The organism is Algibacter amylolyticus, assembly GCF_014202225.1.
In the GTDB taxonomy this organism is placed as follows: Bacteria; Bacteroidota; Bacteroidia; order Flavobacteriales; family Flavobacteriaceae; genus Algibacter_B; species Algibacter_B amylolyticus.
The window spans coordinates 597321-654991 of sequence record NZ_JACHGE010000002.1 but is presented as its reverse complement, the minus strand read 5'-3'; the positions used below and the strand labels follow the sequence as shown (position 1 = coordinate 654991).

At 33.7% G+C, this 57671-nt stretch carries 34 protein-coding genes (1 of these 34 only partly in view); 23 read left to right on the top strand and 11 right to left on the bottom strand.

Annotation, left to right across the window (positions count from 1 at the left end):
• The 15 genes from HNQ90_RS07585 to HNQ90_RS07515 form a co-directional block, all read left to right on the top strand.
• Positions 1 to 3469: the 3' portion of a hybrid sensor histidine kinase/response regulator transcription factor gene (locus tag HNQ90_RS07585; protein WP_241678388.1), read on the top strand. Its footprint begins 749 nt before the window's first position; only the last 3469 of its 4218 coding nucleotides appear in the window; its start codon lies beyond the left edge, outside the window; the stop codon is at positions 3467 to 3469.
• Between the two features lie 152 nt (positions 3470 to 3621).
• Positions 3622 to 5136, top strand: coding sequence for a sulfatase family protein (locus HNQ90_RS07580; RefSeq protein ID WP_144117302.1), 1515 nt, complete (start codon positions 3622 to 3624; stop codon positions 5134 to 5136).
• 24 nt (positions 5137 to 5160) lie between these two features.
• Positions 5161 to 8427: a beta-galactosidase, LacZ type gene (gene lacZ / locus HNQ90_RS07575; RefSeq protein ID WP_144117300.1), complete on the top strand. Its 3267-nt coding sequence runs from the start codon at positions 5161 to 5163 to the stop codon at positions 8425 to 8427.
• Positions 8428 to 8441: 14 nt separating this feature from the next.
• Entirely contained in the window at positions 8442 to 10931 is a 2490-nt protein-coding gene (locus tag HNQ90_RS07570; RefSeq protein ID WP_144117298.1) for a glycoside hydrolase family 2 TIM barrel-domain containing protein, read from the top strand.
• A gap of 2 nt (positions 10932 to 10933) precedes the next feature.
• Complete coding sequence (locus tag HNQ90_RS07565; RefSeq protein WP_042506606.1) at positions 10934 to 12325, top strand: sulfatase-like hydrolase/transferase; 1392 nt, start codon at positions 10934 to 10936, stop codon at positions 12323 to 12325.
• Between the two features lie 54 nt (positions 12326 to 12379).
• Positions 12380 to 13909, top strand: a complete 1530-nt coding sequence (locus HNQ90_RS07560) for a sulfatase family protein (protein WP_241678387.1) — start codon at positions 12380 to 12382, stop codon at positions 13907 to 13909.
• 153 nt (positions 13910 to 14062) lie between these two features.
• Positions 14063 to 16939 (top strand): glycoside hydrolase family 2 protein, encoded by a 2877-nt coding sequence (locus tag HNQ90_RS07555; protein WP_144117295.1) that lies wholly within the window; start codon positions 14063 to 14065, stop codon positions 16937 to 16939.
• Between the two features lie 88 nt (positions 16940 to 17027).
• Positions 17028 to 18836: a beta-agarase gene (locus tag HNQ90_RS07550; protein WP_144117293.1), complete on the top strand. Its 1809-nt coding sequence runs from the start codon at positions 17028 to 17030 to the stop codon at positions 18834 to 18836.
• A gap of 16 nt (positions 18837 to 18852) precedes the next feature.
• Positions 18853 to 20673, top strand: a complete 1821-nt coding sequence (locus tag HNQ90_RS07545; RefSeq protein ID WP_144117291.1) for an arylsulfatase — start codon at positions 18853 to 18855, stop codon at positions 20671 to 20673.
• Between the two features lie 42 nt (positions 20674 to 20715).
• Positions 20716 to 21288, top strand: a complete 573-nt coding sequence (locus HNQ90_RS07540; RefSeq protein WP_042506599.1) for a Crp/Fnr family transcriptional regulator — start codon at positions 20716 to 20718, stop codon at positions 21286 to 21288.
• 88 nt (positions 21289 to 21376) lie between these two features.
• The gene (locus HNQ90_RS07535) at positions 21377 to 21877 is read left to right on the top strand and encodes a GlcG/HbpS family heme-binding protein (RefSeq protein ID WP_074935610.1); all 501 of its coding nucleotides are present in this window, start codon (positions 21377 to 21379) and stop codon (positions 21875 to 21877) included.
• Positions 21878 to 21881: 4 nt separating this feature from the next.
• Entirely contained in the window at positions 21882 to 23408 is a 1527-nt protein-coding gene (locus HNQ90_RS07530) for a Dabb family protein (RefSeq protein ID WP_144117289.1), read from the top strand.
• A 13-nt stretch (positions 23409 to 23421) separates the two neighbouring features.
• Positions 23422 to 24138, top strand: a complete 717-nt coding sequence (locus HNQ90_RS07525) for a 3-ketoacyl-ACP reductase (protein WP_144117287.1) — start codon at positions 23422 to 23424, stop codon at positions 24136 to 24138.
• A 66-nt stretch (positions 24139 to 24204) separates the two neighbouring features.
• Complete coding sequence (locus tag HNQ90_RS07520; RefSeq protein ID WP_144117285.1) at positions 24205 to 25848, top strand: sulfatase-like hydrolase/transferase; 1644 nt, start codon at positions 24205 to 24207, stop codon at positions 25846 to 25848.
• Between the two features lie 338 nt (positions 25849 to 26186).
• Positions 26187 to 29234, top strand: a complete 3048-nt coding sequence (locus HNQ90_RS07515) for a hypothetical protein (RefSeq protein ID WP_144117283.1) — start codon at positions 26187 to 26189, stop codon at positions 29232 to 29234.
• A 145-nt stretch (positions 29235 to 29379) separates the two neighbouring features.
• On the opposite strand, the gene HNQ90_RS07510 is transcribed toward HNQ90_RS07515, so the two are convergent.
• Together HNQ90_RS07510 and HNQ90_RS07505 are read right to left on the bottom strand one after the other, a co-directional pair.
• On the bottom strand, positions 29380 to 30930 hold the full coding sequence (locus HNQ90_RS07510) for an FG-GAP-like repeat-containing protein (RefSeq protein ID WP_144117281.1): 1551 nt from the start codon (positions 30928 to 30930) through the stop codon (positions 29380 to 29382).
• 144 nt (positions 30931 to 31074) lie between these two features.
• Positions 31075 to 31914 carry an AraC family transcriptional regulator gene (locus HNQ90_RS07505; RefSeq protein ID WP_144117279.1) on the bottom strand — a complete coding sequence of 280 codons (840 nt, stop codon included), beginning with the start codon at positions 31912 to 31914 and terminating at the stop codon, positions 31075 to 31077.
• Positions 31915 to 32039: 125 nt separating this feature from the next.
• On the opposite strand from HNQ90_RS07505, the gene HNQ90_RS07500 reads away from it, so the two are divergent.
• The 7 genes from HNQ90_RS07500 to HNQ90_RS07470 are packed head-to-tail and all read left to right on the top strand — an operon-like array spanning position 32040 to position 40126.
• On the top strand, positions 32040 to 33200 hold the full coding sequence (locus tag HNQ90_RS07500) for a cytochrome P450 (protein WP_144117277.1): 1161 nt from the start codon (positions 32040 to 32042) through the stop codon (positions 33198 to 33200).
• 12 nt (positions 33201 to 33212) lie between these two features.
• The gene (locus tag HNQ90_RS07495) at positions 33213 to 33521 is read left to right on the top strand and encodes a 2Fe-2S iron-sulfur cluster-binding protein (RefSeq protein WP_074935620.1); all 309 of its coding nucleotides are present in this window, start codon (positions 33213 to 33215) and stop codon (positions 33519 to 33521) included.
• A 7-nt stretch (positions 33522 to 33528) separates the two neighbouring features.
• On the top strand, positions 33529 to 34776 hold the full coding sequence (locus HNQ90_RS07490) for an NAD(P)/FAD-dependent oxidoreductase (protein WP_144117275.1): 1248 nt from the start codon (positions 33529 to 33531) through the stop codon (positions 34774 to 34776).
• Positions 34777 to 34788: 12 nt separating this feature from the next.
• Complete coding sequence (locus HNQ90_RS07485) at positions 34789 to 35904, top strand: Zn-dependent alcohol dehydrogenase (RefSeq protein ID WP_144117274.1); 1116 nt, start codon at positions 34789 to 34791, stop codon at positions 35902 to 35904.
• Positions 35905 to 35919: 15 nt separating this feature from the next.
• A complete protein-coding gene (locus tag HNQ90_RS07480) occupies positions 35920 to 36786 on the top strand; it encodes a LamG domain-containing protein (protein WP_144117272.1) in 867 nt (288 codons plus the stop codon).
• A gap of 25 nt (positions 36787 to 36811) precedes the next feature.
• On the top strand, positions 36812 to 39313 hold the full coding sequence (locus HNQ90_RS07475) for a glycoside hydrolase family 2 TIM barrel-domain containing protein (protein WP_144117270.1): 2502 nt from the start codon (positions 36812 to 36814) through the stop codon (positions 39311 to 39313).
• 9 nt (positions 39314 to 39322) lie between these two features.
• Positions 39323 to 40126, top strand: a complete 804-nt coding sequence (locus tag HNQ90_RS07470; RefSeq protein WP_144117268.1) for an alpha/beta hydrolase — start codon at positions 39323 to 39325, stop codon at positions 40124 to 40126.
• 52 nt (positions 40127 to 40178) lie between these two features.
• Here the strand turns inward: HNQ90_RS07470 and HNQ90_RS07465 are convergent, their stop codons facing one another.
• The 8 genes from HNQ90_RS07465 to HNQ90_RS07430 all read right to left on the bottom strand — a co-directional run bounded on the left by HNQ90_RS07465 (position 40179) and on the right by HNQ90_RS07430 (position 54913).
• On the bottom strand, positions 40179 to 42722 hold the full coding sequence (locus HNQ90_RS07465) for a glycoside hydrolase family 2 TIM barrel-domain containing protein (protein ID WP_241678386.1): 2544 nt from the start codon (positions 42720 to 42722) through the stop codon (positions 40179 to 40181).
• Positions 42723 to 42733: 11 nt separating this feature from the next.
• The gene (locus HNQ90_RS07460; RefSeq protein WP_144117266.1) at positions 42734 to 43999 is read right to left on the bottom strand and encodes a family 16 glycosylhydrolase; all 1266 of its coding nucleotides are present in this window, start codon (positions 43997 to 43999) and stop codon (positions 42734 to 42736) included.
• A gap of 12 nt (positions 44000 to 44011) precedes the next feature.
• Entirely contained in the window at positions 44012 to 45805 is a 1794-nt protein-coding gene (locus tag HNQ90_RS07455; protein ID WP_144117264.1) for a metallophosphoesterase family protein, read from the bottom strand.
• Between the two features lie 17 nt (positions 45806 to 45822).
• A complete protein-coding gene (locus tag HNQ90_RS07450; RefSeq protein ID WP_144117262.1) occupies positions 45823 to 47664 on the bottom strand; it encodes a sulfatase-like hydrolase/transferase in 1842 nt (613 codons plus the stop codon).
• A gap of 78 nt (positions 47665 to 47742) precedes the next feature.
• Entirely contained in the window at positions 47743 to 49305 is a 1563-nt protein-coding gene (locus HNQ90_RS07445; protein WP_144117260.1) for an alpha-L-fucosidase, read from the bottom strand.
• A 154-nt stretch (positions 49306 to 49459) separates the two neighbouring features.
• Positions 49460 to 52078 carry a WD40/YVTN/BNR-like repeat-containing protein gene (locus HNQ90_RS07440; RefSeq protein WP_144117258.1) on the bottom strand — a complete coding sequence of 873 codons (2619 nt, stop codon included), beginning with the start codon at positions 52076 to 52078 and terminating at the stop codon, positions 49460 to 49462.
• 203 nt (positions 52079 to 52281) lie between these two features.
• On the bottom strand, positions 52282 to 53523 hold the full coding sequence (locus HNQ90_RS07435) for a family 16 glycosylhydrolase (protein ID WP_144117257.1): 1242 nt from the start codon (positions 53521 to 53523) through the stop codon (positions 52282 to 52284).
• A gap of 40 nt (positions 53524 to 53563) precedes the next feature.
• A complete protein-coding gene (locus tag HNQ90_RS07430; protein WP_144117255.1) occupies positions 53564 to 54913 on the bottom strand; it encodes a family 16 glycosylhydrolase in 1350 nt (449 codons plus the stop codon).
• Positions 54914 to 55308: 395 nt separating this feature from the next.
• Here HNQ90_RS07430 and HNQ90_RS07425 point away from each other — a divergent pair, with 395 nt between their 5' ends.
• Positions 55309 to 56325 carry a LacI family DNA-binding transcriptional regulator gene (locus HNQ90_RS07425; RefSeq protein ID WP_042504606.1) on the top strand — a complete coding sequence of 339 codons (1017 nt, stop codon included), beginning with the start codon at positions 55309 to 55311 and terminating at the stop codon, positions 56323 to 56325.
• A gap of 142 nt (positions 56326 to 56467) precedes the next feature.
• On the opposite strand, the gene HNQ90_RS07420 is transcribed toward HNQ90_RS07425, so the two are convergent.
• Positions 56468 to 57646 carry an HYR domain-containing protein gene (locus HNQ90_RS07420; protein ID WP_144117253.1) on the bottom strand — a complete coding sequence of 393 codons (1179 nt, stop codon included), beginning with the start codon at positions 57644 to 57646 and terminating at the stop codon, positions 56468 to 56470.
• Positions 57647 to 57671 lie beyond the last annotated feature (25 nt).

The following is a 57671-nucleotide window of genomic DNA, read 5'->3' as shown; positions in this document are numbered from 1 at the left end:
GGTTCAATTAATAGGTAAAGGATCATACAATGCCGTTTCTATAAATGATAATCATATTTGGGCAGGAACAGATGATGGTCTTTTGGAATTCATGAATTTCTCTGAAACAAAAACACCAGAGTTAATTGGCAAATATAAATATGACCCAAAAAACCCTAGTTTTAGCCTGAGTAAAAATGCTGTAAGATCAATATTTATTGATCACGCCGGTATTGTATGGGTTGGAACTAATGGCGGTGGTATTAACAAAATTGATCCTCACAAAAAACAATTTACACATATTAAAAACAGCTTAGATCCTGGTAGTTTAAGTAACGATAAAGTCCGTTCTATTTTTGAAGACAGTAACGAAAACTTATGGATCGGTACCGAAGGCGGTGGCTTAAATTTTTTGAGTAAAACAGCAAATGAAAAAAATTATAATCAATTTCATCATTTAACAAAACTAAGCAAGGTATTTGCCATTGAAGAAATACATTTAAAAGATTCCAAAAAAGTACTTATTGGTGGTGAAGGTTCTCCTGGGTTATTTGAAATAGAATTATCACACACGAATATTCTAACAGATAATGATTTAAAACCTTTAAAAGAATTTCCAAACGGCGTCTTTTCTTTGCTTCAGGATAAAGATAGAAATATTTGGATAGGCACCTACAATGGAGGTGTACATAGGCGATTAATTAATGAAGACGGCATTAGTTTTAAGAAAGACATACTCTCTAACAATCCAAACAAGAAATTTAGTATTTCTAACAACATTATTCGTGATATTTTTCAAGATTCAAAAGGAAACATTTGGTTTGCTACTGGTAATGGTTTATCTAGATTAACGCCGGATCAAATTCATGTAAAAAATCCAAAATTCAATATTTACAAAAACAATCCAAAAGACAAAACGTCTATAAGCCACAACTATATTTTAACTGTTTTTGAAACCAAATCTGGAGATCTCTACATTGGGACTTTTGGAGGCGGATTGAATAAGCTGATTGTAACAGATAAGAAGATTAGTTTTAAAGCATATTCTGAAAAAGATGGACTGCCCAATAATGTTATTAAAGGGATTTTAGAAGACGATCAAAAAAACCTGTGGCTTTCTACAAATAAAGGATTATCAAAATTTAATACCGAGAATGAAACCTTTCAAAATTACGATGTAAATGATGGCTTGCAAAGCAACGAATTCAGTGAATTATCTGCCTTTAAAACTAAGGACGGTAAAATGCTTTTTGGTGGTGTAAACGGATTTAATGCATTTTATCCAGAAGACATTATTAGCAACAAAATAAAAGCAGAAACTGTACTTACTGCCTTTTCTATTTTTAATAAACCCGTTTCTATTGGTGAAGAAATCAACGGACGCGTAATTTTAAACAAATCTATAAACTCCATAGACGAGATTGAATTAAAATACATTGAAAATAGTTTTTCCTTCGAATTTGCCGCACTACACTATGCCGCCTCTAGTAAAAACAAATACGCATACAAACTTGCAGGCTTTGATAAAGACTGGATTTACACAACATCAGACAATCGATATGCCACTTATACCAACCTAGAACCAGGAACTTATACGCTAAAGGTTAAGGCATCAAACAATGATAATATTTGGGATGAAACTCCTGTAGAATTAAAGATAAATGTAATTCCACCTTGGTGGCGTACCAATGCAGCTAAATTTCTTTACTTGCTAATCGCTATAGGTCTTCTTTTAGCTTATAGAAGATATACTATTATACGTTCTGCTAAAAAGCATCAATTGGAACTCAACCAATTTGAGAAAGAAAAAAATGAAGAAATTCACCGTTTAAAACTGGAATTCTTTACTAATATATCGCATGAATTCAGAACGCCATTAACCCTAATAAAAGGTCCTTTAGATTACCTAATAAAAAAAGGTGAAACCATCAGTCCTAAGGAAACCAACGACCAGTACGGAATTATGCGCAAAAACACCGACTATTTACTGAGATTAATAAACCAGTTATTAGATTTCAGAAAAATGGATCAGGGTAAAATGAATCTGAATTTAAGTAAAAGTGATATTGTTGAATTTCTAAAAGAAATAGGAGAACCTTTTCAATTTTTAAGCAAAAAGAAGAATATCTTTTTTAAAATAGATGCTTCAAAACATTCCATTTTAACTTGGTTTGATCCTGATGCTGTTGAAAAAATAATAAATAATTTACTATCAAACGCATTTAAATTTACTCCGGAAGAAGGCGCTATCAGCTTAGATATATTTGATGGTGAAGATTTCACTGAACCTGAAGGTATTTTAATGGATATAGAGCAATCTAAATACGTTGTAATTCAAGTTAAAGATTCTGGTCCTGGGATACCTGCACATAGAATTCAGCATATTTTTGAGCGCTTTTATACCGAAATAGGTATCACTAAGCAAAAAGACACAAAAGGCACTGGTATTGGACTTTCTTTTACAAAAAACCTTGTAGAGTTGCACCAAGGGATTATAAAAGTAATTAGCGATTCGGAAAATGGATCGAAATTTATAGTATGGCTGCCAAAAGACAAAGAAAATTTTAATACGAACAATGAAACAAATTTTCATGAGGTTTTTGAATCCAACACTTTCCTTACTAAAGAAGATGCCGACTCTCATGCCATAAGTTTTATGGATGATATTGTTGACCAAAACATATCGAGATCAAGATCTAAGCTACCTATATTATTAATTATAGATGATAATGCAGACATTAGATCTTTCATTAAAAAAGGATTTGGAGAAAAGTATTATGTTTACGAAGCTGAAAATGGCCAAAAAGGCTTAGAATTAGCAAATAAATTTATGCCTAACATTGTAATTACAGATTTAGTTATGCCTGTTATGGATGGTATAGAATTTTGTAATCAGCTTAAAAGCTCTCAAGAAACTAGTCATATTCCTGTGGTAATGTTAACCGCAAAAACATCTCAAGAAAAAGAAATTGAAGGTCTAAAAACAGGTGCAGATGCTTATATAAGAAAGCCATTTGATTTAGAACTTTTGGAGTTAAAAATTTCGAATATTTTAAAACATCGTGAAGAATTAAGAAAGCGTTTTAATAGAGATATTACTTTACAACCGAATGAGATTACAGTAACATCTTCCGATGAATCTTTCCTTCAAAATGCTATTGAAATTGTTGAAAAACACATGATGAATTCAGAATTTAGCGTTGAAATGTTTGTAAAAGAAATGAATATGAGTAGAAGTAACTTATATTTAAAAACCAAAGAACTTACCGGGCTTTCATCTAGTGAGTTTATTAGAAATATTCGTTTAAAACGCGCTGTACAGTTATTAGAAACCAGCGACCTTTCTGTTAAAGAAATCATGTACATGACTGGTTTTAACACGGCCTCATACTTTTCTAAATGCTTTAAAAAGCAATTTGGAGTTATCCCTAGCAAGTACATAAGTCTTTCAGATTCTGATGATGCCAATAAAGAGGAAACAGATGCTTAAAACATTTGTTACCCTTTAAAAACCATCTGTGATTCGCATTTAAATATAGAAATATCAAATTTGTATTGTAACTTTTTCTAGAAGTTTTCTCACGAGTCTCTATTAGACTTGTGATCAAAAAAAAATACTAATTTTATTTCTATACGTGAAACATGAAAATTAAAATCTGTTTTTTATTTTTAATAGTTGCTATTTCTTCATGTAACAAAAAGGTTGAAAAAGAAGCTTTTAAAGTAAAGCCAAACATCGTCTTCATTTTTACCGACGATCAAACTTACTCTTCTATTCATGCACTTGGGAATAATGAAATAATTACCCCAACAATGGATTTGTTGGTTAAAGAAGGAACCACATTTACAAATGCTTACAACATGGGAGCTTGGAGTGGCGCCGTTTGTGCTGCCTCTAGAGCCATGTTAATTTCTGGTAGATCTGTTTGGAATGTAAATAACTTCAGAAAAAATTGGATAAAAAAAGACTCCTTAAATAAAACCTGGGGAAAACTTCTAGAAACAAATGGTTATGATACATACATGACAGGTAAATGGCATGTAGATGCACCTGCAAACCAGGTTTTTCAACATACCAAACATGTGCGTCCGGGAATGCCAAAAGACACTTGGGATCATTGGGAAATGGTTGCAAAATTCGATTCGCTATCTAAAACAAAAAATCCAGATTACGAAGCTATTATGCCTAATGGTTATAACCGACCAAAATCTATTAACGACACCACTTGGAGTTCTTTTGACACGTCTAAAGGTGGTTTTTGGGAAGGCGGAAAACATTGGAGTGAAGTATTAAAAGATGATGCTATATCTTTTATAGATGAAGCAAAAACTAAAGACAATCCCTTTTTTATGTACTTAGCTTTTAATGCCCCTCACGATCCGAGGCAAGCTCCAAAAGAGTATTTTGATATGTATAACTTAGACAGCATATCACTACCCGAAAGTTATTTACTAAAGTACCCTTTTAATGAGGATATTGCTAGCGGTATAAATGTTAGAGATGAAGCCTTAGCGCCTTTTCCAAGAACTGAATTAGCTGTAAAAACACATACCAAAGAATATTACGCGAGTATTACACACGTAGATGCACAAATAGGTAAAATAATTGAAGTGCTTAAAGCTTCTGGTAAAATGGACAACACCTATATTATTTTCACTGCAGATCATGGTTTAGCTATGGGAAGACATGGTTTAATAGGTAAACAAAGCTTATTTGACCATAGTATTAGACCACCAATGATAATTTTAGGACCAGATATCCCTAAGAATAAAAAAACGAATGTAGATGTGTATTTGCAAGATGCCATGGCCACTTCACTAGATATTGCAGGTGTAGAAAAACCAAAGTATATTGAGTTTAATACTTTTTTAGACATTGCCAAAGGTGCTAAGAAAACTAGTAATTACCATGCTATTTACGGTGCTTATAAAGATGCCCAAAGGATGATTAGAAAAGACGGATATAAACTTTTGGTATACCCTAAAATTGAAAAAGTATTGTTATTCGATCTTAAAAAAGATCCCGAGGAAATACATGACATTTCTAAAAACCCTGAACAAAGAGAACGCGTAAAAACATTATTCAATCAACTATTAAAGCTTCAAAAAGACATGGACGATCCATTAGACATTTCGGCTTTAAATAAAACATTATAAGTATTTAATTTTTATAAATAACCCATGCGAAAATTTAAATTAAGCTATTTAATATTTATTCTATCCCTTTCTATTTTTGCTCAGCAAAATGATTGGGAGAACCCGAAGGTTAATCAAATTAACAGGCTTCCGGCAACCGCAACTTTTTATAATTTTGATAATGAAGCCCAAGCTATTTCTGGAGAAAGAGAAGCTTCTAGCCAATATAAAACATTAAACGGCGATTGGAAATTTAAATGGGTGGCTACGCCTGCTGAAGCCTCTAATTCTTTTCAAGAAACAAGCTATAATACATCCAAATGGAAAACCATAGATGTACCATCAAACTGGGAAATGAGAGGTTACGGGACTCCTATTTACACGAATTCAACTTATCCGTTTTTTAGTGATTTCCCATATATAAATAACTCCGATAATCCTGTTGGACACTATATTAAAACTTTTGAAATCGATGAGTCTTGGAATGAACAAGATATCATTCTTCATTTTGGAGGCGTATCTTCTGCATTCTATGTTTGGATAAATGGTGAATTTGTTGGTTATAGTGAAGACACGCGTTTACCATCAGAATTTAATATCACTAAAAACATCAAAAAAGGTAAAAATACAATTGCTGTTAAAGTTTATAGATGGTGCGACGGTAGTTATTTAGAAGCACAAGACCATTGGCGCATGAGTGGTATTGAAAGAGAAGTTTATTTAAAAGCCGTGCCTAAAGTACGTTTATCTAACTTTTTTGTTAGAACAGAATTCGATGACGCTTACAATAATGCTTTATTACAAATAAGACCAGATTTTATAGCCAACATTACAGATAAGTATATTGAAAAAGTAGGCCATTTTGGAGATAATCCTTTAAAAACTACGGTTGATAATTGGACCTTAACAACCAAACTAATCGATGCTGAAGGCTATACAGTTGGCAATAACAACGCATTAAAATTAGGAGATTATTTTGGAGAAAGATATCCGCAGCGTGATAATGTCTATTTCGGTTTAATTGAAACTGAAGTTAAATCGCCTAGAAAATGGTCTTCTGATGATCCATATTTGTATACACTTTTATTTGAATTGCAAGACGATAAAGGAAACACCATTCAATACTCTAGTACAAAAGTTGGTTTTAGAGAAATTGAAATTGATGATAAAGGCAGATTTTTAGTTAACGGAAATTCTGTAAAAATGATTGGTGTTAATAGACACGATCATAACATGAAAAACGGTAAAACGGTATCTAGAGCAGATATGGAAACCGATGTTAAACTATTAAAGCAATTTAACTTCAATGCCGTACGCACCTCCCACTACCCTAACGATCCTTATTTTTATGATTTATGTGATAAATACGGAATCTATGTTATGGATGAAGCAAATCTAGAAACACATGGTATTCGTGGGAAATTAGCAAATGAGCCAAGTTGGGCTCAGGCTTACTTAGAGCGCGCTATTAGAATGGTGGAACGTGATAAAAACCACCCAAGTATAGTAATGTGGAGTTTGGGTAACGAGTCTGGAATGGGGCCAAATCATGCGGCCATGTCTGGTTGGATTAAAGATTTTGACCCAACACGTTATATTCATTATGAAGGTGCCCAAGGTGCTCCCTCTCATCCGGACTACAAACAAAAGTTCTTCAAGAAAAACCAAGGCAACCCAACAGATCCATCTTGGGTAGATATGCTAAGTAGAATGTACCCTTCACCACAAGACTTACAAGATTTAATAGACCATACAAGTCCAATTGATAACCGACCTGTTGTAATGTGTGAATATGCTCATTCTATGGGGAATTCAACTGGTAACATGAAAAAATATTGGGATGTTATTTATAAAAACGACAGAGCTTTAGGTGGCTATATTTGGGATTGGATCGACCAAGGCATTGTGAAAACAGATGAAAACGGTGTTGAATTCTTAGCCTATGGCGGCGATTTTGGAGATAAACCAAACTCAGGAAGTTTCTGTATAAATGGCGTTATAGCTTCAGACAGAACACCCAAACCAGCCATGTACGAGTGTAAAAAAGTAAATCAACCTGTAGAAATTTCTGAAATAGATGCTCAAAAAGGGGAGTTTAAAATCTTAAATAGACATCATGCCATCAACTTATCTAAATACGAGTTGTCTTGGAATATAACAGAAAATGGTGTGGTTATAAAACAAGGAACGATAGACCAATTAACAACAGCTCCTTTTAAAACTAGTGCATTAAAAATAAGTTACAAAAAGCCGAAATTAAATGCAGCTAGTGCTTATTATTTCAATATTGAAGGTAAGCTAAAATCAAATGAATTATGGGCTAACAAAGGCTATATCGTTTTTAATGAACAGTTTAAATTAAATTATACTGTTAAAGAAGCTAACACCGTAAAAAGCGCATCAGCTTTAAATATCATTGATAAAGAAAACGTTATAACCGTTGAAAACAAAAATATTAAACTTCAAATAGATAGAGAATCCGGTTATATCACTTCATATATATCTAAAGGTACATCATTAATGTCTTCACCTTTAAAATTAAACTTTTGGAGAGCTGAAACAGAAAATGATGAAGCATATAGAAAAGCAACTAAAAAACAAAACGAATTAGATTGGATACATGCTGGCGATCAATTTAAAGCTGAACAAGTTGCGGTTGTTAAAAATGAAAACGGTAAAGCTATAATAGATGTTCTAGGTACCATTGAAAAACCAAAAACGGAAGTTAATTTACAATACACCATTTTAGGAAATGGCCAAGTAAAAGTATCATACACCGCTAAAATTAACGATAGAGCGCCAAATGTACCGCGTATAGGTATGCAATTCGATATCCCGAATACATTCCAAAACGTAACGTATTTAGGCAAAGGACCACAACCAAATTATGCAGATAGAAATTATGGTGCACATGTTGGTTTGTATTCTGGAAATGTAAACAGCATGAATTACCAATATGTTTATCCAGAAGAATACGGAAACCGTACAGAAATAAGTTGGTTTAAACTAGAAAACCCAAAAGGTAAATCGGTGTTAGTTTCTGGTGAAGACAAACTAAATTTTAGTGTAATACCATATAGCACACAAAATCTACAAGAAGCAAAACACACCAACGAATTAGTTAATAGAGATGTTTTTACTGTCAACATCGATTTAAATCAAACTGGTGTGGGTGGCGATGATACTTGGTCTCCAGGTGCTGAACCTCACGACGAATATTTAATAAAACCTGGTACATATCAATATCAATTCTATTTATTGCCTTCAGACTTAAAAACAACAATAAAAAATCCAAAATCGATTAAATTTTAAACCCTAATTGAATTATGCAATTTCATAAAATATTAGTATTCATTTTAATTCTATTTATGTTTTCATGTAATGAGAACAAACCAACGTTAATTACCGATAAAGACTTTAACAAGAATTGGTTATTTAAAAAAGACACTATTCCTCAAGGTGAAAGCATCACTTTAGATGATAGTAGTTGGAGAAAATTAAATGTACCACACGATTGGGCTATTGAAGGTCCTTTTGATAATAAGCACAATGCCCGAAATGGTGGTTTACCAATAGATGGCATTGCTTGGTATAGAAAACATTTTACTGTTGATTCTAACCATAAAAACAAGCAAATTTCTATAGAATTTGATGGTGTAATGGATAATTCTACCGTATTTATTAATGGCCACAATGTTGGTAAAAGGCATTATGGTTATAGTGGTTTTGAGTACGATTTAACACCGCATATCAAGTTTGGAGAAGATAACGTTATTGCAGTACAATGTGCTCCAGAAGTCCTATCGGAAAGATGGTATCCTGGTGCTGGTATTTATCGTAATGTACGCTTAAAAATAAACAATGCCGTACATATTCCGCAATGGGGAACCTATATTACAACGCCAAACGCAACTGCAGAACAAGCAACTGTTAAAATTGAAACTAAAATAAAAAACGCAACAGATTCTAATACGGAAGCTACTTTAGAGACAACTATTTTAGATACAGAAAATAATAGTGTTGCGGTATCTACTCAAACTATTCAACTAGAAAAAAATTCCGAAGGAAAACAAATTCAAGACATTGAAGTAAGCAACCCAAAACTTTGGGATATTGGTGTTCCTAATTTATACAAAGCCATTAGCCGAGTTAAAATTGATGGTCACGTTGTAGATGAGTTTGAAACAGAATTTGGTATTAGACAAATTGAATTTAAAAAAGAAGGTTTTTACCTTAACGGAAAAGCTGTAGAACTAAACGGTGTTTGTATGCATCACGATTTAGGACCTCTAGGAGCCGCTGTAAATTATAGAGCTACAGAGCGTCAAATGCAAATTATGCAATCTATGGGCGCTAATGCTCTAAGAACAAGTCATAACCCGCCATCTACAGAAATGCTACAAGTTTGCGATAGATTAGGTATTGTTGTTATTGATGAAGCTTTTGATGAATGGAAACTACCAAAAGTACCTAATGGCTACAGTAATTATTTTGATGAATGGGCAGAAACCGATTTACGAGATATGATAAAAAGAGATCGTAATCATCCTTCTGTTATTATGTGGAGTATTGGTAACGAAATTTTAGAGCAAGGTAAACCAGATGGTTGGAAAATAGCAAAAATGCTTAATGATATTTGCCATGATGAAGATAACACTAGACCAACAACTGCTGGTTTTAATTACTATCCTGCATCATTTACAAATAAATTAGCGTATCAAATAGATGTTGTTGGTGTAAACTACAAACCGGCATATTACGGTGAAATTAGAGAACAAAACCCGGATATGATTTTTTATGGATCTGAAACATCTTCTCAAACCAGTACAAGAGGTTATTACGATATACCCTTAGATTACAAGGTTAAAAAGGAAACCAACCAGGTTTCTAGTTACGATGTTACTGTTGGACCATCTTGGGCATATTCTCCAGATGTTGAATTTGCTGCTCAAGAAGCAAATCCACATTCTTTAGGAGAGTTTATTTGGACAGGTTTTGATTATTTAGGAGAACCAACGCCTTATGGTGGTCGAGATAATACAACCAATGGTTATTGGAATGACGATTGGCCATCTCACGCCTCTTATTTTGCTCCTGTAGATTTATGTGGATTTCCAAAAGATAGATTTTATTTATACCAAAGTCAATGGACAACAGAACCGATGGTTCACGTTTTACCTCACTGGAATTGGGAAGCTAAAAAGGGAGAAACTATTCCTGTTTACGCCTATACCAATTGTGATGAAGTTGAACTATTTGTAAACGGAAAATCTTACGGAAAAAGAGTAAAAGGAAAAGATTTAACCGACGTGCACACAGAATACAGAGGCTTTTTAGATTCAGGGTACGGATTTAAAAGAGGTATGTTTAAGTCAAAATACAGATTGTCTTGGAATGTGCCTTACCAACCGGGTAGCATTAAAGTGGTTGCTTATAAAAACGGTGAAGTTGCTGCTACCAAAGAAATTAAAACAGCTGGAAAACCTGCTAAAATCAGATTAATAGCTGATAGAACTGAAATCGATGCAGACGGAAAAGACTTGTCTTTTATAACCGTTAGAATTGAAGATAAGGATGGTAACTTATGCCCGAATGCTGAAAACCTAGTGAATTTTGAAATAACCGGAAATGGTGTTTTAGAATCTGTGGGGAATGGTAACTCTGCATCATTAGAATCATTTAAAGAAGATCACATCAAAGCTTTCTACGGTAAATGTTTAGCAATTATTAAAGGCACCGAAAAAGCAGGAACCATAAATATAAAAGCAACTTCTATTGGTTTAGCGGTAGATAACATAATTGTAAACACTAAGTAAAAATGAATTTCAGAAAAAGAACTTTAGGCCTTTTATTTTTAATATTATTTACCTCCATAAATAATACATTTGGTCAAGACAAACCTAACATTATTGTGATCCTAACCGACGATCAAGGTTGGGCCGATGTTGGTTTTAATGGCAGCACAGACATCCCAACTCAAAATCTAGACAGGTTAGCCTCTCAAGGTGTTGTATTTACAAACGGCTACGTATCTCACCCTTATTGCAGTCCGTCGAGAGCTGGTTTATTAACGGGGCGTTATCAAGCTCGTTTTGGTCATGATTGTAACATGCCTTATCATCAAGAAAATGATGCAACAGTAGGAACTCCTTTATCAGAAAAAATGATGTCTGAAGCATTAAAAGAACAAGGCTATAGAACTAGTGCTATTGGAAAATGGCATCTTGGAGATCATCCAGATTTATATCCTCCTAATCAAGGTTTCGATCATTGGTTTGGTTTTCCTGGAGGCGGCATGAACTATTGGGGGAAATCCAAAAATGATATTCAAACCATATATAGAAATGGTAAAGTTGTTCCTGAAAACGAATTAAAGTACCTTACTGACGATTTTACAGATGAAGCTATTAAGTATATTTCTAAAAAAGATGACAAACCTTTTTTTATGTATTTAGCCTATAATGCACCTCATTCGCCAGATCAAGCAACTAGAGAATATCTAGAAAAAACAAAACATATTGAATACGCTGGTAGAAGTATTTATGCTGCCATGGTAAACGCTGTTGATAATAATGTTGGTAGAATAGATTCTACTTTGGTAGCCAATAATATTAAAGACAATACTATTATTGTATTTTTAAGCGATAATGGCGGTAGAATTGAACATGCAGATAACAGACCATATAGAGGTCATAAAGGGATGTTATTTGAAGGCGGTATAAAAGTGCCATTTTTCATGACTTGGCCAAAGAAAATTAAAGAGAATCAACATTATCAAAATATTGTATCATCTTTAGATTTATTTCCTACATTCTTAAATGCGGCTGGAGCTAAGGCAAGAAAAGAAAAACAACTAGATGGAGTAGATTTATTGCCATATATTACAAATAAAGTAAAATCGGCACCACACGATGAACTTTTTTGGAGGTCTTCTGGAAACTTTGAATATGCAGTAAGAAAAGGAGATTACAAACTATACAAGAGTGCTTATAAAAACAAAACCCTACTGTTTAATTTAAAAAAGGACAGTTTAGAACGTTATGATATTTCGGATGGTAATTCAAAAATCATAGCCAATCTAGAAGCTGCTTATAAAAAATGGGATGCTAAAAATATTGATCCTAACTGGCTTGATCCACATGCAGAAAATGTGCTTAAAGAAGAAAAAAGATGGGAACAAACTAGAAAAAAATCAACAAACTCAAACTAAAGCTATTTCTTTATGATTCAACTATTTAAACCAACATTTTTTAAATGCTCTATTATGATAATTACGCTTGCTTTATCCGTAAGCTGTAAAAACGAAAAGAAGCAAGAAGCACCTCAAAAAACAGAAACCAAACCAAATATTGTTTTCATTTATTTGGATGATTTGGGTTATGGTGACATCAGCGCAAATGGAGCAACAGAAATCTCTACGCCCAACATCGATAAATTAGCCAATGGTGGTGTACGTTTTACAAACGGTTATGCAACATCAGCAACCTGTACTCCTAGCCGTTTCGGGATTTTAACAGGTATATATCCATGGAGGAATAAAGATGCTGCTATTTTACCAGGTACAGCTCCATTAATTATAAGTACAGAACAAACTACAGTTCCTAAAATGTTAAAGCAACAAGGCTATCAAACTGCTATCGTTGGTAAATGGCATCTAGGTTTAGGTAGAGGAAATGTAAATTGGAATGAACGCGTATCTCCTGGGCCAAATGAAGTTGGTTTTGAAGAATCGTATATTATGGCTGCAACACAAGATAGAGTGCCAACTGTGTATATAAGAAACGGTCATGTAGACGGTTTAGATCCCAACGATCCTATTGAAATTAGTTACAAAACAAATTTTGAAGGAGAGCCTACAGGAAAAGATAATCCAGAACTTTTATCTATGGAATGGCACCATGGCCATAATAACAGCATTGTAAACGGAATACCTAGAATTGGATACATGAAAGGTGGCGAAGCTGCAAAATGGAACGATGTAGACATGGCAGACCACTTTTTAAAAGAAGCGCAAACCTATGTAAAAAAACATAAGGAAAATCCATTCTTTTTATACTATGCCTTACAACAACCACATGTACCACGCACACCACACCCGCGCTTTGTTGGGAAATCTGGTATGGGACCACGTGGCGATGTTATTTTAGAGGCCGATTGGGTTATTGGAGAATTCATTAAAACTCTTGAAACAGAAGAAATCTTAGAAAATACACTTATTGTTTTATCTAGTGATAATGGCCCGGTATTAAATGATGGATATAATGATGATGCTGTAGAGAAATTAGGAAACCACTCTCCTACCGGAGGTTTAAGAGGTGGAAAATATAGCTTGTTTGATGCAGGTACACATGTGCCATTTATTACATACTGGAAAGGAACTATTGAGCCAACGGTATCAGATGCTGTGGTTTGTCAGTTAGATTTATTTAGCTCTTTAGCACATTTAACTGGTAGTACTGAAAAAACAGATGATAGTGAACAACTATTAAATGCCTTTTTAGGAAAATCTAACCAGGGTCGAAAAAACTTAATTTTAGAGGCTGGTCAAAAAACAGCATTACGCAGTGGGGACTGGGTATTAATTCCGCCTTACGAAGGAAAGCCAATTAATAAGCAAGTAAACATTGAATTAGGAATTTCTAATGAATATCAACTTTATAATTTAAAAGAAGATAGAGCTCAGAAAAATGATTTAGCAAATACTAACAAAGACAAATTAGCTGAATTGACTGCAGCCTACCACAAATTAAGAGGTAAATCCGACATTGAAATTAAAGAACTCGAATTAAAATAAACTAAAAAATAGTATTAATAAGAAAGGCTTTGGATGAAAATTCAAAGCCTTTTTTCATTTTAGACCATATGTTCTATCATTCTATCCATATCTAATTACCGCACGAGATAAGAATAAATATTTTTGGTATGGATAAATTTTATACAACAAAAAATGAAAATCAAATTCTTAATTATCGGACTTCTAATTGGTCATTTTAATTTTGCCCAAAGTAATAATTTACCAAAAGGTTTTGAGGCTGGAGACAGGACAAAAACAAACCTAAATTTAGGATGGAAATTCCATTTAGGAGATCTTAAAGCGAAACCAACAAGCATAAACTTTGATGATAGTAATTGGGAAGATGTTTCTGTACCACATAACCCGCAATTAGTTTCTTATGAGCTGGATAGTATTAAAGAAACTTGGGTACAAGAAAACTATTTAAGAGATATTAGTTGGTATAGAAAAAAACTGAAGATTGAAGCTAATACTTCTCAAAAAATATTTTTAGAGTTTGAAGCCGTACATAACGCAACAGAGTTATGGGTTAATGGAGAAAAAGTGGGTAATTATGCTGTAAATGGCTATACTCCTTTTCATTTTGATATTACCAATTTTGTAAAATTCGGACAAGAAAATACCATTGCTATAAAAGCAGATAACACCTATAACCAAACTATTGCTCCCGATCCTCATAGAACAGATTATGTAAAATTTGGAGGACTCTACAGAGATGTTTACTTAGTAACCACAAATAAACTACATATTAATTTCAATTGGGAAAATTTTGATGCTGGCGTGCACATTACAACACCAACTGTAAACAAAAACAACGGTACAGTTACTATTAAAACCACTGTAAAAAATGAAAATTCAACAGATAAAAACAGTAAGATAGTAACCAATATTATTAATAAAGATGGTTTTGTAATTAAGAAGCTCATTTCAGAAGTAACTATTGCTGCAAACTCATCATATACATTTAGGCAATCTGCAACCGTTGAAGAAGATTATCATTTATGGTCTCCAGATACACCATATTTATACCGTGTAAATTCTGTTATTTATAACGAAGAAACACCTGTAGATTTTGTAGAAAACAAATTCGGATTCAGAAAATTTTCTTTAGAAAAAGGCAAAGGGTTCGTTTTAAATGGAGAGCCACTTTTTTTAGTAGGTGCCAATCGCCATCAAAGTTATCCTAATATTGGCGATGCCGTTCCAAATTCATTTCATTATAATGAAGCTTTACAGTATAAAAAAGCAGGAATGAACATTATAAGATTATCACATTACACACAAGATGATGCTTTTATTAATGCCTGTGATGAATTAGGGATTTTTGTTTATGAAGAACCATCTACTTGGATTGAATGGGGCGATGATACTTGGTTCGAAAACTTAGAAAAAGCAACCAGAACCATGATTCGTAACCATAGAAATCATCCGTCAATTATAGTTTGGGGAGCAGGTATCAATCATAGAGGTCCTGTACCTAGAATGCAAACTGTTGCCAAAGAAGAAGACCCTTTTAGATTAACAGCCTCGGCTTCTGCGCCATGGGATGGTCCAAAAAATGAAGGCATTACAGATGTTCATGCCACAATGGATTATAGAAGAACAGAATTCCCTGAAAGTGCGTTTACTATGGTTATGGAACACGGAAGTTCTCCAAATGCTGAAGTCAATCAATTTCATATTTCAAGATACAAAGGCAATAAAAATAATTTTGCAGCCATTACTTGGTTGGGTGCAGATTACAATCATTTACAACCCGATATTAACGATGATCAATGGTCGCGAGATTTCATGACCACTTATGGCGTGCTGTCTCCTTATAGAGTCCCGAAGCCAGTTTATTACTGGTATCAATCAGAACTTGTAAAAAAACCAATAGTTCATATTGCAGATGAAACAGCTTCAAAAGACGGGAAAGTTAGAGTTTTTAGTAACTGTCAAGAAGTAGAATTATATCAAGATGGAACACTAATAGCAAGACAATTACCGGATAATGATGTTACAAAAACCAATTTAAATCATCCTTCATTTACATTCAAACATAATTGGAAAAAAGGCACCTTAAAAGCTATTGGATATTCAAACGGAGAAAAAGTAACTGAATTTACAAGACAAAAAGAAGGCAAACCACATCATATAAAAGTTGAATATAACATCACAGATCAACCATTTTATGCAGGCGGATCGGATATTAGATTGGTATATGCTTCTATTCTAGATGAAAATGGCGAAGTCGTTACCACCACAAAAAACGAAGTTCAGTTCTCAATATCTGGCGCTGGCGAAATAATTGATAATGGAAAAATTTATGCCAATCCTGCTCTAGTGTACAATGGTGTAGCCGCTATATATGTAAAAGGAACTAATGCAACAGGTACCATAACCATTACTGCAAAAGCGAAAGGTTTAAAGTCAGGAAAAGCAACAATTAATACCGTAAAATTTAACACCAACGAAATTACAAACCAAGCCCAACCTATTTTCGATTATCCAATAGAACGCGTAGATATTGGTGGCGATAAACAATTGGTGCAATTTGAATGGCAAGAATGGACAGGCAACTCTAAGAACGAATTAAAATACAACTTAAAAGAAACCAATACACAAGTAGAAATAAGTGCGGATCAAAATATAAATTGGTTAGGAAATGGTACTAGTATGATTGGTGATTTAAGTTTTGTGGGTACAGATGGTGTATTTGTTGAAAAAGGAGAAATCACTCTAAAACTAACGAACTTAAAAGCTGGTAAATATGCTATAGAAACCTTTCACCATGCCAGAAAAACGGATATTAAATTAACCAACGACATAGAAGTTACTATTGAAGATGTAGATGGAAGTTTTACACGCACATCCGACGATCATATTGTGAATTATTATGATAATTCTAGCAGTGGTGAGCGTAAACCAATTTCAATACAGTCAACCTTTACATCAAATGGCTCTGAAGCTGTTACTTTAAAATTTAAAAGTATCAATGCCAAAGGAACATTATGGCTAAATGGTTTCATACTAAAACAAATAAAGTAATGATGTTTAGGAAAGTCGTTTTTATGGCTTTTATCAGTAGTAACTATGTAAAAACATTATAAGTCGTTTAACTAAATTAAAAACAATTATGAAAAGATATCATTTATTTTTTGTTATCTATCTAATAGCATTAGTAGGATTTTCTCAAAACAACACAGTTAATATAGATTTTACTACTCAAAAATTTATAGGTTCTGAAAGCGAATTAAATAGAGAAAAATACTTTGCAATGCATGGGTCTTATACGGATAATGGATTAGCAGATAATCCCGAATATTTATTCGATGATTTAGGCATTAAGTTTGGAAGAACTTTTGGAGGCCCACGCCCCTATTCAAAAATCAATAAAAATAATTTATCTATTGAAAATGCACAAAATTTAGGTATAACCAATTCTAATAGATATAAAAAAGCACTTCTCTATAACAAGTATAAAACCGAAGATCTAATCATTACAAACCATCCAAGAGAAGCATTTCAATATAAAGGAGATTACCAAAAAGCAGCAGCATTTAATGCAGAATACATTAAACACGCATACCCTGTAATGCCTAAATATTATGAAGTAATGAATGAACCTTTTGTACACGCTAAAGACTTTGTTAAAACTTACCAAGAAACAAACGACGTTATTATCGAAATGTCTAAATTTCACAAAATAGTTGCCGAAAAAGTTAAAGCAAAAGTTCCCAATATACTTGTTGGAGGTTATAGTGCAGCATGGCCAGAATATGACAAAAATAATTTTGCCATTTGGAATACAAGAATGAAAGTTTTTATGGATTTGGCTGGTGAAAACATGGACTTTTTTGCAACTCATATTTACGATGGTAGAAATGTTGAAGGCAGTTTTAATTATAGATCTGGTAGCAACTCTGAAGCTATTCTAGATTTAATTGAATCTTACAGCTATCAAAAATGGGGTAAAGTAAAACCACATTTAATCTCAGAATATGGTTTTACAGCAAAAGGATTACAAGGCAAACCATATTCGCCAGAACTTAATGGTGTATGCCTAATGTCTTACAACAAAATATTAATGTCCCTTTTGGATAAACCAGACCGTTTATTAAAAGCTGTTCCTTTTATTACTGGTAAAGCAGCATGGTTTTATAAATCTGAAGAAAACAAAGAAGGCCACCCTTACCCATGGGTATTAATACGAAAAACTAAAAACGAAACTTATGAATACACCCATCTAAAAAAGTTTTGGGAATTATGGAAGGATGTTAATGGTAATAGGATTTACACCACATCTAATAACCCTGATATTCAGGTAAATGCTTTTAGTGAAAAAGAAAAAGCGTATGTCGCCATCAATAATTTAGCAGACAATGAGCAAACTATAAATCTAGATTATCTAAAACAAAGCAAGGCGCTAATTAAAAATTTAACTATTAGACGCTCTTTTATTTCAGAAAATGGAATACCACAGCTTCTGTATGTTAAAGAAAAAAACACATTATCAGAAATCACTTTACAAGCAGGCGAAACCATAATTTTAGATTATGATATTAATCCTACCAAATTTACAAACTCGGTTACCGAAACTAATAATTATTCAAACACCTGCTTACAACCTATTACAGCAAAACAACCAATAACTTTTACTATTGAGCATGTAAAAACAAGTAAAAAAGGTAATGCCACAATAAAAATGGGACTTGGTAGAGCTCATAATTTAAGTAAAAAACCTACTGTTAAAATTAATGGAATAACTGTAGATGTGCCATCTAATTGGGCAGGGTACGACCAAGCAGGAAGAGAACAGTTCTTTGGAGTTATCCCAATTCCTACAAATATAAAAAACACTAAAAACGGAAATAACACAGTAGAATTAACTTTTCCTGATACTGGGGGATTTGTAAGCTCTGTGATATTAAATATTGAAAACTAAACTGAGAATCAATAAGATGAAAATTATAAAAGTTTTAGTCTGTTTTTTAATCATTACAAGTTGTGGTGTTAAAAATAAGCAGAATCCCCAAACCGAAAACACATCTAAACCGAACGTTATTCTTATTGTTACCGACGATCAAGGTTACGGAGATGTTGGTGCACATGGAAATACAATTATAAAAACACCAAATATTGATAACTTCCACAAAGAAAGCTATCATTTAACTAATTTTCATGTGGGCCCTACCTGCGCTCCTACTCGATCTGGATTAATGACGGCTAGATACGCCAATAGCACAGGAGTTTGGCATACCGTTGGAGGCTGGTCATTGTTGAGAGAAAATGAAAAAACTATGGCCAATATGTTTGCCGAAGCTGGGTATAAAACCGGTGGTTTTGGAAAATGGCATTTAGGAGACAACTACCCGTTTAGACCAGAAGATAGAGGTTTTCAAGAAACCGTAATGCACGGTGGTGGTGGCGTACAACAAACACCAGATTATTGGAACAACACCTATTTTAACGACACTTATTTTCATAACGGAAAACCTCAAAAATATCAGGGCTATTGCACAGATGTGTTTTTCAACGAAGCTCTAAATTTTATAGAGAAGAATAAAGACAATCCTTTTTTCTGCTATATCGCTCCAAATGCTCCACATGGTCCATACAATGTACCTATGGAATATTACAATTTATATAAAGATTTAGGTAAAGATGTTTTGGCAGATACCCAAAAACGTTTTTACGGAATGATTACCAATATTGATGATAATTTTGGTAAACTAAGAAACAAACTGAAAGAATTAAATGTAGCCGATAATACCATTCTAATTTTCATGACCGATAATGGTACCTCTTCTGGGTATTACAATAAAAAAGGCAGGATTACAGGGTTTAATGCTGATATGCGTGGTACCAAAGGAAGTGAATATGAAGGTGGACATAGAGTCCCGTTTTTTATTCATTGGAAAAACGGAAAAATCACAACGCCTAAAGATATAAATACATTAACCGCACAATTAGATATTATGCCCACTTTAGCAGATTTGTGTGGCATTGATTTACCAAAAAACCATCAACCTTTAGACGGACAAAGTTTAGTGCCACTTTTAAGAGGAAAAGACACCTTAAAAAACAGAATGCTAGTAACAGATTCGCAACGTGTTCAACATCCTAAAAAATGGAAAAACTCTGCCGTTATGCAAGGAAATTGGAGATTGATAAACGGAAAAGAACTATATAACATTTCTACAGATCAAGGACAGCAAAATGATATTGCAGCTAAACATCCTGAAAAAGTAAATGAAATGAAAGCCTTTTATGAAAACTGGTGGACGCAAGTTTCTAAAGATTTTGATAAAGAAGTTTACTTTAAACTAGGTTCAGAACATGAGAACCCAATAACACTTACTGCGCATGATATTCATGCAGAATCGGGCGCTTATCCTTGGAACCAAATTTATATTAGAGAAGGTGTAATTGGTAATGGGTACTGGAGTGTCGATATTTTAAAAAGCGGCAATTACGAGGTGTCTTTAAGACGTTATCCTATAGAATCAAATTTAGCTATAAATGCAACAACACCTGCTATAACAAAAGAAGAACTACCCGGTTTGGAAAACGATATTCCAAAAGGAAAAAACTTGAGTTTTGTAAAAGCTACCATTGAGTTTGACAATCAACTTAAATTTGAAAAGGATGTAAATGAAACTGATGTATCAACCACATTTACCGTTTCATTAAAAGCAGGAAAAACTAAGTTTACAGCTAATTTTTTAGATAAAACAGAACAAAATAACACAGTATACTATGCGTACATCAAAAAAATATAACATGAATACATAGTGATATAAAAATTTAGAACTACGCTTTTAATGACAAACGATTTATTAATAAAAAATATAACAAAAAATGTAGCTTTTTCTAAAACAGAATTAGAAGAATTTACCCAACTATTTCACTCCAAATCCATTAAAAAAAAAGAATTCTTGTTAACCCAAGGTGAAATATGCAAATTCGAAGGTTTTGTTTTAGAAGGTTGTTTCAGAATATTCATTATCGATAAAAAAGGTAATGAGAACACTTTATACTTTGCCGCTAAAGATTGGTGGCTAATGGATATTGATAGTTTTATGAACCAAATTCCTTCTAACTTAAATATGCAAGCTTTAGAAGACAGTAAGGTTCTTTTAATTAATAAGCAAGATAAAATAGCGCTATACGATAGGTTTCCAAAGGTTGAAAAACTTTTTAGAATTATGTCTCAAAAAGCTCTGGTTTCATGGCAAAGGCGATTAATAAATAATCATTCATTCACAGCAAAAGAGAGATATTTCCATTTTATTGAAAAGTATCCAGACATTGCATCAAAACTTACAGATAAACAAATAGCAGGTTACCTTGGTATTCGGCACGAATTTTTAAGTAAGATAAAAAGGCAATCTTAATTTAATACTATTATTTTACATGTTGAACTTGTTCAACTGTTTTCTATTAATGGTTTCTAATTTTTGTAATTCATAAAAAATCAGAAAAATGAATTCATTAAAACATTTTAAAATTTGTGTCATTCTAATTATGGTCTCATTAACATCAAGTTTGGCAAATGCTCAAATATCAAATGATATTACACATAACGATGCCTTAAAAGCGCTTTTAATAGCAAAACAAAAAGCAGAAGAATTAAATGTTCTCGTTAACATTGCCGTAGTTGATGCTGGCGCAAACCTAAAATCGTTTATAAGAATGGACGAATCGTTTCTTGGAAGTATTGACATTGCTATAAAAAAAGCAAAAACATCACGCTACTTCAATATAGCTACAGGCGATTTAGGAAAACTTAGTCAACCAGGAGGAATTATTTATAACATTGAACATTCTAATGGTGGCTTAATTACATTCCCCGGAGGGATCCCGATAATAAATCAAAATAAAAATATTATTGGAGCTATTGGTGTTAGTGGTGGCACTATAGAACAAGATCGTGATATTGCCATTGCAGGAGCAAATGCTATTTTAAATAACTTAAAAAACTAAAAACATGAATCTTATAAAAAACATACTTCTTCTTGGCCTTTTAGTGTTATCACAAATAAGCTTCTCCCAGATATCTGATGATGTCATGCTTTACCGAAAAGACTTCAAAAGTATATCTGGAAAAAACACAGTTTCTGTAACCAGTTACGAGAAAGACGGCTCTCATTATGTATTTGCAGGTGGCGTTGGTAATATTGATGTCTATAGTTTAGATAAAGAAGGCATACTAACCCCTATCAGCAATCATGAACTTCATATGAAAAAAGGACCTGCTCGAGGTATGGTTGCAGATCGTATTAATGGAAAAGATTTTCTTTTTGTGGCTAATAAGCATGGCAATGTCATTGAAACATTTAAAATTTTAAACAACGGATCTTTAGAACGTGTTGCTTTAGTTGAAGACACCGATAAAACATATTTAGGAACAGCTATTACGTTACAGGTCGTTCACATGAAAAAAGCATCGTACCTTTTTATAGGCGGTTTAGAAGAAACTCCTGGGTTAAGTAGTTTTAAAATACATAATGATGGGAAGCTAACCCATGTGCAGTCTATGAAAGACGACGAAACCATTCATACAGATGGTATCATAGGCATGTTTGTGCATAACATTAAAGGAAAGACCTATTTATACACAGGCGGTTTTCAAGACAATGGTGTAAGTAGTTTCAGAGTCTATGATGACGGAACTTTCAAGAACATAAATAATATTAGGGATAACAATACAGATAGATATTTAACAGGCGCTTACCCCGTAACTGGGGTTACCATAGCAGAAAATAAATTTGTAATTGTAGGACACAGACATCACAAATATTATAAGCGAGGTGGTTTTATAAAAAAAACCGATTTTGTGTATCATGGTGATGGTGTAAGTGTTTTTAAAGTGAATAAAAAAGGAGCTTTAGTTCCGCATTTTGTTCTTAAAGATGATGAAACTACAAAGCTACAGGGGCAGACAAGAATTGAAATTATCTCAACAAATAATGCTGAAGCTATTCTAGCAGTTGGCACAAGAGACGATGCTAGCATTCAATTATTAAAGCTAAATAAAGAAGGTATCCTTACGCCTATTAATTATTTAGAAACTGGTTTTTCAATCTACTATGGGTTAAGGTCTCATAAAATTGAAGATAACAATTTCTTAATTGCAGGTTCCTTCAGGTTCGATTTAGGTAAAATAGCCAGTTACAAAATAGCTCCTAAAATAAATAGAGAGGGCAAAGTTTTAAGGCACATAGTAAACTTAAAATATAAAGAAGATGCAACAGATGCACAAATTGATACGGCTGTTAAAGTTTTTTTAGATTTAAAAAATGAAATTCCGGAAATCGCTCATATAGAATGGGGAGTAAATGATAGTACCGAAGGCGCTAGTAAAGGTTTTACTCACACTTTTACAATAACGTTTAATAGTGAACACGACAGAGAAATTTACCTCTTTCATAAAGCGCATTTAAAATTAGTTAATGAGGTAGGCCCAATTATAGGTGATGTTTTTGTAATGGACTATTGGACAAAAAACAATTAATATTCTTAAAGAAATGGAAAACTTAAAAAACAAAAATGCCATAATAACCGGAGGCGGAAGAGGTTTAGGAAAAGCTACGGCAATTGCTTTTGCTAAACAGGGTATAAACGTAGCCATTACCGGGAGAACGGAAAGCCTTTTAAAAGAAACTGTTTCTAAAATTGAGGCACTTGGTGTTAGAGCCACATATGCTGTTTTTGATGTTGGTAATTATGAAGACGTAAAAACTAACATTAAACATATTATTAGCAATTTAGGCGGTGTAGATATTTTAGTGAATAACGCAGGTATTGCCGCTATTGGTTCTTTCAATGAAATGCCTGTTGAGCAATGGAGTGAAATTATTCAAACCAACGTTATGGGTATGTATTATGTTACCAAAGAAGTTTTACCACATTTAATAGATAAAAATGAAGGGGATATTATTAATGTATCGTCTACAGCAGGATTAAATGGAAACCCAAATATATCGGCGTATTGCGCATCAAAGTTTGCTGTTATCGGTATGTCTGAATCACTAATGAAAGAGGTTCGTAAAAACAACATTCGACTAAATACGTTAACACCAAGCACTATAGAAACAGATATGACTGTTGAATTGGGCATGCTAGATAAAGGTTCAGAAAATGTGTTACAACCAGAAGATTTTGCTGATTTAATAGTTGCAGGTCTAAAATTACCAAGACGAGCAATGCTTAAAAGTGCCGCGCTATGGTCTACAAATCCATAACATAGATCTAACCAAAATTTATAGATTGATTTTCGAAATAACCATATAATATTTAGTACTTAACAAATGAAAAAAATAACTCTAATATTTCTAATATTCTCTGGAATTTTACAAGCTCAGCAAAAGCCAAACATCATTTTCATTTTAACCGACGATCAATCTTACGATTTATTAGGCTGTACAGGAAACGCCATAGTGCAAACACCTCATATTGATAAACTAGCCAATAACGGAACTTTATTTACCAATGCTCATGTAACTAGCGCCATTTGCACACCAAGTAGAATATCCATTCTATTAAGTCAATATGAACGTAAACATGGTGTTAATTTTAATTCTGGAACAAGTGTTTCAGATACGGCATGGAAAAATTCGTACCCTGTAGTTATGCGTAATAATGGCTATTATACAGGATGGATTGGAAAAAACCACGCACCAATTGGAAAAGGTGGATATAACAGTGGACTCATGGAAAAAAGTTTCGATTATTGGTATGCCGGTCATGGCCATTTAGGATTTTACCCTAAGGATAATCATAACATTTTTAACGATGCTATTGCATTTACACAACCCGAAATTATAAATGAAGGGGTAGATGAATTTTTAGATCCAAATGCTCGAAAACTAAAAGGTGCTTTGCATTTTTTAGAAGAAAGACCATCGGACAAACCTTTCATGCTATCCATTAATTTCAATTTACCTCATGGTGCCAGTACGCGTACTATGAAGCAAAAAGATTCTGATGATACTATCTATAAAACCTTATACAGAGATTTAGAAATTCCTTTACACAAAAATTATATTGCAAAAGCCGATATAAAAACACCTAAACTGCCTGAAAATCTTTTACATACAGAAGATAGACAAACAGGCTATAATTATGTAGATACCCCTAAAGACCTTAAAGAGCGTTACATTCGAGAATTACAAGCCATGACGGGTATTGACAGATTGATAGGTAACCTTACAGCAAAACTAAAAGCATTAAAACTGCACAAAAACACCATAATTATTTTCACTTCAGATCATGGTTTATTTGGCGGCCAACAAGGCTTAGGAGGTAAAGCTTTGTGTTATGAGCAAACAACACACGTACCTATTATTATTTTCAATCCCAACACACCTAAGAAAAATAGAGGCAAAAAAAGTGATGCGCTCGTGCAAACCATTGATATCGCTCCTACTATGTTAGAAATGGCCGGCATTAAAAAACCAAGTAGTTTTCAAGGAAAAAATATTTCTAACTTGGCAAATGGCGGTAAAAAAGAAGTTAGAGACTATGTGTTTACCGAAAACTTATGGTCTACCCATTTTGGAAATCCACGTTGCGAATCGGTTCAAAATAAAGACTGGAAATACATTAGATATTATAAAAACAATAATTTCTCTGCTACTAAAGAAATCAAATATGCTAAAGAATTAGGCATACCTGTAAACGAGATGCTTTATAATATGCACGACCCAGGTATTGCTGTTTATCGCGATTATATTGATGCGCCTTTAAATAATGAACAACCAGTTTACGAAGAATTATACCATTTAAAAAAGGATCCTGCAGAGCTTCATAATTTAGTGAATAACCAAGAGCATGCTGAGGTTTTAAATACACTAAGAGCGCAATGGAAAATTGAAATTACACAAGCCAGAGGTACCAGAAAAGCTGAAGTTTTTAGATACACAAATGATTTGTATCCAAAAGGTAAGCATTAGTTATTTGCCTAAAACACTAATACTTACTTTATAGTATTACCTTAACAATTGGTGGTCTTATTAAATTCATTACATTTTTGTAATCATGCGTCATGAACTTTATTCCTTCTTTGGTTTAATATTCATAATGCCCCCCTACTATACTATTTATTTGTGTAGTTTTTTTTAAGACACTTATTAGCAAAACTCTTAATAAAGCAATTACTTAAATTTTAAAAGATTAACCCAAATATTTATGGGAATAACCTATAAATGTCAAGTTTATGTCTAGTAAAGTAATAGTGACTCGAGTGCATTTTAAAGTAAGTTTGTGGACAACTAAATTAAATAAATTATTTATGAAATTCACAAAACACTTTAACTTTAGAGTCACCGCAGTATTACTCTTTTCATTAGTTTGCATGGTTGTAAATGCTCAAGATTGGGCAGCAATTCCTATACCTGCAGATGCAGGCGCTGGTAATGCATGGATAATTGACAATGATGCCTCAGATGATTTTAATTATACTTTTAACGCAACAACTACCAGAACTAATTTTGGTCCTGTAAGTGATTCCGATAAATGGATTAATTTTTTTCATAATAACTATCAAGGTCCTGGGCCTACAAATTGGGAGGAAGAAAACGTATCAGTTTCAGGTGGTTTTTTAAGACTTTTAAATGACCGTGAGTTTAATAATGGTGTTCCTGTTATGAAAACCTTTGGTAATGTTACAAGACCAGAAACACGCGCTGCTTGTATTACTGGGGCAAAAAGAGTTATATATCCTGTTTTTGTTGAAGCAAAGGTTAGGGTAATGAATTCAGCGTTAGCTACAGATGTTTGGTTATTAAGCCCTGATGATACGCAAGAAATTGATATTATTGAGTGCTATGGTGGCCCCATGAGCGATAATAGAAATAGTTTTTTTGCACCTAGTGTACATTTAAGTCATCATGTATTTGTTAGAAGCCCATTTAAAGATTATCAACCCGCTGATTGGAATAGTTGGTATCGTAAAGATGGAGTAACTCAATGGGGAGGTGTTGATATACGAATAGGAATTTATTGGAAATCCCCTACTATTTTAGAGTACTATATTGATGGCGAATTAGTGAGGGTAATAAATAATGATGCCGTAGCATCTCGTTTACCCGACGGCACTTGGGAATACACGTATCCTACTGCTGTTACTAGTACAGAACAAAATGGACAATTAGTAAGATTTGAAAGTGGCCAGAAAACTGGTTATCAAGCAATGACTGTAGCTTCAAGTCTTGAGGAGGCAAAAAAGCTTTCTGAAATAAGTGTTATCGATCCATTTAATTATTTAGGTAACGATAGAAGATTTTCTAAAGAAATGGATATCATAATCAACACAGAGGATCAAAGTTGGCAAGCCGAGGCAAATCGCTCACCTAATAATACCGAAATATTAAATGCTACTGATAACACCATGTTAGTAGATTGGATAAGAGTTTACAAACCAGAGCCGACAGGAGATAGAGCCCGTAGTCTATCTTTTGATAATAAGTCGAATTATATTCTTTCAGGAGATGCTTTACCAACCTTTACTATTGGAGAGCGTACAGAAATTGATGTCACCTATGCAACAGGTATTGCAGGAGGAATAGAAGAAGATTTAAACTATGTGGCAACACAAATTCAACAATTAGATGAAAATGACCAAGTTGTAGGTGTTAGTAGTTTCATATCTCCTATAACAGGTAATGAAGTAAATGCAACTTCTACTTCAATTCAATATGAAATCCCTACTACTTTTAATGATGGAACAACTCCAATACCTAGTTCTGCTAATTTGCCAACTGGTCATAAATTGAAATTACTTTTCTATATGTCGGTTGATGGAGACGCAGCTTTTGCAGATGCTTCAGAAGAAATTATTTTAGTTCTACAAGCACCTCGTGAGCGTTCTATAACTTTTGATAATAAATCAGATTATATTTTAGCAGGTGAAACTGTACCTAGTTTTGAACTTAGTGAAACATTTGATGTTACGGTTACATATGCAACAGGTATATCAAATGGCATTGAAGAAGATTTAGGTTATATTGCAACTATGTTAAGGCAAGTAGATGCTAGTGGTGCAACGGTAAAAACAAGTGCTTTTAACGTTGCTATAGAAGGCACTTCGGCTAATGCAGCTACGACCACTTATCAATTTACAATACCCACAACATACAACGACGATAGTCCCGTTATTAGAACAGATAATTTACCAGTTGGTCATAACTTAAAATTAATAATTTTTATGTCTGTAGATGGTGATACTAGTTTTGCAGATGGGTCTGAAGAAATTATACTAACACCGCCAGCTCCAAGGGAACGCTCCATAACTTTTGATAATAAATCAGATTATATATTAGCAGGTGAAACGGTACCAACTTTCGATCTCGGGCAAACTTTTGATATCACTACCACATACGCTACCGGAGTAGCCAATGAAGTTGAAGAAGACTTACATTATGTAGCAACCATGTTAAGAGAAGTAGATGCTAGCGGAGCAGCAGTAAAAACAAGTGCTTTTAATGTTGTTATTGAAGGTACAGCAGATAATGTAGGTACTAGTACATATCAATTTACTATCCCCACTACGTTTAGCGATGGTAGTCCTGTAGTTAGAACGTCTGATTTACCAGCTGGTCATAAATTAAAATTACTAGTTTTTATGTCGGTTAATGGCGATACAGGTTTTGCTGATGGCTCTGTAGATATTATACTAGCCCCACCAGCCCCTAGAAACCGTTCAATTACTTTCGATAATAAATCAGATTATATACTATCGGGTGACACAGATCCAACTTTTGAACTTAATCAAACAGTAGATATTATTGTTACATATGCTACAGGAGTAGTTAATGAGGTGGAAGAAGATTTACATTATGTAGCAACTATGTTAAGGCAAGTTGATGGAAATGATAATCCTGTAAATACATCTACTTTTAATGTTGCTATAGAAGGCACATCGGCTAATGCAGCTACAACTACTTATCAATTTACCATACCGACAACGTTTAGTGATGGGAGCCCAGTACCTACAACAGAAGATTTACCTACTGATAATAAATTAATATTATTAATTTTTATGTCGGTTGATGGTGATACTGGTTTTGCTGTAGGGAGTTCTGAAGCTAAAATTGTTAGTGAAGGATCACTATCCGTATCAAATTTAAAAAAAAATAAGGAAATTGTGGTTTCTCCTAACCCATTTACTAGTGAATTATTAATAGATATAGATACTAATATACCTTGGAAGTTATATAATATACAGGGTCAACAAGTTTTATCAGGCTCGTCAAACAGATTGAAGGGTGATTTTTTAATTCCTGGTCTGTACTTTTTATCAATAGATAACAAACAAGTTATAAAGGTGATAAAAAATTAAAATTTAATCTAGATAAATACTAAAGGTAGCAATTTAAGATTGCTACCTTTTTTATTTTTATAAGGAACAGAGATTACTTAAAAACATCATTTAAGCACAGGTTAATTTATATTAAGAAATGATAGAAATATAGGTATCGAAATTATCATTTTAAATTATTCCTTAAAATAGTAATGGCACCACCTTTAGTTTGCCATTCTTTTGTTTTAAGCGCCTTCTTTTTATCTAAAAAAATACCTGAATTACTACCAAGCAAAATATCTAAATCACCATCATTATCAATATCTCTTGCTTTAATAAGCATGTAGCATTCATTGGTTAAACCTTTAAAAGCAAAAGGTTTAAACTTCCATTTTTCGTCTGAACTGCTTACATTTTCAAAATACAAGAAACTTTCTTGATCTTTATTTTTTGTTGAAGCATAATAACCAATAGATGCAATATCTATATCACCATCATTATCAAAATCGGCAGAAACAGTGCCGTAAGCTCCTTCTTGTTTATGAAACCAAACCTGATTGTAATTATTCTTTCCATCATTTTCAAATAACCTAACACCATGAAATGGTTTTATTGAGCTTGTAAAGTCTTCACTATCTCCACTAGAACAAATAATGTCATCATCTCCATCATTATCAAAATCCAGTAATTCAAAATAAGACGTACCATAATATGGTGGCAATTGTAACAATCGTTTTTTGCTAAATTTCAATTGTCCTTCATTTATAAATAGATAAATACTTTCGTCTTCTTGGGCCACTAAGGCATAAAAATCTTTAAGTCCATCATTATTTACGTCTTTTACAACAAATTTTGTAGCACCAGGTTTTGGATGAATAGTCGTTTTCTTTATACTGTCGGCTACTTGTTTATAAATGTTAATTCCACCTAAATATTTACCGAATTCGGCAATTAGTATATCAATACTCCCATCGTTATCAAAATCTTCCAAAACAAGATCTATGGGTCTTTCAAGGTTGTCAATAAATTTAAAAACACCTTTGTTTTTAACTAAAACTTGCCCCGTAGGGGCATCAATATTTATCATTCTTCCTAAAATGAGCAAAAGTTCGGCATTTCCATTTTTAACAACATCAACCAGAGGAAAAGGAAGTTCCGATTTTTCAAATGCCTTGGCGTTTTTGTCTATTTTAATGTACTGAGAAATATTTTCTGAATTAAAACCAATTTCATAATTCCCATCATTAAAATTCATGTATGTTAAGCCATCTCCTAAACTTTTCCAAGGTAAAGCCTCCTTACTAAACTGAGACATATTATAATTAAAAACTGGTTTAAGCTCCCTTGGGAGATTTTCAGGAGCATTGTCATTATAATAAGCCATTATAGCTTCCCAGTCTTCATCAGTAATTATATCTGTTTGAGGAAATAACCCCGAAGATAAAAGTCTTTCTTTTGCCACTTTATTACCAAAATCTGAGAAAAATTTCCCTTCCTTTATTTTCCCATAATGAAGCCCCATAATAGGTAATACTTCCTTCCAATATCTTTTAGGTAATATCTCGGCTTTTGGAAATTGATGACAGCGGGCACAATGCATTTCTGCCAATTGCTTCCCATTTGTTAAAACTTGTATTGGATTTTCTGATGCCTTGTTATTTTTAGATTTATTACAAGAAATGAAAAGGAGCGTAAAGCATAGAATATAAATAGAAAAAAATATCTTTTTTATCATATAAGGATTGATGAAAACATGTATTGTCAATAAATATATAGAAATATTTAAAACTTGAAGCTTTTTAAGATTTAATTCTCATAGTGCAGGTAAAATAAAAATTCAAATTCCATATCCACTAGTAAACCTAGGCCTAATTTTAAGCTATATAGTAGCATGTTTTTTTCTGAATTTTAATGGCGATACATGCATAAACTTTTGAAATTGTTTATGAAAAAATGGTAACGATTCATAACCGCAAGCATAACCAATTTGGGCAATTGTTAAATCGGTATCAATCAGCATTCTGCTAGCAATATTAATTCGGTATTCATTAAGAAATGTAAAAAACGGACGTCCCATCATTTTACTAAAAAATCGTGAAAACGACTGTTCCGACATGCTCACTAAATCTGCCAATTCTTTCAAATAAATTTTTTCATGAAATCGCTTTTCAATAAAATCATGAATTTTACTCATTCTGCTGCCAAATTCAATAGGTAAATCGTCAATAAAATGGGCATTAGATAATGTAGTATAATCACATTCTGATAAATCTGAAAGCAGATTCAATAACTCAATATATAATTGATGACTATCTAATTGAGACATTTTTTTAATCCTTGGTAAAAATAATGCGGCATCCTCTTTATCAAAAATAACACCTCGAGATGCGCTAGTTAACATGCTAAACAAAGGTTGCAATTCTGGTACTTTTGCATAAACACCTTTATTCCATTGGATTACAATAGATTTAGATTGTTTGCTAGCATCACTATGGTTTTTCCAGCAATGTGGTAAATTAGAACGGAGTAACACCAACTCACCAGGTTCATAAAACCCAACATAATCACCAATATATTTAGTACCAACACTTTCTTCAATATAAGTTAACTCATGCTGAGGATGAAAGTGCCAAGGCGTATCAAAATGAGGAGCATTATATTCAAAAGCCAAAATAGATTGCTTTTTACCTAACTCAATTTGTTCTAATACTGCCTCCATAAATATTCTATTTTATCACTATTAAATCAAAAATACACTTTTATAAACAGAATAAGTTACTTATTAGCTAAAAAAGGTTATAAATACATCGCATATTATATTCAATTTTGTTAAAAATTCAAATCATGGAAAAAAGCAAAATTTCAGACCCGTTCAAAAAAGCAAGACTTGAAAAAGGAATTGGAGAAATGAATGACCAAAACGATCCTGTAACTATGGTATTAGGTCATAAAGATGTTCGTAAATGTGCTCATAATTGGAAAACATTTCAATCTGGAGGTGAAGAAGTTGGCAGAATTGTAGTTCCTTCTGAAGTTCATATTAGAGACACGCGTCAAATTCCTTTTGAAGTGGATCCGCCAGAACATAAAGGCTATAGAGATATAGTAGAACCTTGGTTTAAGCGCCCTTTAGAAGCAAAATATCAAGAAAACCTATCTCAAATCATTAACAATGTAGTTGATGAAGCATTATCAAAAGAAACAATTGAAGTTGTTGAAGAATTTGCTTTAAAACTACAATCTAGAGCCTTAACTATATTATTAAATGTGCCTCCGGAAAAAGCAGATTTATGGATTTCTTGGGGAACTCATGTATTTAGAAGCGAAGACACTGCACTAGATAGTAGTAAAGCTAATATTTTATATGATTATATTGATGCAGAATTAGATAAAGCTATTGCTAACCCTGGAAATGATTTGTACTCTGTACTATTGGCTTCAGAAAATAATGGTACAAAATTAACTAAGGAAGAAGCAAAAGGAGTCATGATTTTAACCTTTGCAGGAGGTAGAGATACGGTTATTAATGCAGTAACAAACTCCATAGCTTATTTTGCAGAGCATCCGCAAGCTTTAGAGCGTTTGCGTGATGAGCCTGAAATAATGAACACTGCCATCGAAGAACTTATACGTTACTTCTCGCCATTAACACAAATGGGACGCGTTGTTACAGAAGACACTCAAGTTTGTGAGCATGCTTTAAAAGCACAAAGCAGAATATCTATGTGTTGGGCTTCGGCAAATAGAGATGAGCGTGTTTTTGAAAAAGCAAACGAGGTGGTTTTAGACCGAAAAGTAAATCCGCATGTTGCTTTTGGATTCGGAACTCATAACTGTTTAGGTGCCACTCACGCGCGTCAAATTATGAGAATTTTGTTAACTGTACTTACACAAAAAGTAAAATCTATGGAGATTTTAGATTGTGAAGAAAACATAGAAAATCTTGATGAATTTAAGCGTAAAGTTGGCTTTGATAGTATTCAAGTAAAATTTAATAAACTCTAAAAAAAAACGAAAATGGCTAAAATAACATTTATAACAAGTGATGGAAATACAACAATTGTAGAAGGTTCTACAGGGTCTGTGATGGAATTAGCAGTTCAAAATAAAATTAAAGGTATTGATGGCGACTGCGGTGGCGTTTGCTCATGCGCAACTTGCCATGTACATGTTAATCCAGAACAATGGGACAAAACGGGAGCGCCTGATGAACTTGAAAATGATATGCTAGAATTTGATGATAACGTAAGTGAATACAGTCGTTTATCTTGTCAAATGAAAGTTAGTGAAGATCTAGACGGACTTATCTTAACCGTTGCTAAATAACATTTTAATGAGCAGCACAACACAAAATAAGGTTTGTATAGTAATTGGAGCAAGTCATGCCGGTGTTAATTTTGCCTTTGCACTTCGAAGAGAAGGTTGGGAAGGAGAAATTATCCTGTATGATAACGATAAGGAATTCCCTTATCATCGTCCACCACTTTCTAAAGCCTATTTGACTAGTGAAGAAGGAACGGAACAAAGTTTATTATTTCCGAAGGAAAACTATAAAACCGATAACATTGTTTTAAAATTAGGTATCGCTGTAAACACTATAAACAAAGAAGAAAAAACAATTACGCTTGCTAATGGTAGCGTACAACAGTATGATAAATTAGTAATTGCAACAGGCGCTCGACCGTTCCTCCCTCCTATTCAAGGTCTAGATTTGGCAAAAAACGTTTTTCCAATGCGTACTGCTGAAGATGCTATTAATATTAGAAAAACCATAAATAAATCACTTACAAAAAGAGCTGTAATTATTGGTGGAGGATATATAGGTTTAGAAACCGCCGCATCATTAAAAAAACTAGGTGCAAATGTTGTTGTTTTAGAAAGAGAAGAACGTGTTTTAGCCCGAGTTACAGCACCAGTAATGTCAGACTTTTTCACGCAATTACATCAAAATAATGGTGTTAAAATTCTCACCAGTAAAAATGTAATTTCTATTGAAAACAAAGATGATCACAACGTTGTGGTTTGTGATGATGGCACTAAATTAAATGCCGATTTAATTGTTGTTGGAGTTGGTATTAAAGTGAATAGTGAACTAGCTCAAAATGCCGGAATTGTCATTGAAAACGGTATTAAAGTAGATGAAACCGCCAAAACGAATGATACTGATATTTATGCTATTGGCGATTGTACGTATCATTTTAATCCGCATTACAAATATCATTTGCGTTTAGAATCTGTTCAAAATGCGGTAGACCAAGCTAAAACTGCAGCAAAAGCCATTTGTGAGCAAGAAGTAGTTTACGATACTATTCCTTGGTTTTGGTCGGATCAATTCGATGTAAAACTTCAAATTGTAGGTCTTTCAAAAGGTTATAATCAGATTATTATACGCCAAGAAGAAGCCAAAAACAGCTTTTCAACCTGGTACTTTAAAGACGACGAATTACTAGCTGTAGACGCCGTTAATTTTGCCAAAGCTTATGTGTTGGGAACAAAATTCATCAAATCAAAACAAAAACTAGACAAATCTAAAATCTCAGATTTATCCATACCATTTAAACCAAACAGCTTTTTAGCTTAAAAAAATAAAATTATGCCTATTACATCAAAAGCAGCCATTGCAAAGGGAGACGGCACTTTCATTATTGATACCGTAACCGTTGCAGATCCTAAACCAGATGAAGTTATCGTTAAAATAAAAGCTGCTGGTTTATGCCATACAGATCACGATTCTCTAAACTGGGGAAAACCTATTGTTATGGGGCATGAAGGCGCCGGACTTGTTACCGCAATAGGTAGCGCTGTTTCGAGCGTAAATGTAGGTGATGCTGTTATTTTAAATTGGGCCACTCCTTGCATGACGTGTTTTCAATGTCAAGAAGGAAACCAACATATTTGCGAAAACAACTCCCCAGTAACCGCTGGTGGCAATGGCTATACACCAGGTCATGCTCATATTGAAGGCACACTTTGGGACAACGAACCTATAGAGCGTTCATTTAATATAGGTACCATTTCAGAATATACTTTAGTAAAAGAATCCGCTTGCGTAAAGATTGAAAATAATATACCAATGCCTTCCGCTAGTATTATAAGCTGTGGTGTTATGACGGGTTATGGCTCGGTAGTAAATTCTGCAAAACTTCAAGCTGGTAGTTCGGCTGTTGTTTTAGGCACAGGAGGTGTTGGCCTTAACGTTATTCAAGGTGCCAGAATATCTGGTGCTGCTAAAATTATTGCTATCGATATCAATCAGGAGCGATTAGAAATGGCAAAACAATTTGGCGCAACTCACACTATATTGTCCGATAAAAATGATACAGGTTTAATAAAAGCTTCGGAAGAAGTTAAAAAAATGACCAACGGTAGAGGTGCCGATTATGCTTTTGAATGTACCGCCATTCCAGAATTAGGAGCTGCACCTTTAGCCATGATTAGAAATGCAGGAACAGCAGTTCAAGTAAGTGGTATCGAGCAAGAGATCAATATCGATATGCGATTGTTTGAATGGGATAAAATCTACATTAACCCTTTGTACGGTAAATGTCGCCCGCAAATAGACTTCCCTAAATTAACAAACCTCTATGATAAAGGTGAATTAATGCTAGATGAAATGATAACGCGAACCTATCCGTTAGAAAATTTACAACAGGCATTTGATGATATGCTTACTGGTAAAAACGCAAAAGGTGTTATTGTTTTTGAATAAAAAATTTAATTGAAAATGAAAAAGCTCTATATAATATTATTTACTTGTACATTATTTAACAGCGGGTTATATGCGCAAACACCTGCTCCGGAAGGAAAAAAATGGGTAAAAATCGATAATCTTTCCGATGAATTTGATGGAAAAAAATTAGATAATAAAAAATGGATAGGCGATCCTGAAAAGCATCCAGACTTCGGATGGATTGGAAGACCTCCTGCCCTATTCAAAGAAAGCTCTATCAAAGTCAACAAAGGTTTCATGGAAATTGAAGTTGGAAAATTAGATAAAACCATCACTAGCTTAAAATATAAAACACCATCTATTTACAACTATTACGGTGGTATCATTAGAGCGGTTCAACCTATTTCATACGGTCATTATTTTGAATCTAAATTCAAAATGAGTAAAACCGAAATGGGCGGTGGCTTTTGGTTAATGTCTAGAAATAATTGTGGTAAAAAACACGAAATAGACATTACAGAATCTGTTGGAAGTGTATCGCCTCTAGCTAAAGACTGGGGGAAAATTTGGGACAAAATAATGCATTCTAATACCATTTTTAGAAAAACAGAATGTAACGAAGCTACTAGAAGTCAAGACATGATACTTCCTGAGGTTAAAAATTCTGACAAATTCTATACGTATGGTTGTTGGTGGAAAAGTCCAACCGAACTGTTATTCTACCTCGACGGAAAACATGTATATACCATAAAACCACCTGTAGATTTTGATCAACAACTCTTCATTCATTTTTCTATTGAAAGTTACGACTGGAATCCAATTCCTGAAGATGGCGGAAAAGTTGCTAGTGCAAACAAAGAAGACCGAACTGCTTTCATTGATTATATAAGAACTTATAAGTTAGTAGATTCAAAAGACTAAAACTTCAAATAAAATAGTATACAAAATGAAAAAATACGCATCAATCATAATCTTAATTTGTACCATTAACTTGTTAACGGCTCAAAGTAGAACCGTTGAAATTCTAAAAGACTGGAAGTTTTCTAATTACGATTATGGAGCGGCTTTTCAAGAAAATTTTGATGATGCGGAATGGGAAAACGTTACCGTACCTAATGATTGGGCAGTAAAAGAAGATTTTAACTTCACCCATGATATCCAACTAACCATGGTGATTCAAGATGGTGAAACCAAGCCAAAATATAGAACAGGAAGAACAGGTGCTTTACCTTATGTCGGTATTGGATGGTATAGAACAAAACATACTATTTCGGCAGCCGATTTAGAAGAAAAAGTTCAATTGATGTTCGATGGAGCCATGAGTAATACTAAGGTTTACGTAAACGGCACATATGTTGGTGAGCGCCCATTTGGTTATATTTCTTTCTACTTTGATATTACTAAATTCTTAAAACCCGGAGATAACACCATTGCTGTTAGGTTAGAAAACTTCAATAGCCAATCGCGTTGGTATCCTGGTGCTGGTTTGTACAGAAAAGTATCGATTACTAAAATGAATAAAACCCATATTAAAACATGGGGAACCTTTGTTAGCACACCTCAAATCACTAAAAAACAGGCCTTAGTACATTTAGATTTAGAAGTTTTAGGTGAAGGTGATTACACGCTGTTAAATGAAATTATCGATCCAAACGGAAAACAAATTACACAAAGTTCAAAATCTATTTCTTTAAATGGCGAAGAGAAACTATCTGAAGATTTTAAAGTTACAAAACCGCAACTTTGGGATATTAAAACACCTCATCTTTATAAATTAAAAACGTCAATTTTAAAAAATGGAAACCTAGTTGATTCTTATATTACTAATTTCGGAATTAGAAGTATTCGTTTTGAACTAGACGGCTTTTATTTAAACGATAAAAAAACACGTTTTAAAGGCGTGAATATGCATCATGATTTCGGGCCTGTTGGTGCGGCTTTTCATAAGGAACTTTTTGTTCGTCAAATGAAAAAGATGAAAGATATGGGCGTAAATGCTATTCGATTTTCTCACAATCCGCCAGCACCTGAAGCTTTAGATATTTGTGATGAAATGGGTATTCTAGCCATTGATGAGGCTTTTGATGAATGGCAATTAGGCAAGGTTTTAAACGGTTACTCTAAACAGTTCGATTTATGGGCTAAAAAAGATCTTAGCGACATGATTTTAAGAGATAGAAATCACCCAAGTATCATTATGTGGAGTATTGGAAATGAAATTATGGAGCAATACAAACATGACCCTAATAACATTACTGCTTACCTAAATGATATTGTAAAAACACTAGATAGCACTCGTGCTACTACCGCTGGCTTTAACTCCGCTAATAATGCTTTAGAAAGTGGTATGGCAGCTACAGTTGATGTGGCTGGATTTAATTATAAACCAGGGATTTATCATAAAATAAGAGAACATTATCCAAATTTAAAGTTTTATGCAAGTGAAACAGGAGGTGCGTTAAGTACTAGAAACTCCTATAAATTTCCTGTTGTTTTTGATACGCTACAAAATAAAAGAGGGACCTCTGTAAATACAGAATTATATGCCGATGGTCAACCTGGAAACTATGAAAACACCAATGTACCTTGGGGTTATGCACCATACAAAGAATTAGCCTCACAAGAATATAACGATTTTGTTTACGGTGATTTTATTTGGACGGGTTACGATTATTTAGGTGAACCATCTCCATACCACACAGCAAAATCAAGAAGTTCTTACTTTGCTCCTGTTGATATGGTAGGTTTAGAAAAAGACAAATTCTATTTATACAAAAGCGAATGGAATGAAGATGCTGAAGTTTTACATGTCTTCCCGCATTGGTCACTCCCTGAAATGGCAGGTAAAGAAATCCCTGTGGTTTGCTATACCACTTACGACAAAGCTGAACTGTTTGTAAACGGCAAAAGTTATGGTATTAAAACGAAGGAAAAACCACTTGTACCAGAATTTCTAGCTAAAGACATAAAAAAAGAAGCTTCGGGTGGTACAACTATGGCTCAGTTAAAAGCCTATGCTATGGTTTGGGAGCATGTTGTTTACGAGCCTGGTGAAGTTAAAGTTGTTGGATATAACAAAAAAGGTAAGAAAGTAGCAGAAACTAAACGAGTTACTCCTGGCAAACCTCATCATATTCATATTAAAAATGAAGTACAAAAAATAAACGATGGTGAAGTTGCCGTGTACGTGGTTTCTGTGGTAGACAAAGACGGAAATTTAAACCCACATTACAACAAAACCATGAGTATTGAAGTTAGTGGTGCCGCTCAATTTTTAGCATCAGGAAATGGCGATCCAACCAATGTACAAAACCTATCGAAACCTACTAGAGATTTTTTTAACGGACAAGCTGTTATTTATGTACAATCCAAATCAAAAGGAGCCATTGTATTAAAAACAGTTTCAGGTGAGTTAGAAGGCACAAATACAGCAGTTATTGTAAACTAAGCAAGCAGTATGGAATCAAAATTTAGAACAACAGAACTATCAAATCCAGAATTTGAAAGTAATAATCTTCGGTTTATAACAGTAAAAACGCCTAATTTAAAAGGTCGTGGCGATATTTGTGTATTTGTACCACCAATGAAGAATCTTAACGATATTCCTATTGTAACATTATTGCATGGTGTTTATGGAAGTGCTTGGATTTGGGCGCACAAAGCTGGTGTTCATTTTACGGCATTAAAAATGATGGAACTTGGTATCTTAAAGCCTATGGTTATTGCTATGCCTTCGGATGGCTTATGGGGCGATGGTTCTGCATATTTACCACACAATAGTAAAAACTTTGAAAACTGGATTGTTGAAGATGTAAATAACGCTATTATTGAAAATATTGATTGTACGAGTACTAAATCTAATTTGTTCATCTCAGGGTTATCTATGGGTGGCTATGGCGCTTTACGTTTAGGAGCAAAACATCCCGAAACTTATAGTGCTATTTCCGGACATTCTTCCATAACTGATATTACACAAATGCATTTATTTGTGGAAGAAGATGAAGCCCTTTACACCGAAAACGGACAAACAGAAACTTCTGTTTTTGATATGATGCTAAGTAATAAAAACAACTTGCCGCCTACCCGATTTGATTGTGGAAAAAACGACCTCTTAATTGAACATAACAGAAAACTTAACAACCAATTAATAGCACAAAAAATCCCTCATGTCTATGAGGAATTTGAAGGAGCTCATGAATGGACTTATTGGCAAGAACATATTAAAAAGTCCTTGTTATTTTTCAATAATATTAATACTTAATTTTTAATGCTCCTGAAAGCTTGAAAACCTTCAGGAGCATAAATTAGATTAATTATTCAACTTGAATTACCACCAAATTACTTTTAAGATTTGATGCTTTAGCTTTTATATTAATCTTTCCTTTTTTATCTTTTAAAGCCTGTACTAACAATAATGCTTTTCCTTTGGAAGTTATGATTTTATTCGATTGAAAATCTTGAATATTATCCTTTGAGCCATTATCAACACCCAAAACTTTAACATTACCATCTACATTGAAAGTTAATTCTGTATTTTCAGTTTTTACTTCTAACCCGTCTTTATCCACTAATTGAGCAATGATGTGAGCTACATCATACCCATCGGAATTTAAAGTGGTCTTATCTACAGATAATTTAATGGCCACAGCAGCAGATGTCGTTTTTAATACAGACTCAACCTCTTGTCCTTCAAAACCTGCACGTGCTGTTAATGTACCAGCTTCAAAAGGAACTACCCAACGTAAAATTCTATCAGGATTATCACTTAAACTTCTACTTCCCAATGAACGATTATTTAAAAACAATTCTACTACATGGTTATTTGTTGGAACTTCAACCACCACTAACTCTCCTGGTTTATAATTCCAATGCATGTTGGCTTTACTATTATTCCAATTCAATACTTTTTTAGAAGATGCTACAGCTTTTCCACTTAAAGAATCGCTTTCAAAACCAGAACCTTCTAAAGGTGTTGTGCCAATAGACACATGTGGTTTATTCACCCAAATACTTTTAAAATAATACCAACCTTGCTTCTTAAAACCTGCAAAGTCTAATAAATCGCCATCCCATCCTTTTTGAGGCCATTTATTTGTAGCCTCGCCCATGTAATCGATACCTGTCCACATAAACATACTAAACACCATCGGGTTTTCTATAATAGAATTCCAATCTTGCCAACCGCCTGAGTTCTCTGTACCGGTAAATAATTTATTCGGATAGTTTTTCTTACTCCAATGGTACTGATTGGTTTGATAACTAAACCCAACCACATCTAAAGCATCGGCATAACCAGAAGCTAAACTTGCTACGGGTATAATTAAATTAGCGGTTACAGGACGTGTTTGGTCCATTTCTTTAACCCACTTAGATAATCGCTTTGCGGTTTCGGCTAATTTAAATTTTCTGTCTGGCAACGCATTGTAACGCGCTTTCATTTCTTCTTTAGTTAGATACGGAATTTTATTCCAATACCCACCTTTTACTTCGGGATCCCATAAACCACTTACGTGCTTATAGCCCTCATAAGTCCATTCAATCTCATTACCAATACTCCATTGAAATACAGAAGGATGGTTTCTATCTCTTAACATGGTTCTCTTTAAATCGCTTTCTCCCCATTTTTGAAAATGTTCAGTGTAACCTCTTGTAATGTACTGCACACTTTTTTCATTCATGTTGTGCTGCTTATCTTTAGGGTTATCCATTTCATCAAAAATTTCGTTTTGAACCAAGAATCCCATCTCATCACAAAGATCTAAGAATTCTTCTGAAAAAGGATTGTGAGAGGTACGGATAGCATTTACACCACCTTCTTTCAAGATTTGTAATCTTCTTTCCCAAACACCTTTAGGAACAGCAGCACCAACCAAACCAGCATCATGATGCAAACAAACACCTTTTACATAAGTTGGTTTACCGTTTAGGAAGAATCCTTTGTCTTTATCGAATAATAAACTCCTTATTCCAAAAGGCGTTGTGTAGGTATCTATCACTTTTCCTTTTACAGATACGTTGGTTATTACTTTATATAAATTAGGATGCTCTGTATCCCATAACTTAGGATTTGCGACTTGTAAACTTTGTAAAACCTCTATTTCTTTACCTGAACCTATTTTTGTTTCTTTCTCTTGAAGGGTAACCGTTTTACCTTGGTTATCAATAATTTTTGTGATTAACGTGATATTCTGATTTTTACTATAACCATTTTTAATTTTGGTCTGTATTTGAACCGTTGCAACTTCTGTACTAACTTCGGGTGTAGTTACAAAAGTTCCCCAAATAGGAATATGTAATTTATCTACCGTTATTAACTTTACATGTCTGTAAATACCACTTCCTGTATACCAACGGCTGTCCACATAACGAGAATGATCTACATGTACGGTTAATATATTTTTAGTGCCGTCTGTCTTTAAAACTTCTGTTAAATCGAAATAAGTTGGTGAATAACCATATGGATTTTCGCCTAATAATTTACCATTTAGCCAAAAGGTTGCATTATTATAAACACCATCAAACAATACAAATACGTTTTTTGAAGTCGCATTAGCAGGTGTATCAAAATGTTTTTGATATATGCCAACACCTCCCGGTAAATATCCCGTAGCACCATCTAAATCTTCACTAAACGATGCTTCTACACTCCAATCGTGTGGCAAGCGCACATCTCTCCATTTAGTATCATCTAAAGGTAAATTTGTTGGAGTTTTAGTATCTTCAACTAATGTGAACTTCCAATTAAAATTAAAATCTTGAGTTCGTTCTTGTGCATAAAAACTATTGCACCATACTAATAACGTCAATAATAATCCTAGTCTTCTCATTGCTTTTCTTCCCATTTTATAATTATTCATTACTAAAAATATTAACGGATTGTAAAAAATAAAGTGCTTGTATCTAAGGCTCCTTTAGATTTATTTTCCTCGTTAATATCTCTAATTAATGCTTCTACAACATAAGTTGCAGATTTAGACATTTTTTTATCTACATTGAATATAACCTCCATATGTCCATAACCTGGATACACATCAATTGTTTTTTCAAAAACTTTTTTATTCCACTTTTCTTTTAGTTTATCTGTAGTTTCAGAAATTTTTATATAAATTTTTCTGTGTTCATTTGCCTTAAAACTTAAAGGAATTTTCAACCCGTCAGTCACTTCCATTAAGGTTTCTACTTCCGAAAAAATGATGCTTTCATTATATAAATTTAAACCCTTCTCATAAGACTGATCGATATCTTTAGCATCAACATCAACCATATCATAACCTCTTACCCAATCATAATACACTGTGTTTTTACTAGGGTCTGATAATTCTTCATCTGTTGGTAATTCTATCCAAGGAAACGGATACGTTTCAGATACCAATCGCATATACATAGGTCTGTTAAAAGGCTTGTCAACTATCTCATCATAAAACTTCATGTGCTTAGGAGCTCTATCATCATAATAAAGTGTTGCTGTTTTTTCATCTCGCCACCAACCACCATACACATGAAAATCTTTTGAGGCTAACTCTTTATTAACAAACTTTACAGCCGGCGCTCTTAAATCGTGCCTTTTCTTATCGCAGTCTGTGTACCAAAAGTGACCATTAGAATTCATGCCATTAGAAAAAAAACTACCTGCAAAATCACCGCTTCTACCAATACATTCTTGTATATCCCATTCTTGACCATATTTATCGCATCCATTCGGGCCATCTTCAGCACCTATGGTCGAAAACCAAAATGTAGTAGACATGGTAGTTGCAGCCGCCTTTGCACGACACTCATAATACCCAAGAAATGCCGTTTTTTTTGAAACGACTGCACCTCCAGCAATATTAAATTTTAGCTCTCTACCATAGGCTTTTACAATGGTATCTTTTTCTAACTTCTCTCCTTTAATTTGCAAAAAACCATTTTTCACGGATACCTGTGAAGGCAAAAATATACCTGGTTCTCTACCTTTCCATGAAGGATGATAATCGTACCATTTATCTGAATCTAAAGTCTCACCATTAAATTCATCTGAAAAACTAGGGTTAATTACCCAACGCTTCCCTATTGGTGGTTCTGGTGGTCCGGATTGTGCACTTACATGGCATATACTCGCAAATATTAAGAGTAAGCCTATATATTTTTTCATAGCAGTGTTATTTTATAAATCTATTTTGATTGTTTTATTGTTTTTCTTGATGGCTTCAATATCAAAAAGGTGTTTTACATTAGCTCCTTCACCTACTTCAATAGCATACATGTTTGATTGTAAAACCTTTGGTTTATAAGTATTTCCTTTTATTCTTAAAGAAGACACTACGGCTTTGGTGTATTGATTTCTAATGGTAACAACTTGATTCGTTTTGTTCAATTGTAACTCAGGTAATTCGAAACCATTTTTAATTAAAAAATTATCTTGTTGATTGAAGGTTACCGGCCATCCATCATAAGGCTTTGCATTAGGTGCAAACATATCTACATTTCTTGCCCAACACTCATAAGTAGTTTGGCGAGACGCTTTATTAAAACGAATAATACCATATCCTGAAGCCCTGCCATTTAATAGGTTTTCTTTTGCTGTATTATCCTCATGTGTTGGATTAGCTATTGCGTGTACTGTTATTTTATTGTGAAAAGCATCCAAATACTCGCCGGTATAATTAGGCCTTCCTTTTACATGATTTTTACCTGGAGCATCGGGTTTAAACCAACGCATCCAAAAGTTTGAAGCTGCAGGCACTGCAAAAGAATATCCTGCATTATTCCAATCTTCAATTCCATGATGCAATACCGAACCCAAATGTTGATCGCCAGCAATCATGCATGAAAAACTTTTTCGAATAACAGACAATGCTTTGTTTCTACCTGCTTGAGGCCAACCATTAGAATCTACACTATACCGTTGCTTTTTTTGCAATGTTGGCGAATGTGTAGTTACGTTAGCAAAAATGGTTTGAGATAAAACGGCTTTCATTTCGGCATCTTTCCAATCGGTAGTCCAAGCTTCTAAAAAATCTAATTGTCGGTTTCCTAACAAAGTTGCTCCTTGTACATCCATTTCGCGAGTGTCTTCAAAACGTCCTTTCTCTAAAACACGTTTAGGACCGGATTTAAACTTTCTATCTTCTAAAATCGCAAAACTTATACCGCCCCAATTATAATCTGTATAATACACTCCAATGCCTTGTTCTACTGGTGTAGGATCAAAAGGATCGGGTAAATGACTTGTTTGTGCACGCTCCACCTCTTTAATATATTCCACAGGCATATAATAACCTCCAAGGTTTCCATCTCGATTCGGTGACTTTCTGCCGCCATCTCCCCATAAATTACCTTGCCCTATATCATGATCGTCTGGTATAACAATGGTTGGTGTATTTCTAATAATATCTCCAAAAACTTCTCCAAATTTTAACCAATATCCGTAATGGTCACTATGATCGTAAGATTGGTCTCCTGCAAAAAAGAGCACATCAGGCTTTAGGGTATTTAAATTATTAAGAATATCATCTGCAGGTCCTTGTCCGCCATGTCTCTTATAAATGGACCAACAAGAAAACGCCGCCATAATAAGTTCTTCTTTATCTTTTGGATTTTTGCGTATTATACCATCATAAAAAAATTGATTTTTATAAGCTACTCGGTATTCTTTTTCTTGAGTATCATCCCAATTATCTATTCTGAAATGAACTGTATAACCAGGATATTGAATTCTCGCTTCCTGAACATCTTCCCATTTATTATTATTCTTAATTTGTAATAAAGCCGTAAACGGATTGTAATCTTTAACTGGGTAAAATTGTGCCGTTAGCTTTAAAGTTTGCTCATGTACCGTGTACAAAGCAAAACAGATTGCATTGTTTTTTTTAACGTTAGATATTTCGGTAGATTTTTGTGCTTTAACCAAACTTAACGCGAGAAAAAAACAAATATAAAACAGAATATTCTTTTTCATTCTTTATTCGTTTTATGTTATAATTTTAGATTGTAATCATGAGCTCCAGGAGCAAAATTGCTGCGAAACAACTCCGTTCCATCACCACGTTTCCCCCATTTTACTTCAACTCTATTGTCTCCTAAAACAACGTTTATCAACTTCTCTTTCATTTTTTCTGCAATGGTTGCATACTTTTTATCAAAGGCTAAATTGTTGATTTCATTCGGATCGTTTTTCATATCATACAATGCAGGATCTAAGTCTTTATAACTCGCATGTAATGCCCAATCCATATTTTCGCCACGTTTTTTATCAGGACGCGTTTGCATTGAAAACACATATTCTTTGGTTCGAATAAAAGCTCTAGGACCTGTAACCGCATGACTTTCGCCTACAATATAATCTCTTGACGGAATAGATTCTGATGCTATTTTAGCCATATCCAAACCATCTAAATAATTAAATTTTTCATCTTCTAATTTAGCACCCGATGCTGCTAAAATGGTTGGAGCAATATCAACAAACTCAGTAAAATCTCTTACCACCTTTCCTGCTGGAAATGCTTTTTTATCTGACGATACCACTACTATTGGATTATGACTATCAATTTCCCATGATGAAAACTTAGAAACAGATCCGTGATCGTTCAACTTCCAACCATGATCTCCGCAAACGTAAACAATGACCCAAGGTTGCTTTTTTGCTTCACTATATTTGATAAAAGCATCTGTAGCTTCTCCTATTAAAGCATCGCCATAAGCACAAAAAGCATAATAATCTTGAATCATTTTTTGCTTTTCTTCATCTGTAAAGTCATCTGAATACGCATTATTAATTTGTTTTTTTAATTGCTTAGGCATGTTTTCTAATTCCTTCTTATTAAAAGTAGGAACCTTATAAGTATATTTTTGAAAACGATTTCTATAACTTGCAGGAGGCAATACCGGCGTGTGAGGAAAATCGAATCCGATATGGCAAAACAACGGCTTCTCTGTATTTACACCTTTAAAGGTTCTAGAACCTACAGTGAATTCTTGATTTTCATTTTTTAGATAATCTTCAAATATTGAAGCATAGTAACCATCTCTTGTTTTTCCTGCTTTTCGACTACTAACACCTGCTAAGATAATCCCGCTGTAATCAGACTTTGGTTCCTTTTTACTATATTTTCTAAATAAATCATACTTTGCAACAGATGTAGTAGCTGTACCTTTATACTTGGTAAACTTGCTTTCTAAATCTTTTGGTATAACGTATTCAAATTTACCATCAGGAGTTACAAAAAACTCTAAATTCTTGATTGGTTTATCAAATTTCTTTCCATCTAATTCGTAAAACCAATCTTTTCCCCAATCCGTTAAACCATCCCGCCTTAATTGCTTAAAATCAATATTTTTTTGGAACACTTCCGCAGATTTTAATTTTCCATTTTTCGTTGTTTTTAAACGAAAACCAAGTTTACCAATATGCAAAGTCTCATACCCTAAATCGGCCATTTGTTCTGGCAAGCTAGGTTTAGAATGTTCTGCTTGATTATTATGATATTCAAACTCATAAACTCCAGACCTGAAAGGATAACGTCCCGTCATCATTGAGGCTCGCGAAGGTGCACAACCTGTTGCCTGACAATAGGTATTGATAAACGTAGTTCCTTCTTTAGTTAATTTATCTATGTTTGGAGATTCTACGTAACCCAATGCACTCATTTCTCGACCATCTAGAATTTTATTAAAAGCGCGAATAGCATCATAACGCTGATCGTCTGTTAATACCCATAAAATATTTGGTTTTGGTTGTTCTGCTTGCTGTGCATTTACATATTTAAACGTCACCAAAAACACAACACACAGTAATTTACTTATCTTTTTAAATTTCATTATATAAACTTTGTTTTTAGAGTGTTTTTATTCAAAATATGTCGGTTAAAATTTATTTATTAAACAAACTATAATACTTTAATCTTCGTGAGCACCAACATCACCACCAATATTATTTTCGGTGTAACCTTCTAAAACAATTCTAAAAGCATGAGCATAATCTGTTGGGAATGCTTTGGGAGATTGAATAACAAGTCCTTTTTTAGTTCTTTCCCATTTAATAGTTTCATTACTACCTAGCAATTCTATTTTTAAAATTCGAGAATTTAATGCTCCAATTTCAGTGCTTAATGTTTTTATTACAATCTCGTTTTCTGGCTTATCCATTACGATAGCAAAGAATTCTTTATCCGATTTTTTAGTAAATCGAATGTCGGTATTCTTGTAAGCTATTTTAACCTTGTCTTCTACTTTATGTCCTCCTTCTGGTAAACGTGTTGGGCCTTCACCAAAAACAATCCAAGGGCGTGTGCCATAGATAGCATCTCCATTTATATTTAACCAAGCTCCCATATCTATAAGTAAATCTTCCATAACCTGAGGAATAGATCCATCAGGATTTGGTGGTACATTTAACAGCATTAAACCGTTTTTAGAAACAATATCTACCAATATATCTACCAATTCGTTTGGAGATTTAAACTGAGCTCCAGGGCGATAAAACCATGCTCCGGGCGATGTATCTGTTAACCATGGGTTTTCTTTTGGCTGATTTGGACGCCCGCGTTCGTAATCTTTTATTGCTGTAGTTTCTGTAAATGTGGTTTCTTTATAACAAACAGCAACATCTTTATTCCATTCTAAACCTTTGTTGTAGTAATAAGCTAAGAATTTAAGACGAGATTCCTCCGTCATGTTTTCTAACCACCAATCAAACCAAATTAAATCGGGCTGATAAACATCAATAAACTCCTTTAACTTCGCCCACCAATCTTCATAAAACTGAGCATCTGGAGTATCAGAATCTAATGCATGTGGATTTGTATATAAATCATAATCTTTTGGATCAATACCGCCGTGTGCATGAGCCGGCGCAAAGTATTTCCATGTAAATGCGTGATGGAAAGATCCCATAAATTTTAGACCTTTGGCTTCAATTTCTTTTTTTAACGCCGCCGAAGGATCAATACCTCCGTAATTCATAGAATTCCAACGTGTTGCTTTACTATCCCACATTGCAAAATTATCGTGATGCATGGCTACTGGACCAGCAAATTTAGCGCCTGATTTCGCAAACAAATCTGCCCATTTTTTAGCATCAAAACCAGTAGTTTCAAATTGTTCTATAATGTGTTTGTAACCAAAATCTTTTGGATGTCCATATTTCTTTGAATGATGTACGAAATTATTAGAAGGTTTTCCATTAGGCTGAGGCACAATCTTGCCATCTACATACATTTTCATCCCATGCCAACCTGCATACCATTTATCTGGATCGGCACCTTCAAAAGCAGATGATACAGGTCCCCAATGTGCATAGATTCCAAATTTGGCATCTTTGAACCAATCTGGTGCTTGATTTACTGCTTCTATTGATTTCCAATTTTCTTTAAAAGGTTCTCTATTCTGGCTATTTATGTAATTTGAAACACAAAATACTAGAATGAATAAGAATAACGAAGGGCGCTTAATAAGTCTCATTTGATTAATTTATAAATACATATACAAAGGTCGCAGAAACCATATTCTTTCATTATTCACTTGTGTAAAAGACAATAACAAATGGTTTTTTTAGCGTTTTTTTTATCTAAAACACTAAAAAAACCTTGCTGTATATATGAGTTTGAAAGATTTTTTATTTGGACCAACCTTCTGTCGATCCGTTTAAGTAAGTAATAAACCAACCTGATCCCCATGCCGCACTCCACAGTACATTTTTATTATACGGATCTGGTTTTACATCTACCATTTTATTAGGTTGCCCAAGGCCATTGTTAATTTTTGTCCAGCTTTTTGCTCCATCTTGAGACAGATAAATCCCTGGATTCATAAACTCTTTACACATATGTCCTGCTTGTCCAGCCACACTAATTACAATTAATTTTTCATCTAATGGAGAAGTTTCTACTTGCCATACAAAAGGCGCTTTAAAAATTTGTTCCCAAGATTTGCCGTTGTTTTTACTTCTCCAAACGCCTCCTTCTTCATAGGTTCCAGTACGTCTGCCCGTTGCTATGTATAAGTTCTGACTATTTCTATCTATAAACACATTGTTTACAGCTTTAATTTGTGATGGAATACGCATTTTTTCCCAAGACGTTCCTTTATTTGTAGATTTATATAAACCTCCATTACTATCATTTAAAGCAGCATAAATAATATTTGGGTTTTCAGGATCTAGCTTAATTCTTCTTACACTTGCTCCTTTATGAAAACCTTTAATGCTTAATTCCCATGTATACCCTCCATCAAAGGAACGATAAAAACCTAATCCTCCTTTGGTTAGTTTTGCCATTCCGTTTCCTACCTCTGCAATAGGTTTAAACACTGTACAGAAATACATGTTTTTGGGTTCTTTAGGATCAATTTTTAAAGAATATTGAGTTACCAAACCTCTATAAGACGGATTGTCTGCTTCTAAGATAGTCGCTATATTTTCCCAAGTTTTTCCTCCATCTTGCGTTCTACGTAATTTTCCTCTGTGCTCTTGTCTCCAAGCCAAAGAATAAATTGTATTTGGATCGTTAGGGTGAACTGCCATAGTGGAAGTTGAATGTTGCCCATGCATTCCACTATGGTCGTGCACTTGCCCATCTATTTGTTCTACAGCCACAGCTTGTTTATCTGGCCAACCATCTAAATCTGTTGTTTGCCACAAACCATGCTCTCCACTAGCTAATAAGCGTCTTCCTTTAATTCCTGTTTCGTGTAACATGTATCTCCCAGGTAAATCACTATCGCCTCTACCAATCCATTTGTTGCTTCCTGGCGAGGTTTCAAAATCGTCTACTTGTTGCCAAGTTTTACCATGATCTTTAGATTTTAAAGTTTGTTGATCTATACCAATAAATACTTCTCCTTTTACATTAATAGCCAACATACGATTTCCGGAACGTTCTGATCCGTTATCCATATTGACTTGCAAGTGTGCAAATTCAATATTATCTCCTATTGGGTTATTTCTACTTGCCCAATAGGCTTTATCTTTTTTAGCTTTCCAGTACATACCGTTTCTAGCACAAACAATCCATGTTTTACCACCGTTGTCTGTTTTCCAAAGATCTCCTGCTCCAAAACTTTTATCGTGTTTTTTATTAAAAGCAACATAAATTTCATCTTTATTTAACGGATTTACCACCAACCTATTAAAAACCGGTAACGCTTCTGTAGGTAATTCTTTTAGCTCTGCTTTAATTTGTTGTTTAGTTTGTCCAAACCAATAACCAATAGTGTTGTAATACCTATCTATCTCTGAAGAAAAACTAATCTCATTTAAATCAATAGCTATGTTTCCGGTAATGTTTGTCCAAGATTTTCCTTCATCTATACTTTTATAAACACCTCCTTTAGATGTTGTTGTATTTCCTGATTTTTTATAAACCGTTTGTTCTATTAAAAACAATTCGAAATCGCCTGTTTTAGGGTTGTAATATGATGTTAAATCGCGAGGTAAGTTATTTGGTAGTCCCTTGTTCGCTGCTTTCCAATCATCTCCTGCATTTTCACTTACAAAAAAACCATAATTACTTGCTATAAAAATAGTTGAAGGCTTTTTAGGATGATAAATAATTCTAGCCACATCTAAATTTCCAGAAATATCTGTTGCAATTTTAGACCATGATTTCCCTCCATTTTTCGTTTTTAAAATATAGCCATAGCTTGCTCTTTCATGAATATTTCCATGTGGTTGAGCTAAACTTCTGTGATTATCTTTTACATTCCAAAAATCGCCTGCCCCTATTAACCATTCTTTATCATTTTCAGGATTAATAGCTACTTGAGTATGCGCATTACTTACATGCTTTCCGCTAGTTCTAGGAATATCGTAAATTAAATTCCAGGTTCTACCTCTATCATTTGAGGTATACACACCACCGGCACGCTCTATAGCGACTCCAAAATCGGGATTTTGTTCAGAAAATGTAATATCGAGAACACGCTCCATATCTAAACCAAGACCATCAGAATCTTTTATGGTATGCCAAGACTTCCCATTATCCCAAGTGCCATAGCTAACATGCATATCTGGCCCCATAAACATAACGTTTGGATCTGTAGGATGGCACCAAAACTCTTCGTTATAGCCAGACATTCCTGGTCCGAAGTTTTTCCAAACAACAGATGGGTCTGAAATTACTTTTTCAGTTTTAATTTTCTTGAAAAAAGCAGTAGAACTTTCAGTCTTTTTTTGTTGAGAAAAACCTACTATGCTCCCAAATAAAAGGGCAGTTATTAATGTGAAATTTCTTTTCATATTTATTGAAAAATTATTTCAATAAAACTACCCTTAAGTTTTTCAATTTTTAAACAGATATGTTTTTACCAACAGAACATATGGTCTAAATATTAATCATTTTTAGTTCACCCAACATTTACTAAATGGGATGTTCCCTTCTTAAACCCAAGTAAAACATACAGTAATATTACTTACCGGTATTATTTTATATGTTTTGAGCATTATTTTTTCTGGTAATATCTAACATAATCAACTTTCATACTTTTACCATCCAAATCATCTTTTAATACGCCGTGCCATTTAATTAAAGCTAAACTTAAAAAGATAGGTGCTTCACTATAACAAAATTCGTTTTTTGTTCTTCTTAGTTCTTTTCCATCAAAATAGAACACTAACTCATTTTCATTCCATTCCAAACCATAGGTATGATATTCTTCAGAAAAATCATTTTCTTTACTCGCATCTAAAACAGAAATATCTCTCCATTCTCCACCTTTTAAATATTGAACTTTGTAATTACTAACTAAACTATGCCAAGTTTTATTTTTATCTCTCCATCCATTTGTAAACTGAATACAACCTACTGTTATGGGTTGCTGCCAAGTAAACTCTACCCATTTTCCACCTTCTTGTTGCGTACTCCATGAGGTAAACGGGTTACCGTCTACTAACTTATTTTCTGATGCGTTATCTTCATAAGAACCACTAGAAGTAATTCGTACATTTTTAGCTCGTGCATAGTTTACTAACCCCTCAATATCGCTATCTGCTGTTTCGGATAATACGGTTGGGTATTCTCCAGATTCATTTACACCGTAAACTCTAAATTCTCCTAAATTAAACCTAGAGCTGTTTTTAGAAGTAAAACGTATTTTTTCTGTTTTAACAGGAATTTCTAATTGAATAGAATAATCGGGTTTGGTTCCAAAAAAGAACATTTCATTATAACTTGGATGCGATTTTTTACCGTTAGGTAATAATGTGAAATCCGACCAGTTATGAATATTTGTACTTACTTCGTTAGGGTAATGACCTTCATTTATATCAATTTCAAACTTTTTACCTTCAGCAGGTTCACCTCCTCTTGTCATCAACCAAAAGGAGTTATTAGTTGCTTCTCCTCCGGCATATTTATATCGGCATTCAAAATATCCATATTTAAACTGCTTACGCGTCCAAATACTTCCGGCTGTCCAATCTTGACCTCCTCTTTTTTCCTTTTTAATATCTAAATGCAATACGCCATCTCTAACTACTGCATTTTCTCTCCAACGGCTGCAAAGAATATGACCGCTTGAGCTATTTTGAGATGCCCAATTATCTTCTAATTTAGAATCGTCATAATCAAATTCATCCTCCCATTTTAATTCCCATTTTGTGTAATCGAAGCCATTTTCTGATTCTTGAGCAAATACATTAGAACCCAACAAAATAAAAGTAATTACAACTATTAATTTATTCATAATTATGATGTTTGTTTTACTTAAAGCAAAATTGTTAAAATTATTTTTCTTTGTAATATCTAACGTAATCTATTTTCATACTTGTTCCATCAGCGGCATCTGTTACTTCTCCGGCATGTTCTAATATAGCCAAACTTAAATAGATATTTAACTCTTCGTCACAAAGGTTATTTGGTATGGTACGAATTAATTTATCATCAAAATAAAACTTAATACCGCTAGCACTCCAATCCATTCCATATTTATGATAATCCGTAGAAAAATCATATTCATCTTTCACATCATAACTTCCAACTTCAACCCATTGATTGTTTACAAATGCTTCAATTTTATAATCTGAAATTAAGGTATTCCAGTTGGTTCCGCTTTGCCAACCGTTTATAAACTGAATGTGCCCTATATTTTGTTCTGAAGGCCACTCAAATTCCAACCATTTTTCACCTTCTTTCTGAGAAACCCAACTAGTAGCTGTACTGCCATCTGCAATAGCATTAACATTATAAGTATCATTTAAAACACCACTAGATGTAATAGTAACTTGACTATCCTTTGAAAGATTGTTTAACCCAGCAACCGAATTATCGGCATTATTCGATAGTATATCTTCTGGGTAATTGCAGTTAGAACTTGCCTCGTAAATACGAAACTCTCTAATATGAAAATGATTTGCATTATGAGATGAAAAACGAATGTGTTTCGTTTTTACAGCCTCCTCTAAAGTATGCGCATATCCTGGAGATAATCCTTCGGCATATGCTTGTTGACTATTGTCTATACTTGTACCACCTTCCCAATGGTGACGATTGGTATTGACCTCGTTAGGAAAATGTCCTTCATTAACATCTAGCTCACAGGTAACACCTTCACTATTGTTGCCTGTGCCTTTTAATTTTGAAAACAACCAAAACGAATTGTTTGTTCCGCTTGCACCAGCATATTTATATTTAGCTTCAAAATAGCCATAGCCAAAAGTTTCTTTAGTCCAAATATTACCACAAGTCCAATCTTGTCCACCGCGTTGTTCTTTTCGTGCTTGTAACTCTATAACGCCATCTTTTACAACAGCATTTTCTCTCCAACGGCTACAAAGAATATGACCGCTTGAGTTATTTTGAGATGCCCAATTATCTTCCAATTTAGAATCGTCATAATCAAATTCATCCTCCCATATCAAATTCCATTTCGAGATATCAAATTGTTCCGTTGGGCTTGGCAAAACAGTGCTGTACCTTTGACCATTGCAAGTAATGGTTTCTTCTTTTGGATCTTCATTTTCAGGTTCTTCTTTTTGAATATCCTCTTCAATAGAATCATTGGAAGAACCACAACTTTGAATAAAAAGCCCAAAAACTAGTATTAATAAAGTAATTGTAAAGTGTACTATTTTCATTTTAGTTGATTTAATATGTTACTAGTTAAATATATCTATAACATCAATCAATAAGCGGTGAAATATAAAATGAACCAACCGGAAACGTTACCGAAACCGTTTTCTTTTTTCGGAAGCGTTTCCGTAAAATATTAATTCCCTTAAATAAAAGGAGTATTTGAATGAAGTAGCGACCTTTTTAATGATGCATGCTGTGCTTTTTACAAGTCTTTCTAGTAAGAAAAGCCCAAAATAAAACTTAAGAAAAATGATTAATTGAGTTTCGAGAATTCAATTGAAAAAATGATAATAATTGATTTATATGTATATTTAAAAAATGATTATTATCAATTTAATGTTTTCTACCTATTACTGAATTAGAAACATGGTTTGACATAATTAATTAAAGTTTCTCTATGGATTATGTTACTATAAAAGATGTTGCTAAAAGATTAAACTTAGCTGTTTCTACCATTTCACGTGCTTTTAATGATAAGTATGATATTAAGAAAGAAACCAAAGAATTAATTTTAAAAACCGCCACAGAAATGGGATACCACCCAAACCCTATGGCGAAAAAGTTAACACAAAAAAGATCTTTTAATATTGGTATTGTAGTTCCGGAATTTATCAATGGATTTTTTCCAGAAGTTATTATTGGAGCTCAAGAAATATTGTTCGAGAAAGGTTATCAAGTTTTAATTACGCAGTCCAATGAAAGTTACGAGTCTGAAATAAAAAATGTAAAAACATTAGTTGATAATATGGTCGATGGTTTAATTATTTCACTATCCAGTGAGTCCAAAAACACAGATTATTACCAAACTTTAATAGATAAAGGATTTCCGATAGTATTTTTTAATCGCGTAAATTCCAAATTGAAATCTTCTAAAATACTCTTCAACGATTACAAATGGGCCTTATTTGCAACTGAGCACTTAATAACACAAGGTTACAAGAACATTGTACATTTAGAAGGTTTGGAGTCTCTTACATTATCAAAAGAACGAAAAAGAGGTTTTATTGATGCTCACAAAAAATATAAAATAGAGCTCACATCAAATCACTTTATAAAATCTGGATTTACTATTGAATCTGGTAAAGCGACAGCAGAATTAATGATTAAGAACAATCAAATTCCGAACGCTATTTTTGCGTCTTGCGATCCTCCTGCTATTGGTGCTATGATGGTATTTAAAGAAAATGGATATAAAATACCAACAGATATTGCTTTTGTTGGTTTTACAGAAAGTAAATTAGCCGGACTTATAAATCCACCGCTAACCTCGGTGATGCAACCAACCCATGATATTGGAGTTGAGGCTGCAAAAATGTTACTCGATCAAATAGAAAACCCACACGCTTACTTACCACAAACCATTATTCTAAATGGAACATTAAACATAAGAGAATCGTCTGTAAAAATTATATAATACTATTATGTAAACTATAGGATATCTGATTTAAAAAGATACCCTATAAAATAAAAAACACTTGCAAAAAAGTATTTGCAAGTGTCTTTTTAACTATTTCAATCTAAAAATAGGTATCGGTTATTTATAACGTTACCTAATTTTATTTATCATCTAATTTCCAAGTTCTAATCCATTCGTATTGTGTTGAACGTTCTTCCTTCGTAAATTTCTCCATGCCTTTTCCATCAGCGTGAGGCGGATTCCAATCATAAGTTTCAACAGCTAGGTTGTAATACATCGGGAGATCAAAAGTTGTTGTGGGATTTGTGATTTTGTATGCTAATTTACCGTTTAAATAAAACCAAAGTTCCGTTTCAGATTTCCACCAAAAACCATAAACCATATACTCACTCCAGTTTTTTACATCAGTAATGACAGACCCTTGCTTTCTTGTTTCAACAGTGTTGGCACAACTTGTTCTATGAAAAGCATTTGAATGAAATATTTGATCAAATTTGCCACTTACCGCCCATGCATCAGCCCCTGGCGTTAGTTCCCCAACACATTCTTGAATATCCAATTCCAATCTTTTTGGACAAGCATTCTCTTCTGTCATCATCCAAAAAGTCGAAGACATAAAGGTCTTGTTTGCCTTCATTTTACTTTCGTAATAATACCCTACTTTACATTGATTTATGGATCTTACAATCCCTCCTGAATAATCATAACTTTTGCCATTTATTATTTTGGTAGTAGGTAATTTATTAGCTTCAATTTTCAATTTTCCGTCAGCTACAGTTATCGATTCTTCTATAAATAATCCTGGTGGTCTACCTGTCCAAAACCATCCAGCTGAAGCAATATCAGGTTTTGTATACCATTTTGTTCTATCAATTCCATCAGTTTGATTAAACTCATCAGAAAGGTTTTCAATTTTAGCCCATTTTTTTCCTGATGGAGTTGGGTTTTCAATCACAAAATAAGGAAGATCCTCTGATGGTGCTTTTCTAGTTACTATTACATTAAAACTACATGTGGAAGTATTTCCAGCTGCATCACGTGTTGTAAAGGTATTAGTAGTTGTTCCTATTGGAAATACCTTTCCAGAGCCTAATCCACCTGTTTGTGTTGTAACTGATCCCGCTACATTATCTGTTCCAACTGGACTTGTAAAAGTTACTACTGCTCCATTAGAAAAAGTATCTACACTTACATTCATAGCTTCTGGACAGGATAGCGTTGGACTAACCGTGTCATTTTCTTCACCATCCCCGCTACAAGCAATTAGTAAAAAAATTATTGATAAAAAAGGTATATAAATGATTTTTGATTTAAACATGATCTATAAATTTTGGTTTAGTTTT

Excerpts from the sequence above, each read along its gene's own strand:
- HNQ90_RS07495 (WP_074935620.1), top strand. The coding sequence starts at position 33,213 with ATGGCTAAAATAACATTTATAACAAGTGATGGAAATACAACAATTGTA.
- HNQ90_RS07455 (WP_144117264.1), bottom strand. The coding sequence starts at position 45,805 with ATGAAAAAGAATATTCTGTTTTATATTTGTTTTTTTCTCGCGTTAAGT.
- HNQ90_RS07500 (WP_144117277.1), top strand. The coding sequence starts at position 32,040 with ATGGAAAAAAGCAAAATTTCAGACCCGTTCAAAAAAGCAAGACTTGAA.
- HNQ90_RS07425 (WP_042504606.1), top strand. The coding sequence starts at position 55,309 with ATGGATTATGTTACTATAAAAGATGTTGCTAAAAGATTAAACTTAGCT.
- HNQ90_RS07510 (WP_144117281.1), bottom strand. The coding sequence starts at position 30,930 with ATGATAAAAAAGATATTTTTTTCTATTTATATTCTATGCTTTACGCTC.
- HNQ90_RS07480 (WP_144117272.1), top strand. The coding sequence starts at position 35,920 with ATGAAAAAGCTCTATATAATATTATTTACTTGTACATTATTTAACAGC.
- HNQ90_RS07435 (WP_144117257.1), bottom strand. The coding sequence starts at position 53,523 with ATGAATAAATTAATAGTTGTAATTACTTTTATTTTGTTGGGTTCTAAT.
- HNQ90_RS07470 (WP_144117268.1), top strand. The coding sequence starts at position 39,323 with ATGGAATCAAAATTTAGAACAACAGAACTATCAAATCCAGAATTTGAA.
- HNQ90_RS07490 (WP_144117275.1), top strand. The coding sequence starts at position 33,529 with ATGAGCAGCACAACACAAAATAAGGTTTGTATAGTAATTGGAGCAAGT.
- HNQ90_RS07485 (WP_144117274.1), top strand. The coding sequence starts at position 34,789 with ATGCCTATTACATCAAAAGCAGCCATTGCAAAGGGAGACGGCACTTTC.
- HNQ90_RS07515 (WP_144117283.1), top strand. The coding sequence starts at position 26,187 with ATGAAATTCACAAAACACTTTAACTTTAGAGTCACCGCAGTATTACTC.
- HNQ90_RS07465 (WP_241678386.1), bottom strand. The coding sequence starts at position 42,722 with ATGAATAATTATAAAATGGGAAGAAAAGCAATGAGAAGACTAGGATTA.
- HNQ90_RS07535 (WP_074935610.1), top strand. The coding sequence starts at position 21,377 with ATGAATTCATTAAAACATTTTAAAATTTGTGTCATTCTAATTATGGTC.
- HNQ90_RS07540 (WP_042506599.1), top strand. The coding sequence starts at position 20,716 with ATGACAAACGATTTATTAATAAAAAATATAACAAAAAATGTAGCTTTT.
- HNQ90_RS07580 (WP_144117302.1), top strand. The coding sequence starts at position 3,622 with ATGAAAATTAAAATCTGTTTTTTATTTTTAATAGTTGCTATTTCTTCA.
- lacZ (WP_144117300.1), top strand. The coding sequence starts at position 5,161 with ATGCGAAAATTTAAATTAAGCTATTTAATATTTATTCTATCCCTTTCT.
- HNQ90_RS07570 (WP_144117298.1), top strand. The coding sequence starts at position 8,442 with ATGCAATTTCATAAAATATTAGTATTCATTTTAATTCTATTTATGTTT.
- HNQ90_RS07440 (WP_144117258.1), bottom strand. The coding sequence starts at position 52,078 with ATGAAAAGAAATTTCACATTAATAACTGCCCTTTTATTTGGGAGCATA.
- HNQ90_RS07505 (WP_144117279.1), bottom strand. The coding sequence starts at position 31,914 with ATGGAGGCAGTATTAGAACAAATTGAGTTAGGTAAAAAGCAATCTATT.
- HNQ90_RS07460 (WP_144117266.1), bottom strand. The coding sequence starts at position 43,999 with ATGAAAAAATATATAGGCTTACTCTTAATATTTGCGAGTATATGCCAT.
- HNQ90_RS07560 (WP_241678387.1), top strand. The coding sequence starts at position 12,380 with ATGATAATTACGCTTGCTTTATCCGTAAGCTGTAAAAACGAAAAGAAG.
- HNQ90_RS07555 (WP_144117295.1), top strand. The coding sequence starts at position 14,063 with ATGAAAATCAAATTCTTAATTATCGGACTTCTAATTGGTCATTTTAAT.
- HNQ90_RS07530 (WP_144117289.1), top strand. The coding sequence starts at position 21,882 with ATGAATCTTATAAAAAACATACTTCTTCTTGGCCTTTTAGTGTTATCA.
- HNQ90_RS07525 (WP_144117287.1), top strand. The coding sequence starts at position 23,422 with ATGGAAAACTTAAAAAACAAAAATGCCATAATAACCGGAGGCGGAAGA.
- HNQ90_RS07445 (WP_144117260.1), bottom strand. The coding sequence starts at position 49,305 with ATGAGACTTATTAAGCGCCCTTCGTTATTCTTATTCATTCTAGTATTT.
- HNQ90_RS07450 (WP_144117262.1), bottom strand. The coding sequence starts at position 47,664 with ATGAAATTTAAAAAGATAAGTAAATTACTGTGTGTTGTGTTTTTGGTG.
- HNQ90_RS07550 (WP_144117293.1), top strand. The coding sequence starts at position 17,028 with ATGAAAAGATATCATTTATTTTTTGTTATCTATCTAATAGCATTAGTA.
- HNQ90_RS07420 (WP_144117253.1), bottom strand. The coding sequence starts at position 57,646 with ATGTTTAAATCAAAAATCATTTATATACCTTTTTTATCAATAATTTTT.
- HNQ90_RS07475 (WP_144117270.1), top strand. The coding sequence starts at position 36,812 with ATGAAAAAATACGCATCAATCATAATCTTAATTTGTACCATTAACTTG.
- HNQ90_RS07430 (WP_144117255.1), bottom strand. The coding sequence starts at position 54,913 with ATGAAAATAGTACACTTTACAATTACTTTATTAATACTAGTTTTTGGG.
- HNQ90_RS07565 (WP_042506606.1), top strand. The coding sequence starts at position 10,934 with ATGAATTTCAGAAAAAGAACTTTAGGCCTTTTATTTTTAATATTATTT.
- HNQ90_RS07545 (WP_144117291.1), top strand. The coding sequence starts at position 18,853 with ATGAAAATTATAAAAGTTTTAGTCTGTTTTTTAATCATTACAAGTTGT.
- HNQ90_RS07520 (WP_144117285.1), top strand. The coding sequence starts at position 24,205 with ATGAAAAAAATAACTCTAATATTTCTAATATTCTCTGGAATTTTACAA.